Origin of the sequence: Pseudomonas sp. URMO17WK12:I12 (genome assembly GCF_000514395.1) — a bacterium.
GTDB lineage: Bacteria > Pseudomonadota > Gammaproteobacteria > Pseudomonadales > Pseudomonadaceae > Aquipseudomonas > Aquipseudomonas mucoides.
The window spans coordinates 115,344-173,014 of the sequence record NZ_AZVV01000006.1 but is presented as its reverse complement, the minus strand read 5'-3'; the positions used below and the strand labels follow the sequence as shown (position 1 = coordinate 173,014).

Below are 57,671 nucleotides of genomic sequence, written 5' to 3'. Positions count from 1 at the left end.
CGAGGTTGTACGCGGTGCCGTTGTCACGGCCCGCCAACTGGGCGAGTTCGACTTTCATCGGTATTCCTTGTTCTTGGGGAGGCCGGGCGGCAGAAAGATTGCCCGGCCGGTTTCTGTGCGCCAGTATGCGCAGCAAGCCAGCGGCCGGGGAATCACGCCGCTGGGGTAACCCGATAGGGGTAGAGGCATGACACTTTCGCTGGACGACATCGCTTGGCACCGCTCGGTCGGTCAACTGATCGACGCCCTGGACAAGCCCAATTTCTGGACGCAACTGGTGCGTCTGCTGGATCAGTACGTGACCTTCGACAGTTGGGTGGCCCTGCTTTTCAGCGCCGACCAGCACCCGCAAGTGTTCGCCGAATGCCCGGGTGAGGACGGCAGCCCGGATCAGTTGTTTCAGGATTATCTGCGCGGTTTGTATCTGTTGGACCCGTTCTACATCGCCTGTCGCGAGCAGTCGCGCACCGGCCTCTATCGCCTGTCGGAAGTGGCACCGGAGCACTTTGAGCTGACCGAGTATTACCAGCGCTACTTTCGTCTGAATGTGGTCGCTGATGAAATCCAGTTCAATTGCCAGCTCGAAGGCGACCGCACGTTGTGCCTGTCATTGGGCAGCAAGCAACGTTTCAGTGGCCAGCAGATAGCCTTGCTGTCGCTGATCCAGCCGTGGGTGCTGGGCCTGTTGCGCCAGCGCCTGCCCTATGAAATCAACGAAGTCGTGGCCCTCGCGCCGTCGCCACCGCAACCCGACTGGCGCGTGCAGCTGGAAGCGTCGGTGCAGCAACTCAAAGGCGCGCAACTGACCGCCCGGGAACTGGATGTCGGGCGGTTGATGCTCAGCGGTTGCTCCAGTAAAGAAATCGCCCGTAAGCTGGAAATCTCCGTGGAAACCGTGAAAGTCCATAAGAAACACATGTACAGCAAGCTGGGGATCAAATCCCAGTCCGAGCTGTTTTCGATTTTTCTGCAGGCACAGAATGCCTGATACACCGCTCTCCTACAGAGATCTCTGTGGCCACAACCGAGTCCGACCCCAAGGAAACCGTATGAGCCTGTCACTCCTGAGCCGCTACGCCTTCTTTGCCGCTTGCGTGATCTTCACCCTCGCCAGTCTGCCTTTCCTCGAATACGACTGGCTCTGGCCGATCACCGCCGTCACCGGTGTGCTCAGCCTGATCGGCCTGTTCGATCTGCTGCAAAGCCCCCACGCGGTGCGCCGCAACTACCCGATCCTCGGCAACATTCGTTACCTGGTGGAGGGCATTCGTCCGGAAATCCGCCAGTACCTGCTCGAATCCGACAGCGATGCCCTGCCCTTCTCCCGAGCCCAGCGCTCGCTGGTCTATTCGCGCGCCAAGAACGAAAGCGCCGACAAGCCCTTCGGCACGCTGATCGATGTGTATCAATCAGGCTTCGAGTTCATCGGCCACTCGATGCGCCCGGCGCCGTTGAGCGACCCGAGCAGTTTTCGGGTGATCGTCGGCGGCCCGCAGTGCACGCAACCGTACTCGGCCTCGGTGTTCAACATCTCGGCCATGAGTTTCGGCTCGCTCAGCGCCAACGCGATTCGTGCGTTGAACCAGGGCGCCAAGCTCGGCAATTTTGCCCATGACACCGGCGAAGGCAGCATCAGTGCTTATCACCGGGAAAACGGCGGCGACCTGACCTGGGAACTCGGCAGCGGCTACTTCGGTTGCCGCACCGCTGACGGGCGCTTCGACCCGGAACGCTTCGCGGCCCAGGCGCAAACCCCGCAAGTGCGCATGATCGAAATCAAGATGAGCCAGGGCGCCAAGCCCGGCCACGGCGGGATTCTGCCCAAGCACAAAGTCACCAAGGAAATCGCCGAAACCCGCGGCATCCTGATGGGCGAAGACTGCATCTCGCCGTCGCGGCACAGCGCGTTTTCCACGCCGATCGAACTGATGCACTTCATCCAGCAACTGCGAGAACTGTCCGGCGGCAAACCGGTGGGCTTCAAGTTCTGCCTCGGTCACCCGTGGGAATTCATGGGCATCGCCAAAGCCATGCTGGAAACCGGCATCCTCCCGGATTTCATCGTCGTCGACGGCAAGGAAGGCGGCACCGGCGCCGCGCCGGTGGAATTCACCGACCACATCGGCGTACCGATGCGCGAAGGTTTGTTGTTCGTGCACAACACACTGGTCGGCCTGAACCTGCGGGACAAAATCAAACTCGGTGCCAGCGGCAAGATCGTCAGCGCCTTCGACATCGCCAGCGTCCTGGCCATCGGTGCCGACTGGGCCAACTCGGCACGCGGCTTCATGTTCGCCATCGGCTGCATCCAGTCGCAGAGCTGCCACACCAACAAATGCCCGACCGGCGTCGCCACCCAGGACACCTTGCGCCAGCGCGCACTGGTGGTCCCGGACAAGGCCCAGCGGGTGTTCAACTTCCACCGTAACACGCTCAAAGCCCTGGCTGAAATGTTGGCGGCGGCGGGTCTCGATCACCCTTCGCAGTTGTCGGCCAAGCATCTGGTACGACGCATGTCGGCGACCGAGATCAAGTTGTTCTCGCAGCTGCATGTGTTCCTGAAACCCGGGGAGTTACTCACCGGTGAAGTGAACGGCGAGTTTTACTCGCGGATGTGGCAGATGGCGCGGGCGGATAGTTTTGAGCCTAATGAGGTGGCTGGTGCGTAATGAGTGCTTGCGCGCCAATCCCGACAGGGGTTGGCGTTGCAGCGCGTGTAAACAGTCGAGCTTCTACGTCACCTCCATCAATCATCATTGTTTGGTTCCAGTATTGCGCGAGTACCCTTTCATCTTTCGCTGGAGTTTTATCTGTTATCCACCAGACTCGTTTGGTCGTGGGTGCCCACACCGTAAAGTCCTCGAAGATGATGTGATTCGAACGTCGGGGCAGAAGCGCCCAGCCACCCTGATCAGGATAGCCCCAGAGCACCGGTTTATTTGAAGGGGTGTAAATCCTCGGTTGCGTGCCTGTGGTGTTGTAGTACGTAAACGGCAAGTACCAGGACAAACTGTCGATCATGATCTCGTCACCCGGTCGCCAACTACGGTTAATCATGGCCGCCACCCTATCCATTTTAATATCCATGCCATTGCCATCTTGGTAGTACTTGAAAAGCCCCAGCACTTCTCCGGTTAAAAACACGGTCAAAACGCCCATAGCAAGAACACGCTTTTGCGGTAACCAGAAACCTAGAGCAACAGCAACAACAAGCGGTAACCCGAGGGCTGCGAATAAAAGGTATCTGGGGACAAACGCAGGTGCTAACAGAGCGATCAAAAAAGCGTAATAGCCGGTACAAAAAAATACCCGACCAGAAGCCCCCTGTAACGACGGTCACTCTGATCGTTCAACAACACCGATGCTGCGCACACAAGGATCAACAGTGTCGGCAGCACGCGCCATCCTGACTCTTCCGCTACCACGTTACTCATCACCATGAACGGCCAGACGACCGTCAAAACGGTGTGCCACGTAAGCGGTGGTATCCATTCGAACCCGCACCTTCGTAGCAGATGCTCAAGGAAATGAGGCAGCCACGGCAGGAACAGCAAGACAATCAAACCGTTGGCCAATACCCATGCCCGATCAGATACCCCTCGCGCTCGCCACCAGAAAAGCCAATGCACCAAGACACACAGCCCGGCGAAGTAATGCGTATAGAAAGCCGCGGTCATCAACAGCACATACAGGATCGCAAAGCGTTTTCTCTGCGGTGCATTGACCCAGCACACCAACGCCACGGTCGCGGCCATGAGCCAAAAACCGAGCGTCGTGTACATGCGGATTTCCTGGCTATAGCGAACCGAAATCGGCAGCAATGCCAGCAACACAGCCGCAATCCAGGTCGCCCTGCGCGTCGCTATCAGGCTCATCAGTTTGATGCTGAGCAACAAGGTGCCGACATCGGCCAGGGCACTCAGCGATCGCGCTGACAACACACCATTGCCGAACACCAACATCCAGTAATGCAGCAACACATAGTAGAGCGGAGGATGAACATCCCGCGCCGTGGTGGACCAGATTTCCGCAGGCGAACGCTCGGCTAGCAGCAGGCTGTAGGCTTCGTCGTACCAGACACTCGGCGTGGTGATGGCGTGAAATCTCACGAATAACGCGATCGCCACCACCACAGACAGCGCCGCCACCTCCCCAGTACAGCGCGAAATTTTCACGCCTCGCGCTCGTGCAACAAGACCAATCTCGAAAAGATGATTCCGCAGATCAGACTCAAGACCGAAAACGAGCCGACGGTCAACAGCCCATGGACCTTCCAGACATCGGCGTAATGTCCAACAACGAAACTCATGACGCCCATAAAGAAGACATACAGCAGATAACGAAGTACCGACGTCCCGGCTTCAAACGTGTACAGCGCATGAACATAGAAGGAAAACGTAGCTGCCACACAAAATGCCGAAAGGTTACTGGCCGCCTGACTTATTCCGGCGGCTGTGTTCAGAATATAAAAGAGCTGCCAATGAATCAGTGTATTGGCCACGCCAACCACCGCGTAGGTGGAAAACTCTTTCCATAAGGCTTTCATGTCCGTTCCCTGGCTGTTTGCTGTTTCAGGCGTCAACCTAAAGCCAGCGCAAGATGTGCGTCTACTGTCAGAACTAACAGGTAGCGCAGCCTTCCAGACCAACGGTCGATTACCACTGCAGCGTGGTCACCCGAGGCGGCTCCTTCATGACGATGAATCCGTAATCCCCCAGCAGATAAATGCGATAGAACAGGCTGTCCACCAGCGGTGGATAACCCTGGTACCCCACCCACGTGGCGTTGCGCCGTTCCTTTTCCCTGACCACGTTGGTGATGCCTGTTTTCGGCAGGTTTTCCGCGAGCATGTAGAAGTCGATGTTCAACAGGTAGTGCAATACCGGCAGTTGCTTGAATGACCCGGCGGCGGCCACCAGCCAGTGATCCGAATAACTGACCGACAGGTAAATGCGCTTGGCGTTGCGCAATGCGGGGCGGGAGGCGATGTCGGCACTCAAGGCATACAGCGCGTTGGTCGAGAAGGTCTTTTGCAAGGTCAGTACGCGGCCATAAGCGAAGGACAACGAGAGCGTCGCCAACAGCGGGATTAACAACAGCAAGGGCAGCTTTCCATGCAATGACGCCAGCACCCGATGACTCAGGTAGAACAGTAAAACCAGCACAACGCCAAAGCCCATCAAGGTTCGGGCGCCTTCATTGAAGTCGCGGAAAAACAACGAGATGCCGGGAACGAGCAACATCAAAACCGGCAGCATCAACAGACACGCAATACCGATCACCGCTTTGTGCAGGCCGGTGTCCCATCGCGCCAGCACACCCCGCCCCACGCACACACCACCGGCGATGGCGCACAACAACAGCGCGCCGAATACCCAGGCAAACCCGCCATGAAACAGCAGCACGATTTTTTCCAGGACCCGGCCGGCATTGATTTCAACTTGCAGCAGCGGCGCGGCCGCACCGTTCAACATCGAGGTGCGGGTTTGACTCATGCAGGCAAACGCCGTGGCGTAATAGATCAAGCCTGCCAGCACCAACTGCGCGACTTTCCAGCCGAGCAATCGGCACCACGCGGGCCACGATAATCGATCGTTGGCGCCCCGCAGCAGCTCCAGGCAACAGAGCCCGAGAAACACATTGATGCTGATCTGATAAAGGCCGATGGCCAATGCGATCAACAGTGCCGGAACCGTGAGTTGCTGGACGCGCGAGAGGCTGCGGAAGGTAATCGCGTAGATCACCGCGACCACGCTCAGCGCCATGGTCGGGCCGTCGTATTGGTACGACAGGTTTTGCAGGAAAAACGGGTTGTACCAAAGTGGCAGCAACACCAGGCAATGGCCGAACGTCGGTTCGGGGAAATAATGGAACGTCAGGCGCGTCAGGGCGGCGCTCATGGCCAGGGTGGCAATCAACAGGGGCAACGGAAAAATATTGGGCGCGGCACCGCTGAAGGTCAGCAGGTAATAGAACCATTGCGCGAACAGGCGGCCCTCCTCCGTCCACGCCGCACCGGCGGCGAGGGAACGCCAGTTGTCATCGATATAGGGGTAATCCGCGAGGATCAGCGGCAGGGCATACAGCAGCGTCGCGAGAAGAAACAACAACCAGACCTGACGGTCTGCGAGTTCTTTGTCGAGCCAATCGCTGATCTTCATGCCGGCGCCTCATGGGAATTCCGCCTTCAATCGATAAAGCTTTGAACCCGACGGTAGCCAGAGATCGCGGGGCCGCGCGGCTTTTAGACAGGCGGTTATCGTTCGGTGATGCTCAGAGACATTCGGTAATACCCGGACTTTTGCAATTACCCGTAAATCACGGCACCCTGCGCGCCGCCGATGTGCGGCGCGTTACCCTTTGTGGCGCCGTTCGCTCCTACTTCAAAACCGTTCAAGAGCCCGCCGCCATGACGACTGAACGCGATCACCGAATCGACTTTTTCCGAGGCCTGGCACTGATCTTCATTTTCTGGGATCACGTGCCCCACAACCCCATGGGTCAAATCACCCTGCGCAATTTCGGCTTCAGCGATGCGGCGGAAATCTTTGTGTTCCTGGCCGGTTATGCGGCAGTCCTGGCCTACGGCAAGATCCTCGCGCGCGACGGTTATCTGATCGCCTGCGTGAAAATCCTGCGCCGCGCCTGGGTGCTGTACGTGGTGCACATTTTCCTGCTGGCGATGCTGATGGGCATCGTGTTTTTCGCCAACAGCCATGTGGAAACCCGTGATCTGGTCGAGGAAATGGGCCTGCACCACTTCATCAGCAACCCGCAGCAAGCATTGACGGATGAACTTCTGTTGCGCTTCAAGCCGAACCTGATGGACCCGTTGCCGCTGTACATCGTGCTGCTGGCCGGGTTGCCGCTGGTGCTGCCGATGCTGGTGCGCAAAGCGTGGGCGGTGGTGGCAGTGTCGTTGACTGTTTACCTGCTGGCGCCTTCGTTTGGCTGGAACCTGGCCGCGATCAAGGACGGCGTGTGGTACTTCAACCCTGTCACCTGGCAACTGCTGTTTGTGCTCGGTGGCGCGGCGGCGATTCACGGGCAAAAGCCCCGGGCGGCCGAGACGCGTCCGCTGCTGCGCCAGCCGTTGTTTGTCGGTGCGGCGATGTATGCGGTGCTGGCCGGGGTGATCACCGTGTCCTGGCGCTGGCCGGAAATACATGATGCCGTGATGCCAACGATGCTGAGTAATCTGCTGTACCCGATCAGCAAGACCGACCTGTCGCCGGTGCGCCTGCTGCACTTTCTGGCCCTGGCGTATGTCACGGCGAAACTGTTGCCGGACACGGGCTGGACGCAACACTGGCTGGCCCGGCAATGCTCGCGCATGGGGCGTTATTCGCTGGAGGTGTTCTGCCTCGGCGTGTTACTGGCGCCGTTGGCCGACATGGTCAACGCCCTGACCGACGATGCGTTTGCCATGCAAATTTTCACCGCACTGGTGGGGGCCGGGTTGATGGGGTTGTTGGCGGTCTGGCTGGAGTTCAATAAACGCCTGACGCGATCACCGCAAAACGCAATCGCCTGAAACCAAAAAGCCCCGGTCATCTCGACCGGGGCTTTTTGCATTTCAAACGTTACGTCTTACGAAGCCGAATGCACCGCGCCTTGCGACGCATTGGTCGGTTGCAACTTGAACACGTAGAACAACACCGTCAGCAGCACCAGGAACGCCGGGCCCACATACAGCGCCACGCGGGTGTCCGGGAAGTACGCCATCAGGCCGACCACCAGCACCAGGAACGCCAGCGCCAGGTACGAGCTGACCGGGTACAGCCACATTTTGTATTTGAGGCCGGCACGTTCGCTGGCGCTCAGGCCTTGGCGGAATTTCAGCTGGGCCAGCAGGATCATCACCCAGGTCCAGATCGCACCGAAGGTGGCAATCGCGGTGACCCAGACGAAGACCTTCTCCGGCACCAGGTAGTTGAGCAACACGCCCAGCAGCAATGCGCCCATCGACAGCAGCAAGGCGCGACGCGGCACGCCGTTGCTCGAAGTCTTGGCGAATCCGGCCGGGGCCTGGCCGTTCTGCGCCAGGCTGTAGAGCATGCGCCCGGTGCTGAAGATGCCGCCGTTGCAGGACGACAGCGCGGCGGTGATTACCACGAAGTTGATGATACCGGCGGCGGTCTTGATGCCCAGACGCTCGAACGTCATCACAAACGGGCTGCCCTGGGTGCCGATTTCGTTCCACGGGTAGATCGACAGAATCACGAACAGTGCGCCGACGTAGAACAGCAGAATCCGCCAGAACACCGAGCCGATCGCATCCGGGATGGTCTTCTGCGGGTTCTTGGCTTCACCGGCGGTCAGGCCGATCATCTCGACGCCAAGGTAGGCGAACATGACCATTTGCAGGGACATCAACACGCCTTGCACGCCATTAGGCATGAAACCACCGTGAGCCCAGAGATTGGAAACCCCAAGCGCCACGCCGTCGTTACCGAAGCCGAACGCGATCACGCCGATGCCGCCAACCACCATCGCAATAATGGTGACGATCTTGATCAGGGCGAACCAGAATTCGAATTCACCGAAGGCTTTGACCGCGATCAGGTTGATGGTGCCCATGCTGATCAACGCCGACAGCGCCCAGATCCAGCGCGGCACATCGGGGAACCAGACGCCCATGTACACCGCTACCGCCGTGATTTCCGCGACGCAGGTTACCAGCCACAGGAACCAGTAATTCCAGCCGGTCAGGAAGCCCGCCAAGGGGCCGAGGTAGTCTTGGGCGTAACGGCTGAACGAGCCGGCGACCGGGTTGTGCACGGCCATCTCGCCGAGGGCGCGCATAATCACCAGGATCGCCAGACCGCCGATGATGTAGGAGAGCATGATGGCGGGGCCGGCCATTTCGATGGCCTTGGCCGACCCCAGGAACAGACCGACGCCGATACAGGCACCGAGTGCCATCAAGCGAATATGCCGTTCGCCGAGTTCGCGTTTAAGCGGGCCGCCCTGAGCGGTCTCGCCGTGGGGCAGGTGATTGCCAGCTGGCATAGGGACATCCTCGTCTTGTTATTGGATATAGCCGCCGAGTGTCGAAGCGCTGACCGATAAGCCATTGCTTGCCTGAAACCGGCCGTACTTCGTGAGCAGGACCGTCCTGTAGGACAAAACCTCCAGGATCAGCGGGACGTGCAGTATAAAAAGCATTGCCCAGGTGTTTTCACTCAATAAACTACAAAATGCAGCCACAACTCTCGGCAAAAGACGGTTTTGCGGAGAGGGTTTAACTGGCTAAAAGTGATTTCACCCGTGACAGAAAACGGCGCCGAGTATTGCACAGCATTGGTGCATCGTCATGCCCAAACCTTCGCCGCATTTACCTTGGGAGGTGTCTAGCTCAGCCATTCCAGACACCAACCCCCTGTGGCGAGGGAGCGTGCTCCCGCTCGACTGCGTAGCAGTCGCAATTCTGTGTTCAAAGGATTATCTGAAAGAACGTCATTGCGCTTATTGGTCTGCTTCGCAGGCCAGCGGGAGCAAGCTCCCTCGCCACAGAGACTGTTCCTTCAGATGATTCAGACATTTCACTCAGAACTTGAAGCCACGCAGAAACGAAAGCATGGCTAAGGTGAACTGGACTATCAGCTCAAGGACGCAAAGGAATGCATCCACGCCCAAATTCGCACCTGCTGCGCCATGGACGCTGTTCGGAACCTGGCAGGGCCTATCTCATCACTGCAGTTACTCATCAGCGCCGTCGAATCTTCACTGATTGGCAAAAGGGCCGTTTGCTGGTCGCCGAGCTCAGGCGAGCCCACGAAGAGAAGTGGGTCAATTCGATAGCCTGGGTCGTCATGCCGGATCATTTCCATTGGCTGGAGCAACTCGAACAGCGCACCATGGCGCAACTCATGCAGGCCATCAAATCACGCAGCACGCTCACCATTAACCAGGCATCAAACAGTCGAGGAGCCTTCTGGCAAACCGGCTATCACGATCGTGCAATCCGCGATGGCGAAGAACTCCTGCCGTTCGCCCGATACATAGTTGCCAACCCGTTGCGTGCCGGGCTGGTGGAAAAAATCGGTGATTACCCCCTCTGGGATACCTGTTGGTTGTAACACTACCCAAAGGCCACTACGGCCCTGTGGCGAGGGAGCTTGCTCCCGCTCGGCTGCGCAGCAGTCGCAAAACCTACGACCCCATTTACCTGAAAAACCACGATTGCCAGGTTTGGGGCCGCTTCGCAGCCCAGCGGGAGCAAGCTCCCTCGCCACAAAAAACAAAACAGATTGGAAAATTGTGCACTCACAATTTTTTCACCATCGCCAACCACCGTCTAAGCTTCAGACAAGTCAGATCAATCTGCGTGAATGGATCAATCGGCTATGGGCGCTTTGTGGCAAACCGATACGAGTAAAACTGTGGTCCCGACTGAACGTGTGGATGAAGCGCCGTCACCTGAAAAACCTCGCCCCAGTCGTGTCAAACACGGCTGGAAGGCGTTTTGGTTGTTGCTGCTGATCATCGCGATTGTCGTGGGACTGGCGGCAGCCAAGGAAATGCGCACCTCCAAATTCCAAGCCCGGGAAGTCAGCAAGTTTGCGGCGTCCCTGAGCTATTCCCTGGAACCAGGCCCCAGCGATGCCATCCGCTACCCTGGCGCCGGGCCTTTTGATTTGCGTCTGGGCTACAGCTCACTGGATGAGTTCCTGCCCCGGCTGCTCAAGCGCAATTACGTGATTGCCGCCCAAACCCGTTTTTCCCAAAAGTTGATGGACTACAGCGGCAAGGGCCTTTTCGTGCCCTACGCCGAGAAAATCCAGGCCGGCCTGTCGATCACCGACTGTCGCGCGATGCCGCTGTACCAGTTCAAATACCCACAACAGCTTTATTCAAGCTTTGATGCGATCCCGCCGGTGGTGGTCAACAGCCTGCTGTTCATCGAGAACCGCTTTCTGCTTGACCCCAAGCAACCCTTGGCCAACCCCGCCGTGGACTGGCCGCGCTTCGGCATGGCCGCGTGGTCGCAGGTGGCCAAGTTGATTCACCTGCCGGGTCAATCGGCGGGCGGCAGTACCCTGGCGACACAGCTTGAAAAGTATCGGCATTCGCCCGATGGCCTGACGGTGTCGGGTGCGGAAAAGATCCGGCAGATGATCTCCGCCACCGTGCGGGCCTATCAGGCAGGTCCGGACACCCTCGAGGCCCGGAAAAATGTGGTCCGCGACTACCTCAACAGCGTGCCGCTGTCCGCCGTGCCCGGCCACGGTGAAGTGCATGGCATGGCCGAAGGGTTGCGCGTCTGGTACGGCGCCGACTTCGACAAGGCCAACGAAACGCTGGCCAGCCCTGCCACCGATCCAAAGACGATGGCCGCCAAAGGTCTGGCCTTGCGTGAAATACTGTCATTGATGATTGCCCAGCGTCGCCCTTCCCACTACCTGACCAAGGGCCGTGATGAACTGGCTGACCTCACCGACAGCCACATTCGCCTGCTCGCCCAGAACAACGTGATCGATGCGCCTTTCGCGGCAGCGGCACTGGCCAGCAAGGTGACTTACCGCGACTGGCAAACCCAGCCGACCATTCAGCCGATCGAAACCAACAAAGGCATCAGCGTGGCGCGCAGCCGTCTGGGCGGGTTGCTCAATCGTCCACTGTACGACCTCGACCGCCTCGACCTGTCCGCCACCAGCACCCTGCAAGGTGAATTGCAAAGCCAGGCTACCGAGTACCTCAAGCGCCTGGCCGACCCGGTGTTCGCCACGCAGATCGGCTTGATGGGCGAACGCCTGCTCACCCCCACCAGCACCACTCAGGTGCGCTACAGCTTCACCCTGTTTGAACTGACGCCGGACGGCGCGCGCGTGCGGGTGCAAACCGACAGCACCGACCAGCCGTTTGACATCAACGAAGGCAGCAAGCTGGAACTGGGCTCCACCGCGAAAATGCGCGTGCTCACCACCTACCTGCAAATCATGGCGGAACTGCACGATAAATACGCCGGGATGAGCATCCCGGAACTGAAGAAAGTCGATGTCCCCGATCAGGACCGCCTGAGCCGCTGGGCGGTTGACTACCTGATCGAAAACAAGGATCGCAACCTGCCCGCGATGCTCGGTGCCGCGCTGGATCGCAAATACTCGGCCAGCCCTGGCGAAGCGTTTTTCACCGGTGGCGGGTTGCACGTGTTCCATAACTTCCGCAAGGAAGACAACGGCCGCATACCGACCCTGCGCGATGCCCTGCGTGAGTCCATCAACCTGCCGTTCATTCGGCTGATGCGCGACCTGGTGCGCTACACCACCTATTCCGGCCCCAACAACAGCGCCGAACTGCTCAAGGACGACCGCGATCCCCGGCGTCAGGAATACCTCGCCGATTTCGCCGACAAAGAAGGCACTTCGTTTCTGCTGAAGTTCTGGAAAAAGTACAAAAACAAGGACACCCAGGCACGGCTCGACACCTTCCTCGACGGCATGCGCCCGACGCCGATCCGCCTGGCAGCAGTGCACCGGTATCTGCTGCCACAAGCCAGCCAGGAAAGCTTTAACACCTTTGTGCGCTCGCACCTCAAAGGCGCCAAGCTCACTGAAAAACTCACTGACGAACGCCTGCAACGGCTGTACGAAAGCTACAGCCCGGGCACCTACGACCTGCCGGACCAGGGTTTCATCGCCAAGGTTCACCCGCTGGACCTGTGGCTGATGGGTTACCTGCTGAACAACCCTGACGCCAAGTGGAGCCAGATTGTCAAAGCCAGCCAGTTCGAACGTCAGGAAGTCTATAGCTGGCTGTTCAAAAGCAAGCACAAGGGCGCCCGCGACAGCCGTATTCGCACCATGCTCGAGATCGAAGCATTCCTCGACATCCATCAACGCTGGCAGAAAGTCGGCTATCCGTTCGATCACCTGGTGCCGTCGCTGGCCACCGCCATTGGCAGCTCCGGCGACCGTCCGGCAGCGCTGGGCGAGTTGATCGGCACCATTCTCAACGATGGCGTGCGCATGCCGACATTGCGTATCGACACGCTGCATTTCGCGGCGAATACGCCATACGAAACCAAACTGATCAATGACCCGGTCGCCGGCAAACGGGTGATGCCGTCCGAAGTGGCCACGGCCATGCGCGAGGCCTTGTCGCAAGTGGTGGACGCCGGTACCGCCAAACGTGTTTCCGGCAGTTTCATCACCCCCGATGGCAAACCCCTGGCGATGGGCGGCAAGACCGGGACCGGGGATAACCGCATCGAAGCCATTGGTTCCGGCGGGCGGATTCTGAGTTCGAAGTCAATCAACCGCACGGCCACCTTCGTGTTCTATATCGGTGATAGCCACTTCGGTACGTTGACCGCCTTCGTGCCCGGGCGCACCGCCGAGGCCTTCAAGTTCACCTCCGCGCTGCCCGTGCAGGTGCTCAAGGGCATGGCACCGATTCTCACGCCTTATCTGCAACCGGGTACGCATACGCAATGCCTGCCAGTGGAGGTCGCACGGCGCTGAAAAAAAGGTGGTAATTACCTATTTTCGGCATTGGTAATTCCAATGCTTTTGGGCGGCTGACACTGATTAAGCAGCGGTAATTCAGGCTTTTACTTTGAGCCTCGGGCGTTAGGCTGGTCACTCCACTTAACGCTCAAGGTTTATTAAAAGCATGACTGACTTACACGGACGTATATCAGCGCGACCGACACCGGGGGCCAATGACAAAAAAGGTCGCCACTACGATTTCATCAAAAGCCGTATCCATCCCACGTTCAAGGACGCGTCAGTGCGACGGATCCGGGAACTGAGCCTCACGCAAACGGCTTCAGGGTATTGGGCACAGAACATCAGGGGGTTCGATCACACCCCGCTACAACACGCCAACCTCGACCTCTGGTCCGCTCAAAACACCGTCGACCGGGTCATGGACAAGGTCCGAGGCGTTTACGAGTTCGCCGAACCGTTGCTGACCAGAGCGTTGCTGGAACAGTTCGGTGTCGACGTCGATGTAAAGACCACTTACCTGCACCTTTATCTACCCAAACAGCTTCCCTGGTATGCCAGCCACCTCAACGGCGTGGTGACTCGCACCGTTTCACTACTCGACGCGGCCCTGCATAACTTCGCGAGCCACGAAACCTGCGAGGCGGACTCGAACTTCATCAGCCAGCCCGATGCCCGCGGGCATTTCGACACCCTGGCGATCAAACGAAAAATGTCCATCGCCCAGTTCCAGACCCTGTGTCGCACGCTGGACATTGGCGCGCGCTACACGAAATACCTCGAAGAACAGTTGCGGCCCAGGGATGGCCTCGCCCAGGTGGTTTTAAAACACAAGATCATCGAGAACGAGAAAGCCGCGTTTAAAGCCGCCGCCAGACTGGCCGTCCTGAAGGGCGACATCGACGCCGATGCCGGTGACCTGATCCTGATGATGCTCGATGGCCAGCGCAACCTCACCCGCAAAGGCCGAATCATGCAGTTCGCCAAACTGTCCATGCTCGACAGCCAGCTGACCGGCATCGTCTTGATTACGCCGGATCTGAACCGGGTCCATGAGGTGGTGCCGATCTTCGCGTATGTCCCACAAGACCCCGAGCACCCGCTGAAAGAGTACCCCTCGACCCTCGCGCTGATGAAAGAACTGACGCGTCAGCTGCGCGACAACGCTGTCATCTCCTCCACCGGCATGACCTACCAGCAATTCTTCAGCCGGTTCGTCGATCAATCCGATCGGGGGCATTTTTTCGGCGGGCTGCAACAACGCCTGTTTCAAGTGAAATGGCATCGCAAAGAGCCGCTGGACCCGAGGCCGAGCTGGCGCGAAGAGGCTATCACCGCCCCTCGTCTGCAGTTCAACACCGCACCGATCAGCGGCGAACTCTGGCAGTACCTGTTCGAGCAAAAGCTCAACAAGGTCCTCAATGACGCCCGTCACATCGCCGTATCAACCGCCGATGCCGATACTCATGCACGATGGGCCTGGTGGGAGAACTTCAAGAAAATCGTCTCGGACATCTTCAACATCGCCCTGATGGTCGTCACGCCGTTCGTGCCAGGACTGGGTCAGCTGATGATGGGCTACATGGCTTATCAGATGGCCAGTGACGCCATTGAAGGCCTCGTCGACATGACCCTGGGACTGTGGACTGAAGCCACCGAACACATTGTCGGCCTGGTCACCGATGTTCTTCAGCTGGAAGCGTTCGCCGCCGGTGCGCAGATCGGTGCGCTGGCACGCCTGAAACTGTCACCGCTGATCGAAGGCATGAAACCAGTCACGCTGCCCAACGGCGAACCCCGGTTGTGGCACCCCGACCTGAAACCTTATGAATGGCCCGATGTGCAGTTATCGCCGGACTCCAGACCTGACGCGCTGGGGCTGCACGCTCACGAGGGCGAGGCTGTTCTGCCGCTGGATGACAAGCACTACGCCGTGCAAAAGGATCCGCAAACCGGCAACTACCGGGTCAAACACCCGCATCGCGACAATGCTTACCTGCCCGAGTTGAAACACAACGGCCTCGGCGCCTGGACCCATGAAGCCGAGAACCCGCGAGCCTGGGATCGTCCGACGTTGATGCGCCGTCTCGGCCACACCGTGGAGGGCTTCAGCGACGCGGAACTCGAAGCCGTTCGCATCGCCAGTGGTACCGACGACGGTGCGCTGCGCCGGATGTACGTCGACAACACGGCCCCGCCACCGTTACTCGACGACAGCCTCACCCGCTTGAACATCCAGCGCCAGACCCGCCAGGCCATCAGGAGGATTCGCTCAGGCCAGCCTCTGGATCCTTCCTCCTACTGGTTTGAACCGCTGGCGACTTACCTGGACGGCTGGCCCGCGGATAAAGCCCTGAAGGTCTACGAAAACGCCGACATGAGCGGCCGGTTCCGCCAGTACGGCAACGCCGATGCGACGGCCGAACAGACCCTGTCCACCAGTTTGTCGAACCTCATGAGCGAGCAATTTGCACCAGACCTTGTCGGGTTTCTCAACGAAGAAGAGCTGCACGCCGTGCTCGGTCGGTCCACCGCCCAACGTGAACGGGTGCAAGCCTTGCGCAATCGTCTGGCGGACGAAGCCGATCGACTGACCCCAGACATCATCAATCAGCTTTACCAAGGGGCCCAGGCGTTCGACGATCCGCCGCTGCGACTCATGCGCCACACCTTTCCCGAGTTGCCGTCCCGTGCCGCAACGACGCTGCTGAACACCACCGACGCTGCCGACCTCAAGCGCATGATTCAAACGCAACGACTGCCCTTGAGCCTCAAGAGCCGCACCCGTGAGGCGGCCTTCGAAGCCCGGACCAACCACGCCTATGAAGGTTTCCATGACGGCGCGCAGTGGGTGGCGCAAACCGAAAGCCTGGTGCTGAACGCCTTGAGGATTCATACCGACACGTTCGCGCAATTGCGCATCGAGGTTCGCGAAGGCAACGATGCCGGCCCCTTGCGCAGCCGTGTGGGTGCCGAGGGCGCGTCGATGGTCCGGGTGTTGGTCAAGGACGATGGCAACCGGTTCGAAGTCTGGGACGGTGACAACCGAAAACTGCACGACGCCACTGATTTTTACGAAGCCGTTCTCAACGCCTTGCCGGAAAACAAACAGGCGCAGTTGGGTTATCGGCCAGGCCAGGGGGGCTTCTTCAAGCAATGGGTGATGGCCAAGACCGAGACACCGGCGCAGCGCCGCACGGCGCTCGCCGCACCGCCGATCCGTCCGCTGGCTGACCATGAAGACATGATCCTGTTGCGCGGTCCCGGCTTCTCCACCGTTGCCCCCACGCTCACCGAACGGGTGCAGGATATTTACCCTCACTTCAACGACCGCGAGGTCAATACCTTCGTTCGATCCCTCGGTTCGCAGGAGCAAGGGCATCAGACACTGACCCGACTGGACCGCGAACTGGACGACCTGCGTGTGCTGTTCAATCGCTGGCGCTACCAGCAGCCGGATACCTGGGGCCCGGATCAACACGGGTTCGTCAACAGTGGCGGCTTGCACATTGCCGAACGGTTAATCGATTGTTTCAAACGCAAGCCCACGGTCTTTGGTGAACGCAGCATCACGGCCGACGGCGGGTATGCGCTGGACCTGTCCACAGAGTTCAAGTCGCTTGACCTCGAACGCTGGTGGAAGGAGCTGCCGGATATCAAGCGCTACCTCGATCAGATCAGCACCTTGAATCTGGACCGCACGACCTTTTTTGAAAGCGGTCCCGGTCTGCTCAGTGACTTCCCTCATCTGCAGCAACTGAGTGCCCGCAATTGCGGCTTGACCCGACTCCCCGACGCCATCGGCAAAATGCACCACCTGCGGACGCTGCGGTTGATGAACAACAACATCACGTTGACCCCGTCTGCCGTCGAGCAACTGCGAAACCTGACCCGCATGGAAACCCTCAGGCTTGATGACAACAGGCAGTTGGGCCGGCTCCCGGACGTCGGACGCATGCCCAGACTGAGAGTCCTGAGCTTGAGCAACACCGGGGCCACCGCCTGGCCCGATGGCCTGTTCGGGCCTTTCAACAAACGTCGACCGCGGGGCTTCTTTCTGGATTTGCAGGAAAACCCGATCAGCGTTATTCCCAAGGTCGTGCCCGGCTCGGAAGATGCCTTCCTCCTGGCGCGGACCCGCTTGTACGACGAGCGGCTCTCGGAGGCCAACCGGATCACCTTCAAAGCGTATCGACGATCCGTCGGCATCTCGCCAGAGCAGGTCTACGCCTATGCGGCACGGGACACGATGAACCTGTGGCCCATGAACGATGACTCGACATGGTGGAGTGCCGAGGTCTCAGGGCTGGGTACTTTCCGGGAGGAAGCCTGGCACGAATTGATGACCGAGCCTGGCTCCGAGGATTTTTTTGCCTTGATCCAGAAACAGACCCGCTCGGCCGATTACAAGGCCGGTGGTGATTTGCGTCAGCAGCTCAGCAATCGGGTATGGCGCATGATCGAAGCCATCGACCTGGACACCGGATTGCGCAAGGACCTGTTCGAAATGGCCAGGGCGCCTACTACCTGCGCCGATGCCGGGGCTCAAGTATTCAACCACATGGGCATCAAGGTGCTCGCCTCCGAAGCCTATGCCTTGTCGACGTCCAACGCCGTGCTTGAAAGCAAACTGGTGAACCTGGCCAGAGGTGCTGCTCGCCTCGCGCGCGTGGATGACATTGCCCGTGCCGATTTCGGCAGCCGCCCGGGCAATCCGGATGAGGTCGAGGTGTACCTCGCCTACGAAACCGGCCTGGCTCAACGCCTCGACTTACCGTGGCAATCGGAGACGATGCTGTTTCGCACCATCGCCGGTGTGAACGCCAAAACCCTCGACACCGCCTTCGAGACGGTGATGTCGATGGAGGCCGGCGATGGGTTGGTCAACGACATGATCGAACAGCCTTTCTGGCAGAAATACCTGCAGGACACCTATCCGAACGAATTCCGGCGCAATGCCCGGTTTTACGAAACCAAGAGCGACTTGCTCGATGAGTTACGCGAAGTCCAACACACCTGGGCCCGTTCCAGGGACCAGCAAATTGCACAACGACGCGCCCTCAAACAGCGTCTGCAAGACCTCGCCCGGCGCCTGAATATCGATGACAGTTTGGTGTTGACGGGCCAGGACATGACCGATGAGGTCTACGGCCAATTGCTGCACGACATGGGTTACGAAGAAAAAGAGCTGAGCCGAAAACTCACCCGCGAAGCGTTGCAAAAACACGCACAGCAATAAACGGCAATCCCTGATGCATCGGGTGATGCATCAGGGTTCACGCTTAACCCACCTGCGAATCCCAAACCACCGTGACAGTGCCCGAGTACGTTCTGGCGACACCGGGCTTGATCATATCCTCGACCTCATCCTGCGCAATTTCGAAGTGCAACGTGCCCGGTTTGCGATCGACATAAAAGCGCGGCTGGAACAGCTCGGTACCAATGCCGTCGCGCCGTAACGGCCGGCGGCTGACCGGTTGATCGGTGGCATCCACCAGGCCATTGGGCAGGGTCACGCTGACGTCGAGCGGGACGATATGGCCCGAAACCGGGTCGCGCACCGAGCAGCGGTTGCCATCGGTGCTGTACTGGCAGTCCAGGTTCATCTTGAAGCGACTCGATGAAGACACATTGAACGTCTGATCACGAAACAGCCGTGTGGGCTTGCGCCCTTGGGTCAGCCAGGCTTGCCAGCCGCCCTGCGGTACCAGCTCAACGCGATTGCCACCGGGTGGAATCTCGACCTTGAGGGTGTGCCGAACATCCAGGGAGAAGTTGAGGGTCAGTTGGTTGTCACTGGGGATCATGACATCGCCCATGTCGAAATCCTGACGTGGACCGACGGTGTACGGCATGGTGCCGGTGTATTTGCCCGACTTCATGGTCAGGGGGTTAGGCGTGCGCAGCTCATAAGCGAACACGAAGTAAAGGTAGCGAAAGGAAAGCGGAATATCGAACTTCGCCGTCTTGCTGCACACGCCCACCCCTCTGGCGACTCGCCAGAAACTGTTGTAGCCCGAGGGCCCTGCCGAGTGCCAACCCACACTTGAACAGGGTATCGGCGCATAGGCCCAACCGCCACCTACCCACAAGTCATCCCACCAACCTCCTCCGGTCAGTTCAGTGACAGGGCGGGGAATCGCAGCTTCGTGCCCGATCCCGCCGATACGAATGGAAAGCACCTCGCTATCACCCGACTCGTGGGTAACCATCACCTCTCTCCAGTCCGAGGGAACGCGGGCCATTCCTCCTTGCCGCGGGTCCGCATGGTTGGCCAGGATTGGCGCATTCGCCGTGAAGGAAATAGGCGCAATAAGGCTGAACAGCTTATAGGGCGCACAGGCTTGTGGAATCTGCCGGCAAAAACCTTCGGACGGGGTCATGTTGACGAACACGTTATTATTCGGCTTCGACGAATCCGGCTCGAACACCGCTTCGATGTCCATCACAGCGGCCTGTATGGGCAAGGCAAACACCGCACACAGCAGGCTGGCCGATGCAGCCCCCTTCAACGTCCGGGCTGATCGCTTATTCAATAAATTCATCATTTGGGCAACACCGCGTTGAAGACCATGTTGACGCTTCCAAAATAGTTGCCGGGTTTGTAAACCCCATCGGCGGGTGGCACAGGCAGCACTTCCAGTAAAACCCGCTTGCCCTGCGCGGCGTCGATCAGCGAAACCACCTCGCGGCTTTCCCCCTCGTTCAACAACTTTTCGTTGAACAGCACGCGCAATCCAATGTCATGGGCCTGCGTCCCGTTAGACAAGTAAGGCCTGCCCTCAAGGCGGGCTTCGATGGAACCGGCTTCGCTCTTCACATCGAAATACTTGCGCAAGCCGCCCAGGGTCGAGGTCGTCAGATTCCATGGCAATGACTGTTCGCGGTGAATCCAGCCGGGGTCTGCGGGAATGACGTAAAACGCCTGGCTCGGGACCGTCACGAATACTTCAAAGTGCTGCACTTCGCGGGCCGCGAACGCACCCTGGCAGGCCATTGCCGACACCATCAGGACCGTCAGTTGTCTGAACATAGTCATCAGCCTTTCACATCGAGTTTCTTGCGGCTCTCGCCTTCAACCAGCGTGAAGCGGTACTCGCGGCCAGCCTGTTTCTCGAACTCGAAATGGCGGCCGGCCAGAACATGATGCTTGGTGGTCGGCTGGCAGTCCTGGTCATTCTTGACCGAGCAATCCTTGAACTCATCGATCACCACCACGGTGTTGCCGGTATTGCGGATCCGGTACCTGGCCGCCTCGTTTTCGATCACGCTGGCGTAACGCGGGGCCTTGGGGCGAACGAAAAACACCGCGCCATACCCGGCCAGCACCGTGACCCCGGCGGACAGGGCTTTCTTGTACTGCTCACGCTCCTCGCCGGAGACGGCGAATTCGTCTTCCTTCTCGGGCACCACCGGTATGAAACGCACACGGAAATAGCGCTCTTTGTCGCGCTCGCCCATGTACAGCAACCGCGTGCCCTGCATGCCACTGGCGGGCACGATCAGTCGCGCCGGGCTGGCCATCAAGCCATCCCGGGAATTGCCCTCGGCATTAGATTTGAGCGGCACCTCCCGCGACTTGCCATCGGCGTCGTAGAGGATTTCAAGGATGTTGACCTTGACGAAAGCGGTGCTGTCGCCGCCGTTATAGACGCGTTTCAAAAAGGTACTTTTGTCACCGTCCAGGTAGTCGTAGACCGTGCCGATATTGATGTTCGGCCCGGCATGTGCCGTCTGGGTGAACAAACAAAAACCAATCAGTGCCAACCGACGTTTCATCGTCATTTACCTCATAAAAAAATTCGGGGTGTCGGGCATCAGCCTGCCGTCGGCGTCTCAAGCGTCAGGTCCGCCAGGGTGTCCGGCGTGCAACGCAGATCGCCAATCATCAGCACGTTGTTTTCCGTGCGGCCACGGCTCGGGTCGAGGCGGAACTGGCACAGCAACTGGTTGCCGTGGCGCACTTCCAGGGTCGGGGAACCGGCGTTCATTTCCATGGAGAAGAAGCCGTCCACCTCACTGACCCCGCGACTGGCGTGGTTGATGATGTGATGGCCCTTGAGCGGGTTGCCCTGGGGGTCGATCAGGCGACCGAGGACAGTGAGGGTTCGCATCACGCGAATCTGGCGATAATCCACGCCGCCCTTGTTCAGGTGATAACTGGAACGGACCGGCTGGATGGTCGCGGCAGGCACGTGGTTGCCTTCGAAATCGAAACTGACGGAGCTGCTTTTGTAGGCCGTGATCGGCACAAAATTGCGTCCGGGCTTGAGGACTGCGCTGCCACCGCTCAGATCGTCGGCACGTAAAGTGATGTCTTCGATGTCCGATTCGACATCGATGATCATGCCCGCACCGTTTCGGTGGTATTGGCTGGTCACGACCATTTTTTGCCCGCCGACGGCGACGGTGCTGTCGAGGTTCAGACCACCGGTGAAGTCGTTGTTGTAAGAGGAGCGCTGGATAAATCCGTCGGCGTTGGCCAGGTCCGATCGCATCGTCGCCATCGCGTTCATGCCGATGCCATAGGTGTCGGTGATCGCCGTGGCGGAAACGCTTTGCAGCAGGTGGTCCTGCAAGTCTTTGCGGTAAGTGATCGAGGCATTGTTGTCACGCCCGCCATCGCGATCGGTGCGGGTGCCGATGCTGCCGGACAACTGTTCTCCCGGGCCACCCAGCGCCACGCTCACGCTCAGGTCAAGGCCGCGATTTCGATCATTGCCCGAACTGACGCTGCCCGGCCTGTCGAACAGCGACAGGCGCCAATTGGCGTCGCTGCCAAACAGTTGCGTGCGTTGAGTCCAACCCAGGTCCACGCCGACGCCTTCGGTGTTGCCTTCACTGTGGGACACCCGGGCATTGACCGAACTTTTGCTGGTGAGGCGATGATTGAGAGACAAGGACGAGTTACTGGTCTGACCGATAAATACATTGCGCTGCCGCACGCGCGTGCCGTCGGGCAAAGTGTCGTAGAGCCGGGTGGTGTCGAGCCAGCTGCGGTTATGGCTGGCGACGAGGCTGCCGCTGCCGTAGGAATAAAGCCCCTGCACGTCGAAACCGGTGCCGTAGTCCTCGGTCTTGTAGACGTTGGCGAAGACGCTGGCGTTGTGGACGATGGCCCAGTCGACCGATGTGCCGTATTGCAGGGTGTCTTTCACTTGCCGACCCGACAGGCCGAGAATCACCCGCGGGTGCAGCAGGAAGTTGAATGCGGCGCCGGCAGTCATGTCGCCATCGGCCTGCTCATCCCAGTTGCTGAGCATTTTCGATTCACGCCCGGCAAACAGGTTGTAGCGCCAGCGCTCGTCATGATTGCGCCAATTGTTGGGCTTGTAGACCAGCTCCTGCGTGCTGGAGGTGATCTGGCCGTCTTCGATCAGCCGCACTTCCACGTCATAGATGCCGCCGGGCAATGGCCGCGTATCGAGGGTCTGCAAACCGGCGGGTATCGCCTGAGTATTGATCAGCAAGCCGTCGCGGTAGATCTCCACCGAGCCCTGACGATTGGCCGTGACATAGATCGGGTAGACCGCCGGTTTCGGGTTATTGATGGCCAGGCTGTCGGAGCTGCCGTACATGACGCCGAGCGCGGTGTCGGGGTTGGCGCCGAAGGAGCGCGGCTGACGGGTCAGGCCTTCCGAGGTGGGCGTGAACAAGCCCAGGCGCAGGAAGTTGCCTTCCAGTTCGCGCTGGGTAAAGAGCTCGTGCATGGCGTGATAGAGCTGATTGTCCACACCACCGAGGCGTGACAACTGCAGGTTGACCGCCTGGGTCCAGTTGCCCAGGCTGCTGCTCGCTTCCAGACCGTATCGACCACCGAGGTCCTGGTTCTGGCCGCCATTGAGGTTCAGCTGGTTGCGCACGATCAACCCGGTGCTGCCGCCTTCGGGCTGGTTGTAATAGCGCTGCACCTGATCATCGCGTTCGGCGTTTTGCGTGAGGATCGACACCAGCGAGTTTTCCAGGCTGTAGTGCACGGCCAGCAGTTGTTCGGGGCAATTGGCTTGGCAGGCGCCCAGCACCACGCCTTGTTTCAGGTAGTTGGCCCAGATGTCGCGCTCGCTGGGCTTGATCATGCTGTCGCTGACATCGGTGAAGTCAACGAGGGTTATTCGATCGTCGCGGGTCAGCACGACCATCGCCTCACCGAGAAACTGTTGATCAAGTTCCACGCGCACCGCCAGCGGCACATCAAAGAAGTGCTCTTCGAACTCGCTCGGTAATCCCTTGGCTTGCGCAAGTAAACTTCGGGGTGTGTGGCCGTTGTCCGCTGGCGCGGCCAGGGCAGTCGCACAAAAACATAGGGCAAGCGCCGTCGCGATGGGAGTCATCGGGAACATGAACGAAATACTCTGGAGATAAATTCGTTGAAACCCGATCGACAGGCACAACCTCCCTGGCGATCGGTGAACGTTGCCAAGTAAGACAGAACTTACTTACAGCACGCGCTTACTTCAGATGCGCGGAATGGCATCAAAGATGACGACCGGGTTGGCGGTGTAGATCCCCACCTGACTGTTGCCCGGCTTCTCTGCCGTAATCACCAGGTCGGCGCGCATGCCACCGTTGGATTCGGCGTCGCCGACGACTTCCTGAGAATCAGCGGTCAATGGCGTGCCATTGAAGGTGTAAGTCAGAGGAATGTTCAAGGCTGGATTACCATTGAACAGCGGAGTAGGACCGCCCACGACATAAGCGCCGACCGAGCCATTGGTGTGTTGAACATCATAGGTGCCACGGACTTCCGTCAGGGTGCCGGAGCCGACGACATACTGCATTTTCTCGTCTTTGCCGAAGTCTTTGTCTACAGGCTGAGCGTGGAAGACCTTGCTCGGAATATCAGCGGTAATGTTGATGGAGGTGCGCGATTCTTCCGCCGCGAACGCCATCGAAGTGCTCAGGGCCAGGAGGGTCATCGGAACGGCGATTGCAAACGTCTTGAACATTATTGTGTACCTGTATTTTTTCAAAGGATTGGACCGAGGAAAGTTGGGCAAGCGGAAATCTCTCCATACGGTGATGGCGATTTCGCTTAACTTTCGACGCCAAAGAATGATCGTCCAATCCCATGAGAAAGTAAGTACGCAACTTCCGAAGAACATGTAGTAACAACGGCGTTCGAACAATAGGAAAAACACTGGAAAAACGCCAACTCGATTGTTTTACCCTCAGAGAAATACTACACACAGTTTTCACCTGAAAAAGCACACAGATAGGAACTAATTGAATTCCAAAAGATGAAGACTACTTATCTTGCAACAGCGGAACAATTATCAATCGATGAGCCTCCATGATTAGTTTAATTGCTCTAAAAGAGCAACCCATACCGTATTCCTCATCGCTCAGCGCGTCTGGCCGTCAAGCGGTGGCGCAGACCGACCATTGGTCCAGTAGGCTTGCGCTCACCTAAAGATATATCTTAAGTTGTATCTAAACACGACGAGAGAAGACGCAAAAATGAGAGACCATCATTCCCACCGAGACCATAGCGACAGCCGCGACGGCTTCGAGAAACGCCCTGGCCCCGGCCGTGAACGCGGTGGCCGCGGCCCCCGGGTGTTTGCCCCCGGCGACCTGAAACTGCTGCTGTTGGCGTTGATCGCGGAGCAGCCCTGCCACGGCTATGACCTGATCCGTCAGATCGAAAGCATGTTCGACGGCGCCTACTGCCCCAGCCCCGGCGTGATCTACCCGACCCTGACCTTTCTCGAAGAAAGCGAAATGATTCTGGGCGATGCCGAAGGCGGCAAAAAACGCTACACCGTCACCGACGCCGGACGTCTGTCATTGACCGAACAGGCGATTGCGCTGGACGGCGTGCGGATGCGCATCGAGGTCAGCAAGCGCTCGCTGCGCGGTCATGACCGTCCCGCCGAGATCCACGAGGCGGTGCACAACTTGCGTCACGCCTTGCAGATGCACCACGGCCGCTGGAGCCCGGAAGAAATCCTGCGGGTGCGCGACCTGCTCAACAACACCGCCAAGGCCATCGTCGACGGCCCTGCCGTTCAACCCGTTCAGGAGCAAGCCGAATGAGTGAAGTGATCGTGCAATCCATCCACCGTGTCATGCATGAAATCAAACGCCGTCGTCTGCAAGTGTTGCGCGTGGTCGACCTGACGCCGCGCATGCGCCGGATTACCCTGGGCGGGCCGGAGCTGGCCGGCTTCGTCAGCCTCGGTACGGACGACCACGTCAAACTGCTGTTCCCGCAGACCGCGGCGGAACACGCGGCGCTGGAAACGCTGGTGCTCGGCGCGGGCAAGGACAACGGGCCGATGCCAGCGATGCGCGACTACACGCCACGTCGTTACGACCTCGACACGCTGGAACTGGACATCGATTTCGTGCTGCACGGCGACGGCCCTGCCTCGACCTGGGCCGAGCAAGCCAAACCCGGCCAGTTCCTGCACATCGGTGGGCCACGCGGCTCGATGATCGTGCCGGACATGTTCGACAGCTACCTGCTGATCGGCGACGAAACCGCCCTGCCCGCCATCGCCCGTCGCCTCGAAGGCCTGGCGGCCAATCGCCGTGCGCTGGTGGTTGTGGAAGTGGAGAACGGCGCTGAACAACAACGCCTGGAAAGCGCCGCGCAGGTCCATGTGATCTGGGTGCTGCGCGAAGGCGGCAAGGACAACCTGCTGACGACCGTGAAGCAACTGCAAGTGCCGAGCGGCAATCTCTATGCGTGGGTGGCGACGGAGACCAAAGTGTCGCGGCAGATTCGGCGGGTCTTGCTTGATGAGCACGGCTTGAATGAGCAGAGGGTCAAAGCAGTCGGCTACTGGCGATTGGATGACAGCGACGATGAATAACTAAAGGTTACCTGTCTTCCCTGTGGCGAGGGGACTTGCCCCTTCGCCACAGCAGCTCCCTCGCCATAGTTCAGGTTCACTTTCGGGCAAGCCACCGATCCAGCCCGATCACCATCAGCGCAACGATCACAAACCCCACCAACAATCCCCCCGCATTCACAAACACCTGTGGATAACCCAACTTATCCACATCAATGAACGGATAGGGATAAACCGCCAGCAGATGCCCGCGCCACAACACATAGGCGAAGTACCCCAGCGGGTAAATCACCCACAGGCCAATGTGCCGCAGCCGTAACGTACCTTTGGGCACGCACCTCCACCAATAGGCCAGAAACAGCAGCGGCATGATGTCGTGCAGCACTTCATCCGCCAGGAACTGCCAGCCTTCGGGGTGCCACAAATGCCGCAGCAACACGCTGTACGCCAGCCCCACCACAGCGATGCTCACGGCAATCGCGCTGCTCACCCACGGCTGCAAAAACCAGCGTCGAGCCGCAGACTCGCGAGACGTCCATTCGCAGGTCAGAACCGTCGCCACCAGCGTGTTGGTCAGCACCGTGAAATAGCTGAAAAAGCTCACCAGACCGCCGATCAACCTGGCATCCAGCGTCCAGCGCGAATACAGAATCAGGTACAGCTGAATGGCCAGTCCCGCCCAGCCCAGTACCGCCGCAGCGGCCACAAAACGACGCCTCGCGACCGAGCCCTGCATGTTCAGACCGGTCGCTTGGTGCGCATCAACTTCACGTACAAACGCTCGACTTTCTCCCGGGCCCACGGGGTTTTGCGCAGGAACGTCAGGCTCGACTTGATGCTCGGGTCGCTCTTGAAGCAGCGGATATCAATGCGCTCGGCCAGCCCCGACCATTCGTAATGTTCAACCAGGGCGTTGAGGATTTGTTCCAGCGTCACGCCATGCAGCGGGTTGTTGTTCTGTTCGGTCATGCCGGGCCTTCGAGCGATGTAAGGAGTGGGAAGCCGCGCACCTTAGCCGAGGGTGTGATCGGGTGGAAGCGCTGCGTGCGCTATCAGTCAATGTAGGTGACGTTGAAGATCGCCGCCCGACACTGTTACCAAATCTGAAACGATCCATGTCCATAAAAGCCCTTTCTCTATTTGTAACAGAACATTATCCTTGCGCCGCCAAGCTGAAACGCTTCTTCAAACTGCTTTACGCCCTGCTGCACTCCATAATTCCCTAGAAAAAGACCCAGAATTTCTTCTCTATGCCTTACTTTCAAACTTCGCGAGACAGCGCTGTCTGCACAGCTATCGCCAGCCGAAAAGCCCTGAACCTGATCGGTGGACTCACCGCACTGGGCTTTGCCACCTGCACCCAGGCGGCGCCCGCCTTCGATAGCGATTCACCGTGGATGCTCGGCGACTGGAACGGCACGCGCACCGAACTTGCGGAAAAAGGCTACGACTTCAAAGTCGATTACACCGGCGAAATGGGCAGCAACCTGCATGGCGGCTACGACCATGACCGCACCGCGCGCTACAGCGACCAGTTCGGTTTCGGCACGCACCTGGATTTGCAGAAAATCCTCGGTTGGGACGACGCTGAATTTCAGCTGACCATCACCGAGCGCAACGGCAACAACATCAGCAACGACCGCATCAACGATCCGCGCGTGGGCGGCTTTACTTCGGCCCAGGAAGTCTGGGGCCGTGGGCAAACCTGGCGCCTGACGCAGATGTGGTACCAGCAGAAATTCTTCGACCAGAAGCTCGACATCAAGGCCGGTCGTTTTGGCGAAGGCGAAGACTTCAACAGCTTCCCCTGCGACTTCCAGAACCTGGCGTTCTGCGGCTCCCAAGTCGGTAACTGGGTCGGCGACGTCTGGTACAACTGGCCGGTCAGCCAATGGGCGTTGCGCGTCAAATATCACCTGACACCGGAGCTGTATGCGCAGGTCGGTGCCTACGAGCAAAACCCGTCGAACCTGGATCGCGACAACGGTTTCAAGCTCAGCGGCAGCGGCACCCAGGGCGCGATTTTGCCGGTGGAACTGGTGTGGACGCCGAAACTCAACGGCCTTCCGGGCGAATACCGCGCCGGTTATTACTACAGCAGCGCCAGCGCCACCGATGTCTATAAGGACAGCAATGGTCAGCCGGCGGCCCTGAGTGGCGAAGCCTATCGCAGTGCATCGAGCAAACACGGCGTATGGCTTGGCATTCAGCAGCAGATCACCAGCGTCGCCAGCGATAACAGCCGTGGTTTGAACGTGTTTGCCAACGGCACGATGCACGACAAGAAGACCAACGCCATCGACAACTACGTCCAGGCTGGCGTGGTCTACAAGGGCTTGTTCGACGCGCGCGCCAAAGACGACATCGGCTTCGCCCTGGCCCGGGTTCACGTCAACCCGGCCTACCGCAAAAACGCCGAGGCGACCAATCAGGCCCGCGCCGTCTTCAACTACGACGATCCGTCGTACCTGCCGCCGCAAGACACTGAATACAGCGCCGAGCTCTATTACGGCGTGCATGTGACGAACTGGCTGACCGTGCGCCCGAACCTGCAATACATCCGCCATCCCGGTGGCGTGGACCAGGTCGATGACGCCCTGATTGGCGGGATCAAGATCACTTCATCCTTCTGACCCACACCACACCCCCCATAGGAGCAGAGCTTGCTCACGATGACAGAGTGTCAGTTGACGAAGATGCGGTCTGACACACCGCCATCGCGAGCAAGCACTGCTCCTACAAGGGTTGCAACACCTGAACAAGCTCTAACCAAGTTTCACTTTTATAACTGAACCATGCCCACGCCAGATCGTCATCTACAGTGAACTTGCGCGGGACTACTTAAAACGTCACGGAGAACCACACTATGAGCACTGATGGTGCTTTGAGTCGAAGCCGTCTGTTGCCGAGCCTGCTCGGCATCCTGCTTCTGCTAATGGGCCTGGCCATGCTGGCAGGCGGGATCAAGCTAAGCATGCTCGGCGGCTCGCTGTATTACCTGCTGGCCGGTATCGGCCTGACGCTGACCGGCGTGCTGCTGATGATGGCCCGCCGCGCTGCGCTGGGCCTGTACGCATTGGTGCTGTTCGCCAGCACCGTTTGGGCACTGTGGGAAGTCGGCCTCGACTGGTGGCAACTGGTGCCGCGCCTGGCGCTGTGGTTTGCGCTGGGTATCGTCATGCTGCTGCCATGGTTCCGTCGCCCGCTGCTGCGCGAAGGCGCTGCACCGATGGGCACCGGCGCCCTGAGCGTCGCCGTGGTCGTGGCGGGCGTGGCCGCATTGGCCAGCCAGTTCACCAGCCCGGGTGAAATCAAAGGCCAACTGGACCGCGACAGCGTGCCCGGCATGACCAACACCGCGCCGGCCATGCCCGACGGCGACTGGAACTCCTACGGCCGCAGCGCTCACGGTGATCGTTACTCGCCCCTGGCACAGATCACCCCGCAAAACGCGCACAAACTGGTCCCGGCGTGGACTTACCGCACTGGCGACCTGCCGGGTCCGAACGATCCGGGCGAGACCACCGCTGAAAACACCCCGCTGAAAGTCAACGGCATGCTGTACGTGTGCACGCCGCACAGCCAGGTGATCGCGCTGGACCCGGACACCGGCAAGGAAATCTGGCGTTTCGACCCTAAGCTCTCCACGCAAAACGCGGCGAACTTCAAGGGGTGGGCGCACATGACCTGCCGTGGCGTGTCGTACCACGATGACGCCGTCTACGCCTCCGAGCAGAGCCCGACCGGCAGCGCCAGCGCCGCTGTCACCAACGCCTGCCCACGCCGGATCTTCCTGCCGACCGCCGACACCCGTCTGATCGCCCTCAACGCTGACACCGGCAAGATGTGCGAAGACTTCGGCGACAAGGGCCAGGTTGACCTGCGCGCCAACATCGGCGGCTTCACCGCCGGCGGTTACTACTCCACCTCGCCTCCTGCGGTCACCAAAGACCTGGTGGTGATTGGCGGCCACGTGACTGACAACGTCTCCACCGACGAGCCAAGCGGCGTGATCCGTGCGTTCGACGTGCACACCGGCAAACTGGTGTGGAACTGGGACAGCGGCAAGCCGGACGACACCACGCCGATTGCCGAAGGCCAGACCTACACCCGCAATTCGCCGAACATGTGGTCCATGTTCGCGGTCGACGAAAAACTCGGCATGCTCTACCTGCCGATGGGCAACCAGACGCCGGACCAGTTCGGTGGCGCTCGCACCCCTGAATCGGAACTGCACGCCGCCGGCCTGACCGCGCTGGACATCGCCACCGGCAAAGTGCGCTGGCACTTCCAGTTCACCCACCATGACCTGTGGGACATGGACGTCGGCGGCCAGCCAACCCTGATGGACCTGAAAACCGCTGACGGCGTGAAGCCGGCGGTACTCGCGTCCACCAAGCAAGGCAGCATCTACGTGCTGGACCGCAGCACCGGCAAAGCCATTGTGCCGATCAACGAAGTGCCGGTGCCACAAGGCGCTGTCGCCGGTGATCACACCTCGCCGACCCAACCCAAGTCCGACCTCAACTTCATGCCGCCGCCGTTGAAAGAGCGCGACATGTGGGGTGTCACGCCGTTCGACCAACTGGTCTGCCGGATCACCTTCAAATCCCTGCGCTACGACGGCCCGTTCACCCCGCCATCGCTGCAAGGTTCGATCGTTTATCCGGGTAACTTCGGCGTGTTCGACTGGGGCGGTGTCTCGGTGGATCCGGTGCGTCAGATCCTGTTCGTGAACCCGGACTGGATGGCCTTCAAATCGAAGCTGATCCCGGCTGCGGAAATCGCTGCCCAAGGCCCGCGTAAAAGCGAAACCGAAGGCGTACAGCCAAACAAAGGCGCGCCGTACGGCGTCGTCCTCGAACCCCTGCTGTCGCCGATGGGCCTGCCGTGCCAGGCACCGGCGTGGGGTTACGTGGCCGCGGTCGATCTGACCACCCATGAAAAAATCTGGATGCACAAGAACGGCACCGTGCGCGACAGCTCACCGGTTCCGATCCCGTTGAGCATGGGCGTACCCAGCCTGGGCGGCACCTTCACCACCGCCGGTGGCGTCGCGTTCCTCAGCGGCACCCTCGACCAATACCTGCGCGCCTACGACGTGAAAAACGGCAAGCAACTGTGGGAAGGCCGCCTGCCGGCCGGCGCCCAAACCACACCGATGACCTACACCGGCAAGGACGGCAAGCAATACGTGCTGGTTGTTGCCGGCGGTCACGGGTCGCTGGGCACCAAGCAAGGCGACTATGTGATGGCGTACAAACTGTCCGAGTAAGTTCTAGCGGCGGTTAATGGAAAGGCGACTCCTGCGAGGGGGTCGCCTTTTTTGTGGCCACTATTTTTGTCACCCCACTCCTACAATTGGACTGGGTTCATCTGCTACTGCTGGGTCGGCTATCAGGCGGGCAAGTTGGCGCGGTGCATCTACACTGGACAGGTCAACACACTCACCTGTCCAGCCCCTGAACACACACCTTGAAATATCCCGTGCCATTGAAACCACCCCCCACCTGCCCCATCTAACACCCATACCCCATTGCGCAGGTGCCCCATGAGCGACCAGCAAGACTTCCCCGAAGACCCGAGCGAGTACAACGAAGCCGAGCAAATCGAACACCACGCCACCGGCAAAGGCCTCGCCCTGCCCGGCCAGAACCTGCCGGACAAGGTCTACATCATCCCGATCCACAACCGCCCGTTCTTCCCGGCCCAAGTACTGCCGGTCATCGTCAACGAAGAACCCTGGGCCGAAACCCTCGACCTGGTCAGCAAGGCCGATCACCACTCCCTGGCCCTGTTCTACATGGACACGCCCCAGGAAGACCCGCGCCATCTCAACACCGGCGCACTCCCCGAGTACGGCACCCTGGTCAAGGTGCACCACGCCAGCCGTGAAAACGGCAAACTGCAATTCGTCGCCCAGGGCCTGACCCGGGTGCGCATCAAGACCTGGCTCAAGCACCATCGCCCGCCGTACCTGGTGGAAGTCGAATACCCGCACCAGCCCACCGAGCCGACCGACGAGGTCAAGGCCTACGGCATGGCGCTGATCAACGCGATCAAGGAACTGCTGCCGCTCAACCCGCTGTACAGCGAAGAGCTGAAAAACTACCTCAACCGCTTCAGCCCCAACGACCCGTCGCCGCTGACCGACTTCGCCGCCGCCCTGACCTCCGCCACCGGTGGCGAACTGCAAGAAGTGCTCGACTGCGTGCCCATGCTCAAGCGCATGGAAAAAGTCCTGCCGATGCTGCGCAAGGAAGTCGAAGTTGCGCGCCTGCAGAAAGAGATTTCCGCCGAAGTTAACCGCAAGATCGGCGAGCATCAGCGCGAGTTCTTCCTCAAGGAACAACTCAAGGTCATCCAGCAAGAGCTGGGCCTGACCAAAGACGATCGCAGCGCTGACATCGAGCAGTTCGAGCAACGCCTCACCGGCAAAGTGCTCTCGCCGCAGGCGCAGAAACGCATCGAAGAGGAAATGAACAAGCTGTCGATCCTCGAGACCGGCTCGCCGGAGTACGCGGTCACCCGCAACTACCTCGACTGGGCGACCTCGGTGCCGTGGGGCGTGTACGGCGAGGACAAACTCGACCTCAAGCACGCGCGCAAGGTACTGGACAAACACCATGCCGGCCTCGACGACATCAAGGACCGCATCCTCGAATTCCTCGCGGTCGGTGCTTACAAAGGCGAGATCAGCGGCTCTATCGTGCTGCTGGTCGGCCCGCCGGGCGTGGGTAAAACCAGCGTCGGCAAGTCCATCGCCGAATCCCTTGGCCGGCCGTTCTACCGCTTCAGCCTCGGCGGCATGCGCGACGAAGCCGAGATCAAGGGCCACCGCCGCACCTACATCGGCGCGCAACCGGGCAAACTCGTACAGGCGTTGAAAGACGTCGAAGTGATGAACCCGGTGATCATGCTCGATGAGATCGACAAGATGGGCCAAAGCTATCAGGGCGACCCGGCCTCGGCGCTGCTGGAAACCCTCGATCCGGAACAGAACGTCGAATTCCTCGACCACTATCTGGACCTGCGTCTGGACCTGTCGAAAGTGCTGTTCGTGTGCACCGCCAACACCCTGGACTCAATCCCCGGCCCGTTGCTGGACCGGATGGAAGTGATTCGCCTGTCGGGTTACATCACCGAAGAAAAAATCGCCATCGCCAAGCGTCACCTGTGGCCGAAACAACTGGAAAAGGCCGGCGTGTCCAAAGGCAGCCTGAGCATCAGCGACAGCGCGCTCAAAGCCTTGATCGACGGTTACGCCCGCGAAGCCGGTGTGCGCCAGTTGGAAAAACAACTGGGCAAACTGGTGCGCAAAGCCGTGGTGAAATTGATCGACGACCCCAAAGCCGTCATCAAACTCGGCCCCAAAGACCTCGAAACCTCACTCGGTCATCCGGTGTTCCGCAACGAGCAAGTGTTGTCCGGCACCGGCGTTATCACCGGTCTGGCCTGGACCAGCATGGGCGGCGCGACCTTGCCGATCGAAGCGACGCGGATCCACACGCTGAACCGTGGCTTCAAACTCACCGGGCAATTGGGTGATGTGATGAAAGAGTCGGCGGAAATCGCCTACAGCTACGTCAGTTCCAACCTGAAATCGTTTGGCGGCGATCCGAAATTCTTCGACGAAGCCTTCGTCCACCTCCACGTCCCGGAAGGCGCCACCCCGAAAGACGGCCCGAGCGCCGGCGTGACCATGGCCAGCGCCCTGCTCTCGCTCGCACGCAACCAGCCGCCGAAAAAAGGCGTGGCCATGACCGGCGAACTGACGTTGACCGGGCACGTCCTGCCAATTGGCGGGGTACGCGAGAAGGTGATTGCGGCGCGGCGGCAGAAGATCTTCGAGTTAATCTTGCCGGAGCCTAACCGTGGCAGCTTTGAGGAGCTGCCGGATTATCTGAAAGAAGGGATCACCGTGCATTTCGCCAAGCGCTTTGCGGATGTGGCGAAGATATTGTTCTGATCGTTAGGTAGTGCCTGGACCACTGCTTTCGCGAGCAGGCTTGCTCCCACTGGGTTATTGCAATCCATGGTGGGAGCGGGCTTGCCCGCGAAGGCGTCGGCACTGACGGCGCAAATCCCCAGCGCTGTCACACTTTGTCTCATCTTCAGTTATGCTCGCCGTTCGTCGTGAACGCCGGAGCCGCTGACCCTATGTCCCCCACTCGCTTGTTTGTCCCCCTCGCCCTTTCCTTGCTGGCCGCCTGCGCCACGCAGCCGAAACAGAACGTGACCGTGGAAAAACAAAGCCAATGCCCGGTGAAACTCAACAACGGGCAAAACTTGATCCTGACCCTGCCGAGCAACCCGAGTACGGGTTACCGCTGGGCGATCCAGGATTCGGCCGGTGGTGTGCTGCATGCGCTCAGCCCCGAGGTGTACAGCAACCCCGAGGACGCTGGCATCGTCGGCAGCGCCGGTATTTCGACCTGGCGCTTTCAGGCGTTTGCCGCCGGCACCGGGCGTTTGCGCCTGACCTCGCAGCAGCCTTGGGCGCCGGAAGTGTTGCCGGTGGACACCTTCGATTGCGCGATTTCGGTTAACTGATCGTGGGCTGGCTGATTCTGGCGCTGATGGGCGCGGTGACCTTCCTGTATGGCGTAAGCGTGCACGCGACGTTGCTTTGTCTGCTGGTCAAACCGTTGCCAGTACTGGCCCTGCTCGGCTGGCTGCATGACGCGCCGCCCAGCGACTATCGACGCTGGATCAGCCTTGGCCTGATTTTCTCGCTGCTGGGCGATGTGTTGCTGGCCTGGCCGGGGGATCTGTTTGTGTTTGGTCTCGGGGCGTTTCTGGTTGCACACCTGGCTTATCTCAAAGCCTATTTGAGCGATTGCCGGCGGTTGGCGGCGTTGCCCTTGGTGATTGCCCTGGGCGTCGGCGCAGTATTGTTGGGGATTTTGATTTCCCACGGTCTCGGCCCATTGCTGGTTCCGGTGATTGTTTATGGCCTGGCCATCAGCGCAATGCTCTGGCGGGCACTGGCTCGCTTGGGCACGGAGGTGCCAAAACGCTCGGCACTGCTGGCGGCGGCAGGTGCGCTGGCGTTTGTGTTCTCCGACAGCGTGATTGGTATCAGCCGCTTTGTGGCGCCGTTCGATGCGGCGCCTTACGTGATCATCGTCAGTTACTGGCTGGGGCAGTGGGGGATCACGGCGTCGGCGTTCGGCCCCCAGTATCAAGCACGCCACACGCTGTAGCAGCTGCCGAAGGCTGAGTTCGAGGGCAAAGCCCTCGCCTCCCAAACAACATCAATCGTACTTAAGGGACGCAAAACAAGGCACGACTGCTTCGCAGCCGAACGCAGCCTTCGGCAGCTGCTACAGGATTGCGTACGCCTTCGGCGCGGTTTATCAGACAACCCGCGCATCCCCCCGTCAATTTGGCTAAAATGCCGGCCTTTTCCACCAACGCCGCTGGAACCGCCGTGAGCAAAGAACCCGATCGCCTTTTCGCCCAGCCTTTGGCCCAGGTGCCTGACTTCGCCTTTAACGAGGACGTGGTGCGGGTGTTCCCGGACATGATCAAGCGTTCGGTGCCGGGCTATCCGACCATCGTGGAAAACCTCGGCGTGCTCGCCGCGCAATTCGCCCAGCCCAACAGCGTGCTCTACGACCTCGGTTCGTCCCTGGGCGCTGTGACTCAAGCCTTGCGCCGACACGTGCGCACCGACGGTTGCCGGGTGATCGCTGTGGATAACTCGACGGCAATGGTCGAACGCTGCCGCGAATACCTCAACGGTCAGGACTCGATGTTCCAGGAGTTGCTGCCCGTTGAAGTAATCGAGGGCGACATCCTCGCCCTCGACTTCCAGTCCGCCTCGGTGGTGGCGTTGAACTTCACCCTGCAATTCATCGCCCCGGACCAGCGCACGGCATTGCTGTCGCGCATCCGCCAATCGCTGTTGCCGGGTGGCGCGCTGATCCTGTCGGAGAAGCTGCGTTTCAACGACCCCGAAGAACACGCGCTGCTCACCGACCTGCACGTCGCCTTCAAACGCGCCAACGGCTACAGCGAACTGGAAATCGCCCAGAAACGCAGCGCCATCGAAAACGTCATGAAGCCCGACAGCCTCGAAGAACACCGCGAGCGCCTGCTGGCCGCCGGGTTCTCGAAAGTCGTGCCGTGGTTCCAGTGTCTTAACTTTGCCTCGTTGATTGCCTTGCCATGATTGATCTGTCCCCCCTCGCCCGCCGTCTGGCCGGTACACCACTGGCCGCCTGGGCCAACACCCTGCAAGCGCAACTCGACAAGAAAATGGATAAGGGTCATGGCGACCTGGAACGTTGGCAGAGTGCACTGGATGCATTGCCGAAGATTCAGCCGAGCGAAGTCGACTTGCTCAACGGCCTGATGCTGGACACCGAGTGCGACGACGAAACCCGTGCGCAAATGCGTACCGCGCTGATGGGTTTATCGCCATGGCGCAAAGGACCGTTTGATCTGTTCGGCGTGCACGTCGACACCGAATGGCGTTCAGACTGGAAATGGTCGCGTGTTGCACCGCATCTGGATCTGAAGGGCAAACGCATTCTTGATGTGGGTTGCGGCAACGGTTACTACATGTGGCGCATGCTCGGCGCCGGTGCCGACAGCGTGATCGGCGTTGACCCGAACTGGCTGTTCTTCTGCCAGTTCCAGGCCGTGCAGCGCTACCTGTCAGAACCGAATGCCTGGCACCTGCCATTCCCGTTCGAAGACTTGCCGCCGGAGCTGGAAGGCTTCGATACGGTGTTTTCCATGGGCGTGTTCTATCACCGCCGTTCGCCGATCGAGCATTTGCTGGCGCTGAAGGATTGCCTGGTCAAAGGCGGTGAACTGGTGCTGGAGACGCTGGTGATCGAAGGCGATCAGCAGCAGGTGCTGGTGCCGGAAGACCGTTATGCGCAGATGCGCAACGTGTGGTTCCTGCCGTCGGTGCCGGCGCTGGAATTGTGGTTGCGCCGTGCCGGGTTTACCGATGTGCGTTGCGTGGACGTGAGCGTGACCACGGTCGAGGAACAGCGCGGGACGGAGTGGATGAAGTATCAGTCGCTGAGCGACTTCCTGGATCCGGACGATCACAGCAAAACGATTGAAGGGCTGCCGGCGCCGATGCGTGCGGTCATCGTGGCCCGCAAGTAAACCGAAGCTTTCAGCAACACCGAAGATCAAATGTGGGAGCTGGCTTGCCTGCGATAGCGGAGTGTCAGACAGCAAAGATGTCGACTGTCAGCCCCTCATCGCGGGCAAGCCAGCTCCCACATTGATCGGGTTCTCAAGTTCACTCCTCGGTGCGACTCAATCTGCTGGCTTGGCTCTTCGGGCCTTGAAAAACTCGCTAAGCACCGCCCCGCACTCCTGCGCCAACACCCCGCCTTCAAACAACACCCGGTGGTTCAAAAACCCTTGGGTGAAGAACTGCCCCTGACTCTGCACAATCCCGGCCTTGGGCTCCAGCGCGCCATACACCACCCGCGCAATCCGCGAATGCACGATCAGGCCGGCGCACATGCTGCACGGTTCCAGCGTCACGTACAGCGTGCTGCCCGGCAGACGATAGTTGCTCGCGGCCAAGGCTGCGGCGCGGATCGCGACCATTTCAGCGTGGGCACTCGGGTCGTTGCCGCTGATCGGGCAATTGAAGCCGCGACCGATGATCTCGCCGTCCTGCACCAACACAGCGCCCACGGGCACTTCACCCAACGCTGCGCCTTGTGCAGCCAAGGCCAGGGCTTCGCGCATGAAGTCGCGATCACGGCTGCGGTCGATGATCGCGGCGGGACGTATCTGACGCATCAGGCCACCTCGATAGCGGCCATCAGGCCGGTTTCCATGTGATCGATCACATGGCAATGGAACATCCAGATGCCCGGGTTATCCGCTACCAGCGCCACTTGCGCACGCTCGTTCTTGCCCAACAGATACGTGTCGGTGAAGTACGGAATGACCTTGTGCCGGTTCGAGGCAATGACTTTGAAGCTCATGCCGTGCAAGTGAATCGGGTGCTGATACTGAGTCATGTTCTTCAATTCGAAAATGTAGCTCTTGCCCTTCTCAAGCTTGGCAATCGGGCGGTCGGCGCAGGTCTTGTCCGTGATGTCCCAGGCCTTGCCGTTAATCTGCCACAGGCTCGGCGGTTTACCGTTGCCGACGTTGACCGACACCGAGCCCACCCACTCGAAATTGAAGTTGAGTTTCTCGGCGTTGGCCAGGTCCGGCTCGGCGATCGGGTTCGCAGGCAGTGCCGGCGGCCATGGTGTCGGCGCGTCGGTATTCGCCACTGAGCGCAAGGTGCCCAGGCGAACCGGGCCGTTGCGCAGGGACAATTCCTCACCGGCCGGCGGCGCCTTGATCGCCAGGCAAATACGCATGCCGGGGCCGAGCCAGTATTCCTTGCCCAGCGGACGCGGCTCGATGGGATTGCCATCCAGTGCGTAGATCTGCGCTTCGACACCGGGGATGTTGAGGCGATACGTCAGCGTGTTATCGAGGTTGAGTATGCGCACGCGGGTGATCTGCCCGGCGGGCAAGTCGATCACCGCCTGCGAGACGCCATTGATGGTCGACAAACGTCCCGCCGTACCGCCGCGCGCGGCTTCACGAGGAATGCTGAACGCAACGAAAGCACCCTCTTCATCGACGTGCCAGCTCTTGAGGCTCAGGGTTTTCTCGTACTTGAAACCGGTCGGCTCACGCTCTTCGATGATCAGCGGACCGACCAGCCCGCGACCGAGCTCTTCGCTGCTGTTCACGTGCGGGTGATACCAGTAGCTACCGGCGTCGGGCACGCGGAATTTGTAATCGAAGTACTCACCCGGCAGCACCGGCAATTGCGAGACGTACGGCACGCCATCCATCTCCAGCGGCAAGCGGATGCCGTGCCAGTGAATGGTGGTCGCGACCGGCAGGTGGTTGATGAAACGCACTCGCAGCCAGTCGCCCTGGCGAACCCGCAACTCGGTGCCCGGCGCCGAGGGGCCGAACGCCCAGGCTTCGGTCTTGTGCCCGGCCACCAGTTCGACGTCCAGCGGCGCTGCGATCAGCTCGTAGTCGTGACCTGCGTCAGCGTCAGCCATCTTGCCCAGCCAGTACCGCGACGCGCCCCCCGCTCCGACACCAACGACAACAAGACCGGCCAGGCCACCGAGGATTTGGCGACGGGTAAACGACATGAACTTAACTACCTCACGTATCAGCGACAGGCACGAGGGCCTGCAAAAGGCGAATACGATACACCTGCGGTTGAGAAACAGTAAGGGTGGGGCGGCGGATGGCCGCAGCAGATGCGATCTGCTGCGTGACCCTACACGGTCACGAAAGGCATGTGGGCATAACTATGTAGTGCACTTGCCTTGAGCTAACGGGTCATCCTCACAGCCCATTTCTCAAGGAGCGAGAGCATGCCTGTTGATCAGAATACCGAAGCGTTACCCAATGCTGCCGACAAGGAGCGGCTGAAAACGATTGCCCCCGTCGTTGTGACAGCCTGCCCGGGCTTGAAGGAAGAAGCCCACGCGGTCGCCAGCGAAATCCTGAACAAACACGGCATCACCGGCATGGACCCGGATGAGGTCTGGTGGCATCGGTTCGACAACGTCTCGGCCAGCAGCAACACGGCCTTTCTGAGTTGGGAGCACGCCCCCAAACCCTGTGAATCATTGACCCTGACGCAACTGGTCATCCAGGGATACCGCGTGACCGATCAAGACGACGCCCTCGAACTGAACAGTAACGGCGGGTTTTACACTGAGGATGCAAACGCCAGCATTTTCAATGAAACCAATGAAGTGCGGATGTACCCCAGCAAGGTCCTCACGGACCTGTGGGAGATGAACCTCAGTGAACGTTATCTGAATAAACTGAACGCGTTCTGGGCGACTCATCTCGATGACTTCCGGACCCTGGCCAAATCCAACTACCTCAGCAAAGCCGTCGAGGCGCGTCAAAACGGCCAACTGCAAGAGGAGGATTTCCAGACCGTCGTCAGGGCCGTCGTCGGTGGTGCAACCTGGCCGATCACCCTGGCGACCCTGCAGTCCCAAACCGCTTCGCCTGCAGATCTACGTATCTGCGCGCTGGATGTCGCAGGTCATGTCGCCACCGATATTCTGCGCATTGTTGACCGCAATGGTCGACAGATCACTTACGTTCCCGGTGCCGCACAGGCTTTCCACGTGCAGCCGACAGCGACGGACATGCACTGGTGGATCTTGCTGCAAATGAATGAAGAGCAACCGCGCACGGAGTTCATGACCCATTTCCCGCTGTCGGTACGCAAGGAAGTCCACGACAACATCACCCCGCTGATGAACCAGTTGGTCGGCACCTGGGGAAAATACGACCACCATTTGATCAATCAGAAAAACATCACCATCAGCGGCGATCCCTTCACATGGCAGAGCCGGGCGGTCCAGAGCACGATGCTGGAAGAGGCCGATCTGACGCTGGTGACCCACGGACAAATGCGTAAACAACTTTGGCTGGGTTACCTGGCTGCCGGGCTGCATGTGTTTGGCCCCTTGGCGGTGATGGGTTGGCCAATCGCGTTGCCGGTGATCGGGGCCAGTATCGCCGCGATGGGCTTGAACATCGACAAGGCAGTCAATGGCAAAACGGCGGCGCAACGCAAGGCTGGCGTCATCGGCGCGGTGCTCGATGGCATCAATGCCCTGTTCAATATCCCGATGCTCAAGGAAGCCAGCGTTCTGGAAGAAGTCGGGGCTTCAGTGGATGCCGCCGAAGCCGCCGAAATGGCTTCGCTGAGGGAGTCGGACAGTGCCGCTGAATCTACCGTAACGGAAGATCCGCGTGAGCTCGACAGCGTAGAGTCGAGTCGCCCTCAACCCGAAGGGTCACCTTTATCGCCGAGCGAACCGGTTGTAGTGCCTGAACAATGGCAATGCCATGAGTCACTGGAAAGCGAAATGCTGTCTGCCCAGAGCGGTAAATTTCAGGGGATCTATTCGCTCCATTCCACCCCATCGACCGCAATCAAGATGAACGACGCAGCCTATTACGTGCGTTTCGAAGGCGACGCCAACGGTGCCGGCAAATGGGCAATTATTGATCCAGAAAACCCCGACGCTTTCTCGGGCACGTTCCCCGTTCGCCTGAACGCTGACGGTCAGTGGGAGCTGATACCCCGCACAGGACTGAAAGGCGGAATGCAATCGCCGACCACCAGCGAGTTGGGTGAGCCCTCTCTACCCCAAGACGGGGCATGGGCGCAGGAACCCGGTACTTATGTAAAAAAACTGCGAACGCCCCGCATGAGGGAATGGGCCCTGGGCGGTCCGGATGAGTTTATTACGGTTATTGAGGAAGAAGGACAGGAAGTACGGACCAGTCGATTTGCCTGGCATCAGCGCATTGCTCGTAACCGGCTGATACACGATGCCGAAGCCTATTACGAAGCTCATCCACCGTTGCCCCCCGTACAAACGTCTTCCCCTCCTCCGTTCAAAACGGCGGCCGAGCTGTTTCAAACAGTATCCGAACAAAAGTCCGGGTTGGTCTTGGGCCAGACACCGGGCAGCCTCGCCGGTAGAAAATTGCTGATCGAAAATATGCCGACACTGGCGAAACTTGGCTTCAAGAGGCTCTATCTGCAAGAGCTGCTGACCAACGCCAATCAAATGGATCTGGACACTTTCGCTCGCACCGGGGAAATGCCCGCAGAGCTCGAAGACTACCTGCAAAAACTCGATCTCAAGACGGGTCACGACCCGGAGGGCAAGTTCACTTCCCTGGAACTCGTGAAGGCCGCCAACGCGCAGCATATCCGAGTTCAAGCCGTCGACTGCGCGATTACTTACAACATCAACGGTCATGTCAGCCTCGAGCCGCAACAACAAATGGCACGAAGTTTTTTTGCCAGCGAAGTCATTCAACTCAATGAGCAGGCGCACGGATCAGCCAGTTGGGTGGCGTTGGTCAATCGGGAAAACATGAGTTCCTTCAGGCGTTATCAAGGCATCAGTGAACAGGTGGGCGCTGTGAGTGTGCGCATCGATGAGGTGAGCCCCGGACTGGCGGAGCCCATTACAGCCGATTCCGGAGCAGCGGTGGTGTATGAGGACTCTGCGGACACGCCTGTCTATGATCTTCAGGAAGCCCCCTTTGAGGGCTCGAACACCGTAACGTCATCCATCAAAGGCGATTGGCGGTTACAAGTGGAAAACCCATGGACCTATAGATCCTCGACGAACCTCAAAGCCCTGTTGCCGGAGCCAGGCATGTACACCTTTCAGCGTTCGGACAGTGCCGTGCTTTTGGTCTATCGCAATGGCAACAAGCAGATAGAAGAAACCATTATCAAAACGATGCCCGGCGGATACATCGAACTCGATTCCCCTATATGGCCGGACTTCGTCTTCAAGCCTTTCAATAATCTTGAAGCGCTGAAGAATGCACTGGCCGCAAAGGGCATGAGACTCATGGGTTGGCCTGCTCAACCGTCCAAAGCGGTGGATACCGTTGAACAAGTCGCAACTCAGAACATAACTTCCGAGGCATCAGGGACAAGCGAGGTGCTCGAAAAGCTCATTCCGACTCTGCCTGATATCGAGCCACAGGCCTCGGTGCCGGAGCACTGGCAGAGTAATGAAATTCTGGAAAGCCAGGCCCTGCTGGCCACCGACGGAAAATTCAAGGGCATTTATTCACTGAACTCAAACCCGTCCACCGCGATCCTCATGAACGATCAGGCTTACTACGTTCGTTACGAAGCCGATATCAATGGCGGCGGCACATGGGCCATTATCGACCCGGCTACCCCCCATGCCTCCACGGGGTCAATGCCGGTGCGATTGAATGGCGAGGGCGAATGGGAGCTGGCGCCCAATGCCGGATTGAAGGGCGGCGGCAAAAACCTCAGCAAGCCTGTTCCCGGCCCCTCGAAGCCGACGAATCATGTCCGGCCAACGCCTGATTTTTCCAGGCACTTGACGAGATACGACGCCCCCAATGGACGCTCGCTGAACTTCCTGGCTCTGGGAAAGCCCGAAACCCATATAAAAGTCGTTGCCGCACCTGGCGGGGTCCTCAGAGGGGTTTCCCCCTATGAAGAGTATGTCGCCGGGCGTAGAGCGGTCCTGATCAGGGATGCCATCAGATTCCAGATCCCGAAGAATTTTTTTGCCTCGTTACCGGCCCGCCCGATTCAGCCCGTCATCACGCCCTCCACGACCGTTACGGAGCTCATCGAGAAAGTATTCAACACTGCGCCCGGTCTGGTAATCGGTGAGAGTCAGGACCGCATTGCCAGCATGCGGTTCCTGATCGAAAACATGCCGACGCTGGCGAAGCAAGGCGTCAAGACGATCTACATGCATCGCCTGCTCAACGACTTCAATCAAGTCGACCTGAACGATTTCGCCGAAACCGGGGACATGCATGGGATGCTGGGGAAGTACCTGCAAAAACTGCCAGGCGATCCTGCGGGACAGTTCACCCCCCTCGAAGTCGTCAAGACCGCCCAACAGAACGGCATTCGAATCCAGGCCACCGATTGCCTGGCCAGTTATCGCTATACAGACTCGAATTTCCGCGCCATCTCACGGCAATCCGTCAGGACCTACCTCACCCATACCATCATGAAGGCCACACAAGCCCGCAATGGTGGCGGCAAATGGGTGGTAATCACCGACCAGGAGAGTACCAACACGTTCAGGGGAATGGCCGGCATCAGCGAAACCGAGGGGGGTATCGGTCTACGCATCGAAGAAGTGGGCCCTGACCAGCGTCAGCACCTGGACATCGACCATGGCATCGAAGTCGGCCGTGAAGTTACAGAAATCGCGCCCCTGATGGGCGGTAATGTCGACACCCTGTATGCCGACATCAGCCTGCAGATTCCAACTCAGTTCATTCAGCGATCGCCCGAGCAAATCAATGAGCTGCTGTTCCGCCAAGGCATGTTCACCATTGAAAGTTCGGAGGACACGTTGACGCTGATTCATCGCAGCCGGACCAACCAGATTGTGCGAACGATGATTGCGCGAACGGCGGATGGCGGCTTTCTGATTAACCGTCCTGCCTGGACTGCCGTGCATCAGATCACCTACGCGAATCTGATCAACCTTGTCCACGCACTCAACCGCATGGGCCTGACCCTTGAAGGGCGCCTGCCCTCTGTAGCGGCCTGATCGCAAAAAGGCCCCGTGAACTTGCGCTCACGGGGCCTTTCAGGTGTTACGGACGATCAGTTTAAACCGGGATCACTCCCACTCGATCGTCGCTGGTGGCTTGCTCGACACGTCATAGGTAACGCGGGAGATGCCTTCGATTTCGTTGATGATCCGGCCGCTGACGGTTTCCAGCAGTTCGTAAGGCAGGTGAGCCCAACGCGCAGTCATGAAGTCGATGGTTTCCACCGCACGCAGGGCCACGACCCAGGCGTAACGACGGCCATCGCCCACAACGCCAACCGATTTCACTGGCTGGAACACCACGAACGCCTGGCTGACCTTGTGGTACCAGTCGGCTTTGCGCAGTTCTTCGATGAAGATGTGGTCGGCACGACGCAGCAGGTCGGCGTATTCCTTCTTCACTTCACCGAGGATGCGCACGCCCAGGCCCGGGCCCGGGAACGGGTGACGGTAGACCATGTCGTACGGCAGGCCCAGTTCCAGGCCCAGACGACGGACTTCGTCCTTGAACAGCTCGCGCAGGGGTTCAACCAGCTTGAGGTTCATTTCTTCCGGCAGGCCGCCCACGTTGTGGTGCGACTTGATCACGTGAGCCTTGCCGCTTTTGGCGCCAGCCGACTCGATCACGTCCGGGTAGATGGTGCCTTGGGCGAGGTACTTGATGTTGTCCAGTTTGTTCGACTGGGCATCGAAGACGTCGATGAAGGTACGGCCGATGATTTTGCGTTTCTTCTCTGGATCGCTTTCGCCAGCCAGGTTGTTCAGGAACTGGTCTTCGGCGTTGGCGCGGATCACCTTGACGCCCATGTTCTCGGCGAACATGGCCATCACTTGCTCACCTTCGTGCAGACGCAGCAGGCCGTTGTCGACGAAGACGCAGGTCAGTTGGTCGCCAATGGCTTTGTGCAGCAGTGCGGCAACCACCGAGGAGTCAACGCCACCGGACAAGCCGAGCAGTACGTTGTCGGTGCCGACCTGGGCGCGGATGTTGGCAATGGCGTCTTCAGCAATCTTCGAAGGCGTCCACAGGGCTTCGCAGCCGCAGATGTCGAGGATGAAGCGCGACAGGATGCGACCACCCTGCTTGGTGTGGGTCACTTCCGGGTGGAACTGCACGCCGTAGTAGCCGCGAGCATCGTTGAACATACCGGCGATCGGGCAGCTTGGCGTACTGGCCAGGATGTGGAAGTCCTGCGGCATCTTGGTGACTTTGTCACCGTGGCTCATCCACACGTCGAGGCCAAACAGGCCGTCGGCGTCGATATGGTCTTCGATGCCGTCGAGCAGGCGGCTCTTGCCGACGACGTCAACGCGAGCGTAACCGAACTCACGCAATTCGGAACCTTCGACCTTGCCACCCAGCTGTTCAGCCATGGTCTGCATGCCGTAGCAGATACCGAAGACCGGTACGCCCAGGTCAAACACCGCTTGCGGGCAGCGCGGGCTGTCAGCGACGTGCACGGACTCGGGGCCGCCGGCGAGAATGACGCCTTTTGGAGCGAATTCGCGGATCGCTTCGTCGTCCATGTCGAACGGATGCAGTTCGCAGTACACGCCGATTTCACGCACACGGCGGGCAATCAGCTGGGTGTACTGGGAACCGAAGTCGAGGATCAGGATGCGGTGGGCGTGAATGTCGAGGGCCATGATTCAGTCTCGTCTAAGTAATTCAGAAACAGTCGTGATTCAGAAACAACTCGGGGCTGAATAAAACAGCCCCGGTTACTTAACTTTTTGCTTGAAGCCTCAACCTACGCGGTAGTTTGGCGCTTCTTTGGTGATTTGTACGTCGTGAACGTGGGACTCGGCCATGCCAGCACCGGTGATCCGCACGAACTCAGGCTTGGTGCGCATTTCTTCGATGTCGGCACTGCCGGTGTAGCCCATCGAGGAACGCAGGCCGCCCATCAGTTGATGGATGATGGCGCTCAGGGTGCCCTTGTAAGGAACACGCCCTTCGATGCCTTCCGGAACCAGTTTCTCGGCGCCTGCCGAGGAGTCCTGGAAGTAACGGTCGGAGGAACCTTGAGCCTGGGACATGGCGCCCAGCGAACCCATGCCACGGTAAGCCTTGTACGAACGACCCTGGAACAGTTCGATCTCGCCCGGCGCTTCTTCAGTACCGGCGAACATCGAGCCCATCATCACGCAGGAAGCACCGGCAACGATGGCCTTGGACAGGTCACCGGAGAAACGGATGCCGCCGTCGGCGATCAACGGAACGCCAGTGCCTTCAAGGGCAGCGGCGACGTTGGCGATGGCACTGATTTGCGGAACGCCGACACCGGCGACGATACGGGTGGTGCAGATCGAGCCAGGGCCGATACCGACCTTGACGGCGTCAGCGCCGGCTTCGGCCAGGGCCTTGGCGGCAGCGCCGGTGGCGATGTTGCCGCCGATGACCTGCACTTCAGGGAAATTCTGTTTGACCCAGCGAACGCGGTCGATCACGCCTTTGGAGTGACCGTGAGCGGTGTCGACCACCACCACGTCAACGCCGGCATTGACCAGGGCTGCGACGCGATCACCGGTGTCTTTACCGGTACCGACTGCAGCGCCTACACGCAGACGACCTTGATCGTCCTTGCTGGCCAGTGGGTAAGCCTTGGCTTTTTCGATGTCGTTGACGGTCATCATGCCTTTGAGGGCGAATTTGTCGTCGACGATCAGTACGCGTTCGATGCGGTGCTTGTGCAACAACTCGCGAACGTCGTTCTTGTCCGCGCCTTCCTTGACCGTGACCAGACGCTCTTTAGGCGTCATCACTTCACGGACGGAGACGTCCAAGCGGTTCTCGAAGCGCACGTCACGGGAAGTGACGATGCCGACCAGGTCGCCATTGTGCAGTACCGGAACGCCGGAGATGTTGTGCATGCGGGTCAGTTCGAACAGTTCACGAACCGTGGCGTCAGCCTCGATAGTGATCGGGTCCTTGACCACGCCGGCTTCGTAACGCTTGACCTTACGCACTTCGGCAGCTTGCTGCTCGATGGTCATGTTCTTGTGGATGATACCGATGCCACCTTCCTGAGCCATGGCGATTGCCAGACGGGCTTCAGTAACGGTGTCCATGGCGGCAGAAACCAGAGGAATGTTCAGCTCGATGCCACGGGTTAGGCGGGTCTTGAGACTGACTTCGTTAGGAAGTACCTCGGAATAACCGGGCACTAGGAGAATGTCGTCGAATGTCAGAGCTTCTTGGCTGATACGCAGCATCGCGGGGGCTCCCGAGCGGGAAAATGGAAGCGCGCCATTATAGTCAGACACCCCCTCAGGTTCAATGTAAAACTCTGTCTATTATTAGCATTACTGATATACGGGATTTCTCGCGGCCTACAATTCAACTTTGACCCAACTCACCGGCTGATCCAGCCAATCGGCAAATTCGTCGATAAAGCTCTGCTTGAACCCGGCTTCTGCCCAGTTATTGAAGATGAATCCGAGGTTGGAAAAACCGCACTCCTGCAGGAACAGAAACCCGTTGATGTCATCTTCATGCCCGCATTCTGGACAGGTGAAGTTGTCGGTGCGGCCGGGCATCCAGTCTTCCAGGCTTTCGAACAGTGCTTCGCCGACTTCCTTGCGGCATTCGGCGCAGCCCGCCTCGCTCAGGAAACCTTTGGCCGGCGTGTAGATGCAGCGCTTGGTGATGATCTCCAGACCATTGATTGGCTCGCCAAATGGCAGCGCTTCGGGGTGCAGGACCACGGCGCGGGCTCCGTCGGCGATGGCATGGCCCATGCGATTGCCGGTGCGGCCGCACGTCGTGAGCTCTTCCTTGATGATGTTTTTGCGCACCAGCCACCGCACGACCGCCCGGGCCCGGGGTTCGTGCACTGGCAGCGTGGAGATTTTCGGGACGATGATGCTTTGGGAGTTCATGGCACAGCCCTGCAAATACTGAATATTCACCCTTGTAGGAGTGAGCCTGCTCGCGATAGCGGTTTAACATTCAATAATGTTGTCGACTGATACACCGCTATCGCGAGCAGGCTCACTCCTACAGGATTTTCGGGCGGCAGCTTAATCCCTGACATGCTCAGGTCAAGTGCTCAAGTAACGTCCGATCAAGGCAATCCCGCTGGCCAGTACCAACCAGGTCACCAGTCGCACAAACGCTTCGCGCGATAACCTCATGGTCAATCGCCGCCCGATCCATAGCCCCAAGGCCATGGCCGGCAACAAACACAACGCCAATACCAACAAGGGTAGCTCGGCGTACACACCTGCGACGGCAAACAGGCTCAAGCGCACCACCGTGCTGCAACTGATCAGCGCACTCTGGGTTGCGCGGGCCGCCTCTTTGGGCAATCGGCTGTTCAAATAGATCGCATATAAGAAGCCGCCACTGCCAAACAACGCCCCGAACATCCCGCCCACCGCGCCCATCGGCACCGCCCACGCGGCGGATAACTGTGTCGGACGGGTTTTGACCCACAGGCTGTAAATCGCATAAGCACTGATAAATAGCCCCATCAGCAGCAGCAAAACGTCGGATTTCAGGTTCAGCAGAAAGATCACCCCCAGTGTGCACCCCACCGCCATGCACGGTAGCAACCGCAGCAACTCGGGTTTCGCCACATCACGCCGCGAGGGCAGCAGATTGCCGAACGCCGCGACAAAATCCAGCAGCACCAGCAATGGCACGATCTTCGACAACGGCATGAACAGAATCAGAATCGGCCCCGCCACCAGCGCGGTGCCGAAACCGGCTATGCCGAACACGATATAAGCCAGAGCGATGCCCAGCCCGATGATCAGCCAATCCGTTGTGCCGAAGGGCCATTGGTGCAACATCTCAAACAGGTTCATCTGCACGCCTTCATTAATTACCTGTGATGACTTTAGCCAGCGCCGAGTCTTGCGACTAATATCTTCAAAGTCGCCCTCTCATCTCAAAAAGGCATGACTCGTGCTTTCAACCCGTCAATTGCGTTACTTCGTGGAAATCGCCGAGTGTGGGAGTTTCAGTGCAGCCGCTGAGCGTTTGTTTGTCGCGCAGTCAGCCTTGAGCCGGCAGATCAAGGACATGGAAACCCGTCTGCAAACCCCCTTGTTCGAACGCACTGCACGTCTGCCCCGGCTGACGGCGGCCGGTGAAGCCTTCCTGCCCAGGGCCAGAAACCTGCTGATCGAATTGACCAAGGCCAGTGAGATGACTACCCAGGTCGGAAATGGAGAACTCGGCACCTTGCGTCTTAGCCACTCAAGCACCGTGCCCATGAGTGGCCGCCTGCTGCGAGGCATCAGCGGCTATCTGAGCCAGCATGTCGGCGTGTCCATGGAGATCGCCAAGCTGTCTTCCGAAGCGCAACTTGAAGCGTTGGCCGACAGTCAGCTGGATGTCGGACTGCTGCGGCTACCGGTATTGCGCCAATGTGAAGGCGTGCAGATTGTTCCGTTGTACAGCGAACGCTTGCTGCTGGCCGTTCCCCCCAATCATCGACTGGCTGTGGATAACTCCGCTCAGGGCATCGATCTGGCGCAACTGAAGGATGAAGCCTTTATCTCCATTCCTCATCCCCAGCGCGGCGGCCTGAGTTATCTATCCGCCGAGCTGTGCATGCGTCAGGGTTTCTTCCCGAGAGCGGCCCGAGTGGTGTCGCGCAAAACCACACAACTGCAATTGATTCAGGCCGGGTTCGGCATCGCCCTGCTGCCGGAATCGATGCGGGACATTGCGCCATCTGACATTCACTTCCTGCCCCTGGCAGACCCGGATTGCCTCAGCACCGTCGCCCTCGCCTGCCGGCAGAATCCCACGACGCTGGTTCAACACTTCATCAATGTCTGCACAGATCATTGTGGGAGCGAGCCTGCTCCCACAGGGGATTTGCGCTGACTCATGGAGATTCGAAGTCGAATGCCTTTAAACTGCGCCCCATGATTAAAGATCCCTTTGCAAGACTCGGCCTGGACCGTGAAGTCCTGACTGTCAGCCAGCTCAACGGCCGCGCGCGGGTGTTGCTCGAAGACGTGTTCAGCAATATCTGGGTCGAAGGCGAAATCTCCAACCTCGCCCGCCCGGCGTCCGGCCACGTGTATTTCACCCTCAAGGACAGCGGCGCCCAAGTGCGTTGCGCGCTGTTCCGGCAGAACGCTGCGCGGGTTCGCCAAGCCTTGAAGGATGGCCTGGCGGTCAAAGTCCGCGGCAAGGTTTCGTTGTTCGAGGGGCGCGGCGATTATCAGCTGATCCTCGACACCGTGGAGCCGGCCGGTGACGGCGCACTGCGTTTGGCCTTCGATGCCTTGAAGGAAAAGCTCAGCGCCGAAGGTCTGTTCAGTGCCGAGCGCAAAGTGCCGCTTCCAGCGCACCCGCAACGCATCGGCATCATCAGTTCGCCGACCGGCGCAGTGATTCGCGACATTATCAGCGTGTTCCGCCGCCGTGCTCCGCAGATCCAGCTGACGCTGATTCCCACCGCCGTGCAAGGTCGCGAAGCCACCGCGCAGATTGTCCGCGCGCTGAAACTGGCGGACGCCCGTGGTTTCGACGCGCTGATCCTGGCCCGTGGTGGTGGTTCGCTGGAAGACCTCTGGTGCTTCAACGAAGAAGCGGTGGCCCGCGCCGTTGATGCCTGCGTCACACCGATTGTCAGCGCCGTCGGTCACGAAACCGACGTATCGATCAGTGACTTCGTGGCCGACGTTCGCGCCCCGACGCCCTCCGCTGCCGCCGAACTGCTCGCCCCGGATTCCAGCGATCTGGTGCGCAGGGTCGAAAGCCTGCATCGCCGGCTGGTGATGCGCATGCGTGACCGCTTGATGCGCGACCGCCTGCGTCTGGAGGGCATCTCTCGCCGCCTGCGCCACCCCGGCGAACGCCTGCGCCAGCAAGCGCAGCGTCTGGATGATCTGGACATGCGCTTGCGGCGCGCCTTCGAACGCAGCCTCAACACCCGTCGCGAACGTTTGATTCGCCTGGAAACCCGCCTCGCCGGGCAACATCCTGGCCGGCAACTGGCGATGCTCCGCCAGCGCCTCGACAGCCTCGCCGAACGCCTGCCCCGTGCCATCCGCGAAGGCCTCAAGTCGCGGCGCCTGCAACTGCAAAGCCAAGTGCAGACGTTGCAGGTGGTCAGCCCGCTGGCGACCCTTGCCCGTGGTTACAGCATTCTGCTGGACGAGCGCGGCAACGCGATCCGCAGCGCCGAACAAACCCATAACGGTCAGCGCCTGAAGGCCAAGCTCGGCGACGGCGAACTGCAAGTTCGGGTCGAAGACAATCACCTGACGCCTGTCACCCTTTCTTTACTGGATTGATCCATGCCGCGTTTTTTAGCTCCGCTGCTGTTGCTGTGCCTGACCTTCAACGCCCACGCCGACAGCTACATCACTCGCCTGTTGAACAAACCGGTGCCGGGCGGCGTGGCCGTGGTGGATCTGGGCGCCGGGGCCCAGGCACCGAAAGCCAGCTATCAAGGCAAACCGGTGCTGGTGGTCAAGGAACAGAACAACTGGCTGGCGATTGTCGGCGTGCCGTTGACCGTGAAACCGGGCACGCAGCAGATCAGCAACGGCGGTCGCAGCCTGAACTTCACCGTCGGCAACAAGAAATACCCGGAACAACACATCACCCTGAAAAATACCCAGCAGGTCAATCCGAACCCGGACAACCTCAAGCGCATCGAAGGCGAACTGGCCGAGCAGATCCAGGCCTACCGCAGCTTCAGCCCGAACACTCCGAGCAACCTGTTGCTGGACAAACCGGTCAACGGACCGCTGTCGAGCAAGTTTGGCGTGCGCCGCTTCTTTAATGGTGAAGAGCGCAATCCGCACGCGGGGCTGGACTTCGCCGTGCCTGCAGGTACGCCGATCAAGACGCCGGCCGCGGGCAAGGTGATTCTGATCGGCAACTACTTCTTCAACGGCAACACGGTGTTTGTCGATCATGGCCAGGGCTTTATCAGCATGTTCTGCCATATGTCGAAAATCGATGTGAAGGTTGGGCAGCAGTTGGCGCGTGGTGGAGTGGTAGGCAAGGTCGGTGCGACTGGCCGTGCGACCGGGCCGCATATGCACTGGAATGTCAGCCTGAATGATGCGCGGGTGGATCCGGCGATTTTTATTGGGGCGTTTCAACCCTGAATTGTGTGCAAAGGCTGATGGCCTCTTCGCGGGCAAGCCCGCTCCCACATGGGATCTCCAACCCTGTGGGAGCGTGCTTGCCCGCGATGGCGGCATCACAGACGCCTTCTATTCAGCCTCAAGATCCTCAATCCCATGGGCTTCCCGGTCCGCCAGGCAATGCCTGATCCACTCCTGAGTCTCCGCCGAAAACCCCGCCAGTTCCTCAGACGTGATCAACTCCCGCGCGCACAACCCAAGCAAGTGCGACCGCGCCTCATGCCGTGAAAACCTGAACACACCAAACGCCCAATACAGCTCCTTTTGCCTGCACTGAAGCAGCTCTTCAGTGGCTTCAATCCGCTCGTAAGGCGTCAGGCTTTTATCCGCCACGGTGCGCTCGACCTCCTCCATGATCCGGATACACATCCGCTCATGGGCCAACGGCCGCAACGCGCTATACCGCTTCCAGTCCGACTCGTTCATGTCCGACTCCTGCCTTGATCAGGCTTTAAGCATAGCCGCGCTCAAGCGGCCGTCATCGCAATTCTACAATTGCGCAGTGCTCAAACCTCGCGCAATCATCAAAACAATCAGCCCCGCTCACAGCAATAAAATCTCGATAAAACTGCCTTTTCGGGTATTCCTCTCAATTTTTTTCGACCGCTTGCCATCCTTCACCCTCGCGGTTAGGGTTGAAGGCATGAAAACCTTTCACACCCTCATTCAGCTTCGCCAGCACCGCAGCCTGTGCCTCGTCAGCGCACGACTGCCAGGCTGAATCGCGGTGCCTCGCCCTACGCTTTTCCCCAAGAACATTTGATCCACCGGCAGGCCGCCTTTTTTCGGCCCACACAATAAGGATTCCCCCGATGAGCATGCTCAAAGACCCGTCTTCGAAATACCGTGCGTTCCCGACCATCGATATCCCGGATCGCACCTGGCCGTCGAAGACCATCACCGCCGCGCCGATCTGGTGCAGCTCTGACCTTCGTGATGGCAACCAGTCGCTGATCGAGCCAATGGATGCGGTCAAGAAGCTGCGCTTCTGGAAAACCCTCGTGGCTGTCGGCGTGAAAGAAATCGAAGCCTCGTTCCCGGCCGCATCGCAAACCGACTTCGATTTCGTGCGTACCCTGATCGAAGGCAACCACATCCCGGACGACACCACCATTCAGGTGCTGACCCAGGGCCGTGAAGACTTGATCGAACGCACTTTCGAATCCTTGCGCGGCGCGAAGAAAGCCATCGTTCACCTGTACAACGCGACCTCCCCTTCCTTCCGCCGGATTGTCTTCAATCAGGACAAGGACGGAATCAAGGAAATCGCCGTCAGCGCGGCCAAGCTGTTCGTCAAATACGCCGCCCAGCAGCCAGACACCGAGTGGACCTTCGAGTACTCGCCAGAGACGTTCAGCGCCACCGAACTGGAATTCGCCAAGGAAGTCTGCGATGCCGTGATCGAGGTCTGGAACCCGACGCCTGAGCACAAGATGATCCTCAACTTGCCTGCCACCGTCGAATGCGCCACCCCGAACATCTACGCTGACCAGATCGAATGGTTCGGCCGTCACATCAACCGTCGTGACAGCGTGATCATCAGCCTGCACACCCACAACGACCGTGGCACCGGTGTCGCTGCTACCGAATTGGGCCTGATGGCCGGTGCCGACCGTGTCGAAGGCTGCCTGTTCGGCAACGGGGAGCGTACCGGTAACGTCGACCTCGTGACCGTGGCGCTGAACCTCTACACCCAGGGTGTTCACCCTGAGCTGGACTTCTCCGACATCGACGGCGTGCGCAAAGTCGTCGAAGAGTGCAACCAGATTCAGGTACACCCTCGTCACCCGTACGTTGGCGACCTGGTGCATACCGCATTCTCCGGCTCGCACCAGGATGCGATCCGCAAGGGCTTCGCCCAGCAGAAACCGGATGCCCTGTGGGAAGTGCCGTACTTGCCGATCGACCCGGCCGACATCGGTCGTAGCTACGAGGCGGTGATCCGCGTCAACAGCCAGTCGGGCAAGGGCGGTATCGCTTACCTGCTGGAACAGGAATACGGCATCAACTTGCCACGCCGCATGCAGATCGAGTTCAGCCAGGTTGTACAACGTGAAACCGATCGCCTCGGCCTGGAAATGACCGCTCAGCAAATCCACGCCTTGCTGCACAGCGAGTACTTGCAGGCCAACACCCCGTACGCGCTGGTTAGCCATCGTCTGCAGGAAGAAAACGGTCACAGTGCGGTGGAAGTGGAAGTCTCCAGCAAAGGTCAGGGCGAAACCAACCTGCACTGGCGCGGCAAGGGCAACGGCGCGCTGGAAGCCCTGGTGGCCGGCCTGCCGATTCCGGTGGAGATCATGGACTACAACGAACACGCGATCGGCGCGGGCACCAATGCCAAGGCAGCGGCCTACATTGAACTGCGTGTGAACGGCGAGCGTGCGGTGCACGGTGTGGGTATCGATGAAAACATCACCACGGCCAGCTTCAAGGCCCTGTTCAGCGCGCTGAACCGCTCGCTGAGCCAGCCGGAAGCCAAAGCGGCGTAAGCGGTCGCTGAAATGCAAAAGGCCCCAAGGTACTTACCTTGGGGCCTTTTTGTTTGCCTGCTGTTTTTGTGCTGACCGTCCTGGGCGCATCGCGAGCAAGCTCGCTCCCACAGTGGATTTTGGTGTACACAAACTTTGCGTTCACATCGATCAATGTGGGAGCGAGCTTGCTCGCGATGAGGCCGGTTCAAACGGCAAGGATGTCAGGTGAACTCGAAGGTATCAGCGTCAAGGTTCGCCGGGAAACGCGTGCGATAGGCCTGCAGGTCCGCAGCGTTCAGCACCACTTGAAACACGCCGTCGGCTTCACCGGCACTGAGCAGGGTTTCGCCCTGGAAATCCAGTACCTGACTGTCACCGGTGTAGGCGAAGCCTTTGCCATCAGTACCGATGCGATTCACCGCGGCCACGTAGCAGAGGTTTTCGATGGCCCGCGCCGGCAGCAAACGGTTCCAGTGCTGACGCCGTGCACCTGGCCAGTTGGCGGTGTACAGCAGCAAGTCGGTGTCTTGCGCATCCCGGCTCCAGACCGGAAAGCGCAGGTCGTAACAAATCAGCGGCCGCACGCGCCAGCCCTTGAGTTCGAACTGCACCTGACGCTCGCCCGGCGTGTAATGGTTATGCTCGCCAGCCATGCGGAACAGATGGCGCTTGTCGTAGTGCCACACCTCCCCGTCCGGCCGCGCCCACAGCAGGCGATTGCGATGACTGCCGTCTGCGGTTTGAACAATGATGCTGCCGGTGATGACCGCGTCGAGTTTTGCCGCCTGAACGCGCAGCCACTTGCTGGTCGGACCGTTTTCCGCCTCCGCCAGCGTTTCCGATTCCATGGAGAAACCGGTGGTGAACATCTCCGGCAGGATGATCAGGTCCGCGCCGCGCGCCTGGTCCAGCAGCTGCTCGAAATGCTCCAGATTGGCTTGCCGGTCGTGCCAGGCCAGCGTGGTCTGGATCAACGCGACATTCAGGTTGGGCAGTGCACTCAGATCACGCATAGTTTTGCCGCTGCTTCACGCAGGGTCTCCTCGCGTTTGGCGAAGCACAGGCGCACCAGGCGCTGGCCTTCGGGTGGGGTCTGGTAGAACACCGAGATCGGGATGCTCGCGACGCCATGTTCGCGGGTCATCCACAATGCCATCTCGACGTCATTGAGGTCCGGGCGGATCTGCGAGTAGTCGACCAACTGGAAATAGGTGCCGGTCACACGAGTGAAACTGAAGCGCGATGGCGTCAGCAAATCGCAGAACATATCCCGCTTGGCCTGATAGAAACCTGGCAACTCTTCGATGTGTTCCGGGTGCTCCGCCATGAAGTCAGCCAAGGCAAATTGCAGCGGAGTGACGCCGCAGAAACTGACGTATTGATGCACCTTGCGCAGCTCGGCGGTGAGTGCCGGCGGTGCGACCACATAGCCGGTTTTCCAGCCGGTAACGTGATAAGTCTTGCCGAAGGAACTGACCACGAACGCGCGCTGATACAGCTCTTCGTGATTGAGCACACTGACGTGAGGCACGCCGTCAAACACCAGGTGTTCGTAGACTTCGTCGCTGACCAGATAGATGTCGCGACCCCGAATCAGGTCCGCCAACTGATCCAGCTCGGCCCGGCTGATCAGCGCCCCACTCGGGTTGTGCGGCGAGTTCAGCACGATCATCCGCGTGCGCGGGGTAATGGCGTCAGCCAGTTTCTGGAAGTCGATGGAGAAATCGTTCAGCCCGAGCTGCACGTGCACGCAGCGTCCACCGGCCAGTTCCACCGACGGCTCGTAACTGTCGTAGCAAGGATCGAACACGATGACTTCGTCGCCGCTGTGGATGACCGCCTGAATCGCGCAGAAGATCGCCTGGGTGGCGCCAGGAGTGATGGTCACTTCGTGATCGGCATCGACGTTGACGCCGTAGCTGCGAGCGATCTTCGCCGACACTTGCTGCCGCAGAGCCGGCAGGCCGGTCATTGGCGAATATTGGTTATGGCCATTGGCGATGTGCCGGCCGACTGCATCGCACAGGGCTTGCGGGGCATCGAAATCGGGAAAACCCTGGGACAGGTTGATCGCCCCGGTTTGCGCCGCGAGTTGAGACATCTGAGTGAAGATAGTGATGCCGACATTCGGCAGCTTACTGGTGATCATCGGTAGCCCCTTGCAGGTGAGCTGCAAGTTTCAAGCGACAAGCTGCAAGCGGTCAAGCCTCAAACCTTCAGGCACAAAAAAGGGCCCCTGACAGGACCCTTTCTTGCTTCGACTTGAAGCTTGCTGCTTGAAACTTAAAGCTGCTTCTATTTCTTATCGCGGCGCTTTTTGTCGGCCTTTTTGTGGTGCGACATCATGCGACGCTTCTTGTTGACCTGGCGGTCGGTCAGCGTGGTCTTTTTGCCTTCGAACGGGTTCTCGCCGCCCTTGAACTCGATGCGGATCGGCGTACCGACCAGCTTCAAGACACGACGGTACGTGTTTTCCAGGTAACGAACGTAAGACTTCGGCACCTTCTCGATCTGGTTACCGTGGATCACGATGATCGGCGGGTTCGCACCACCCAAGTGGGCGTAACGCAGCTTGATCCGGCGGTTGTTGACCATCGGTGGCGCGTGCTCACCGACCGCATCTTCCAGAATCTGGGTGAGGCGGTTGGTCGGCCAACGGGTCACGGCGGACTTGAACGAGTTCTG

The 57,671-nt window shown here is 59.4% G+C and carries 45 protein-coding genes (2 of these 45 cut by a window edge); 22 read left to right on the top strand and 23 right to left on the bottom strand.

What is annotated here, in order from left to right:
• A protein-coding gene (locus D882_RS0108305; protein ID WP_027922801.1) for a carbon-nitrogen hydrolase family protein crosses the window boundary here: on the bottom strand, nucleotides 1-58 show its beginning. It extends 764 nt beyond the left edge of the window; 58 of the gene's 822 nt are visible here — the first part of the coding sequence; the start codon lies at nucleotides 56-58; its stop codon lies beyond the left edge, outside the window.
• 129 nt (nucleotides 59-187) lie between these two features.
• Here D882_RS0108305 and D882_RS0108300 point away from each other — a divergent pair, with 129 nt between their 5' ends.
• Nucleotides 188-988: a LuxR C-terminal-related transcriptional regulator gene (locus D882_RS0108300; protein ID WP_027922800.1), complete on the top strand. Its 801-nt coding sequence runs from the start codon at nucleotides 188-190 to the stop codon at nucleotides 986-988.
• A 61-nt stretch (nucleotides 989-1,049) separates the two neighbouring features.
• Entirely contained in the window at nucleotides 1,050-2,669 is a 1,620-nt protein-coding gene (locus D882_RS0108295) for an FMN-binding glutamate synthase family protein (protein ID WP_027922799.1), read from the top strand.
• Here D882_RS0108295 and D882_RS1000000133500 read toward each other — a convergent pair.
• The 4 genes from D882_RS1000000133500 to D882_RS0108280 all read right to left on the bottom strand — a co-directional run bounded on the left by D882_RS1000000133500 (nucleotide 2,647) and on the right by D882_RS0108280 (nucleotide 6,161).
• A complete protein-coding gene (locus D882_RS1000000133500) occupies nucleotides 2,647-3,159 on the bottom strand; it encodes a hypothetical protein (protein WP_371258942.1) in 513 nt (170 codons plus the stop codon). The genes D882_RS0108295 and D882_RS1000000133500 overlap by 23 nt on opposite strands.
• A gap of 116 nt (nucleotides 3,160-3,275) precedes the next feature.
• Nucleotides 3,276-4,175 (bottom strand): glycosyltransferase family 39 protein, encoded by a 900-nt coding sequence (locus D882_RS1000000133495; protein WP_371258941.1) that lies wholly within the window; start codon nucleotides 4,173-4,175, stop codon nucleotides 3,276-3,278.
• Nucleotides 4,172-4,546, bottom strand: coding sequence for a GtrA family protein (locus D882_RS0108285; protein WP_027922798.1), 375 nt, complete (start codon nucleotides 4,544-4,546; stop codon nucleotides 4,172-4,174). Before D882_RS0108285 ends, D882_RS1000000133495 begins: the two co-directional genes overlap by 4 nt.
• Before the next feature lie 109 nt (nucleotides 4,547-4,655).
• Entirely contained in the window at nucleotides 4,656-6,161 is a 1,506-nt protein-coding gene (locus D882_RS0108280; protein ID WP_027922797.1) for a glucosyltransferase domain-containing protein, read from the bottom strand.
• Nucleotides 6,162-6,409: 248 nt separating this feature from the next.
• Here D882_RS0108280 and D882_RS0108275 point away from each other — a divergent pair, with 248 nt between their 5' ends.
• On the top strand, nucleotides 6,410-7,534 hold the full coding sequence (locus D882_RS0108275) for an OpgC family protein (RefSeq protein ID WP_027922796.1): 1,125 nt from the start codon (nucleotides 6,410-6,412) through the stop codon (nucleotides 7,532-7,534).
• A gap of 56 nt (nucleotides 7,535-7,590) precedes the next feature.
• On the opposite strand, the gene D882_RS0108270 is transcribed toward D882_RS0108275, so the two are convergent.
• A complete protein-coding gene (locus D882_RS0108270) occupies nucleotides 7,591-9,012 on the bottom strand; it encodes an amino acid permease (protein WP_027922795.1) in 1,422 nt (473 codons plus the stop codon).
• 611 nt (nucleotides 9,013-9,623) lie between these two features.
• Between D882_RS0108270 and D882_RS0108260 the strand changes: the two genes are divergently transcribed.
• From D882_RS0108260 to D882_RS0108250, 3 genes are all read left to right on the top strand, one after another.
• Nucleotides 9,624-10,082, top strand: a complete 459-nt coding sequence (locus D882_RS0108260) for a transposase (RefSeq protein WP_027922794.1) — start codon at nucleotides 9,624-9,626, stop codon at nucleotides 10,080-10,082.
• Between the two features lie 267 nt (nucleotides 10,083-10,349).
• Nucleotides 10,350-13,466, top strand: a complete 3,117-nt coding sequence (locus tag D882_RS0108255; RefSeq protein ID WP_027922793.1) for a transglycosylase domain-containing protein — start codon at nucleotides 10,350-10,352, stop codon at nucleotides 13,464-13,466.
• A 151-nt stretch (nucleotides 13,467-13,617) separates the two neighbouring features.
• The gene (locus D882_RS0108250) at nucleotides 13,618-18,690 is read left to right on the top strand and encodes an NEL-type E3 ubiquitin ligase domain-containing protein (RefSeq protein WP_027922792.1); all 5,073 of its coding nucleotides are present in this window, start codon (nucleotides 13,618-13,620) and stop codon (nucleotides 18,688-18,690) included.
• Nucleotides 18,691-18,733: 43 nt separating this feature from the next.
• On the opposite strand, the gene D882_RS0108245 is transcribed toward D882_RS0108250, so the two are convergent.
• From D882_RS0108245 to D882_RS0108225, 5 genes are all read right to left on the bottom strand, one after another.
• Nucleotides 18,734-19,999: a hypothetical protein gene (locus D882_RS0108245; protein ID WP_027922791.1), complete on the bottom strand. Its 1,266-nt coding sequence runs from the start codon at nucleotides 19,997-19,999 to the stop codon at nucleotides 18,734-18,736.
• Nucleotides 19,996-20,484 (bottom strand): CS1 type fimbrial major subunit, encoded by a 489-nt coding sequence (locus tag D882_RS0108240; RefSeq protein ID WP_027922790.1) that lies wholly within the window; start codon nucleotides 20,482-20,484, stop codon nucleotides 19,996-19,998. The genes D882_RS0108245 and D882_RS0108240 overlap by 4 nt, the downstream gene beginning before the upstream one ends.
• 5 nt (nucleotides 20,485-20,489) lie before the next feature.
• Entirely contained in the window at nucleotides 20,490-21,230 is a 741-nt protein-coding gene (locus D882_RS0108235; RefSeq protein WP_027922789.1) for a pilus assembly protein, read from the bottom strand.
• Nucleotides 21,231-21,268: 38 nt separating this feature from the next.
• Nucleotides 21,269-23,791 carry a TcfC E-set like domain-containing protein gene (locus D882_RS0108230; protein WP_027922788.1) on the bottom strand — a complete coding sequence of 841 codons (2,523 nt, stop codon included), beginning with the start codon at nucleotides 23,789-23,791 and terminating at the stop codon, nucleotides 21,269-21,271.
• A gap of 114 nt (nucleotides 23,792-23,905) precedes the next feature.
• Nucleotides 23,906-24,397 (bottom strand): CS1 type fimbrial major subunit, encoded by a 492-nt coding sequence (locus tag D882_RS0108225; protein WP_027922787.1) that lies wholly within the window; start codon nucleotides 24,395-24,397, stop codon nucleotides 23,906-23,908.
• A gap of 511 nt (nucleotides 24,398-24,908) precedes the next feature.
• Between D882_RS0108225 and D882_RS0108220 the strand changes: the two genes are divergently transcribed.
• A complete protein-coding gene (locus tag D882_RS0108220; protein WP_027922786.1) occupies nucleotides 24,909-25,487 on the top strand; it encodes a PadR family transcriptional regulator in 579 nt (192 codons plus the stop codon).
• On the top strand, nucleotides 25,484-26,269 hold the full coding sequence (locus tag D882_RS0108215; RefSeq protein ID WP_027922785.1) for a siderophore-interacting protein: 786 nt from the start codon (nucleotides 25,484-25,486) through the stop codon (nucleotides 26,267-26,269). The genes D882_RS0108220 and D882_RS0108215 overlap by 4 nt, the downstream gene beginning before the upstream one ends.
• A 76-nt stretch (nucleotides 26,270-26,345) precedes the next feature.
• Here the strand turns inward: D882_RS0108215 and D882_RS0108210 are convergent, their stop codons facing one another.
• Nucleotides 26,346-26,984: a Pr6Pr family membrane protein gene (locus D882_RS0108210; RefSeq protein WP_032833469.1), complete on the bottom strand. Its 639-nt coding sequence runs from the start codon at nucleotides 26,982-26,984 to the stop codon at nucleotides 26,346-26,348.
• A gap of 2 nt (nucleotides 26,985-26,986) precedes the next feature.
• Entirely contained in the window at nucleotides 26,987-27,217 is a 231-nt protein-coding gene (locus D882_RS0108205; protein ID WP_007944895.1) for a VF530 family DNA-binding protein, read from the bottom strand.
• A gap of 62 nt (nucleotides 27,218-27,279) precedes the next feature.
• On the opposite strand from D882_RS0108205, the gene D882_RS1000000132640 reads away from it, so the two are divergent.
• The 8 genes from D882_RS1000000132640 (at nucleotide 27,280) to cmoB (ending at nucleotide 37,378) form a co-directional block, all read left to right on the top strand.
• On the top strand, nucleotides 27,280-27,474 hold the full coding sequence (locus D882_RS1000000132640) for a hypothetical protein (RefSeq protein WP_155953710.1): 195 nt from the start codon (nucleotides 27,280-27,282) through the stop codon (nucleotides 27,472-27,474).
• A 24-nt stretch (nucleotides 27,475-27,498) separates the two neighbouring features.
• Nucleotides 27,499-28,881, top strand: a complete 1,383-nt coding sequence (locus D882_RS0108200) for a carbohydrate porin (RefSeq protein ID WP_027922783.1) — start codon at nucleotides 27,499-27,501, stop codon at nucleotides 28,879-28,881.
• Nucleotides 28,882-29,114: 233 nt separating this feature from the next.
• Complete coding sequence (locus D882_RS0108195; protein WP_027922782.1) at nucleotides 29,115-31,523, top strand: glucose/quinate/shikimate family membrane-bound PQQ-dependent dehydrogenase; 2,409 nt, start codon at nucleotides 29,115-29,117, stop codon at nucleotides 31,521-31,523.
• 276 nt (nucleotides 31,524-31,799) lie between these two features.
• Nucleotides 31,800-34,217: an endopeptidase La gene (gene lon, locus D882_RS0108190; protein ID WP_027922781.1), complete on the top strand. Its 2,418-nt coding sequence runs from the start codon at nucleotides 31,800-31,802 to the stop codon at nucleotides 34,215-34,217.
• A gap of 191 nt (nucleotides 34,218-34,408) precedes the next feature.
• Nucleotides 34,409-34,801 (top strand): protease inhibitor I42 family protein, encoded by a 393-nt coding sequence (locus D882_RS0108185; protein ID WP_027922780.1) that lies wholly within the window; start codon nucleotides 34,409-34,411, stop codon nucleotides 34,799-34,801.
• Nucleotides 34,802-34,803: 2 nt separating this feature from the next.
• A complete protein-coding gene (locus D882_RS0108180; RefSeq protein ID WP_027922779.1) occupies nucleotides 34,804-35,454 on the top strand; it encodes a lysoplasmalogenase in 651 nt (216 codons plus the stop codon).
• A gap of 191 nt (nucleotides 35,455-35,645) precedes the next feature.
• Nucleotides 35,646-36,425, top strand: a complete 780-nt coding sequence (cmoA, locus tag D882_RS0108175; protein WP_177327598.1) for a carboxy-S-adenosyl-L-methionine synthase CmoA — start codon at nucleotides 35,646-35,648, stop codon at nucleotides 36,423-36,425.
• Nucleotides 36,422-37,378 carry a tRNA 5-methoxyuridine(34)/uridine 5-oxyacetic acid(34) synthase CmoB gene (gene cmoB / locus D882_RS0108170; RefSeq protein WP_027922777.1) on the top strand — a complete coding sequence of 319 codons (957 nt, stop codon included), beginning with the start codon at nucleotides 36,422-36,424 and terminating at the stop codon, nucleotides 37,376-37,378. The genes cmoA and cmoB overlap by 4 nt, the downstream gene beginning before the upstream one ends.
• A gap of 156 nt (nucleotides 37,379-37,534) precedes the next feature.
• Here cmoB and tadA read toward each other — a convergent pair whose 3' ends face one another.
• Both tadA and D882_RS0108160 read right to left on the bottom strand, forming a co-directional pair.
• A complete protein-coding gene (tadA, locus tag D882_RS0108165; protein ID WP_027922776.1) occupies nucleotides 37,535-38,032 on the bottom strand; it encodes a tRNA adenosine(34) deaminase TadA in 498 nt (165 codons plus the stop codon).
• Nucleotides 38,032-39,408 carry a multicopper oxidase family protein gene (locus D882_RS0108160; RefSeq protein ID WP_027922775.1) on the bottom strand — a complete coding sequence of 459 codons (1,377 nt, stop codon included), beginning with the start codon at nucleotides 39,406-39,408 and terminating at the stop codon, nucleotides 38,032-38,034. Before D882_RS0108160 ends, tadA begins: the two co-directional genes overlap by 1 nt.
• A gap of 228 nt (nucleotides 39,409-39,636) precedes the next feature.
• Between D882_RS0108160 and D882_RS0108155 the strand changes: the two genes are divergently transcribed.
• Complete coding sequence (locus D882_RS0108155; RefSeq protein ID WP_027922774.1) at nucleotides 39,637-44,382, top strand: membrane-targeted effector domain-containing toxin; 4,746 nt, start codon at nucleotides 39,637-39,639, stop codon at nucleotides 44,380-44,382.
• A gap of 72 nt (nucleotides 44,383-44,454) precedes the next feature.
• On the opposite strand, the gene guaA is transcribed toward D882_RS0108155, so the two are convergent.
• The 4 genes from guaA to D882_RS0108135 all read right to left on the bottom strand — a co-directional run bounded on the left by guaA (nucleotide 44,455) and on the right by D882_RS0108135 (nucleotide 49,197).
• The gene (guaA, locus tag D882_RS0108150; protein WP_027922773.1) at nucleotides 44,455-46,032 is read right to left on the bottom strand and encodes a glutamine-hydrolyzing GMP synthase; all 1,578 of its coding nucleotides are present in this window, start codon (nucleotides 46,030-46,032) and stop codon (nucleotides 44,455-44,457) included.
• Between the two features lie 99 nt (nucleotides 46,033-46,131).
• Complete coding sequence (gene guaB / locus D882_RS0108145) at nucleotides 46,132-47,601, bottom strand: IMP dehydrogenase (RefSeq protein ID WP_027922772.1); 1,470 nt, start codon at nucleotides 47,599-47,601, stop codon at nucleotides 46,132-46,134.
• 117 nt (nucleotides 47,602-47,718) lie between these two features.
• The gene (locus tag D882_RS0108140; RefSeq protein ID WP_027922771.1) at nucleotides 47,719-48,267 is read right to left on the bottom strand and encodes a hypothetical protein; all 549 of its coding nucleotides are present in this window, start codon (nucleotides 48,265-48,267) and stop codon (nucleotides 47,719-47,721) included.
• Between the two features lie 162 nt (nucleotides 48,268-48,429).
• Complete coding sequence (locus D882_RS0108135; protein WP_027922770.1) at nucleotides 48,430-49,197, bottom strand: sulfite exporter TauE/SafE family protein; 768 nt, start codon at nucleotides 49,195-49,197, stop codon at nucleotides 48,430-48,432.
• 100 nt (nucleotides 49,198-49,297) lie between these two features.
• On the opposite strand from D882_RS0108135, the gene D882_RS0108130 reads away from it, so the two are divergent.
• From D882_RS0108130 to D882_RS0108120, 3 genes are read left to right on the top strand one after another with little or no spacing between them, the layout of a single operon-like run.
• Nucleotides 49,298-50,227, top strand: coding sequence for a LysR family transcriptional regulator (locus D882_RS0108130; protein ID WP_027922769.1), 930 nt, complete (start codon nucleotides 49,298-49,300; stop codon nucleotides 50,225-50,227).
• 41 nt (nucleotides 50,228-50,268) lie between these two features.
• Nucleotides 50,269-51,648 (top strand): exodeoxyribonuclease VII large subunit, encoded by a 1,380-nt coding sequence (gene xseA / locus D882_RS0108125; protein WP_027922768.1) that lies wholly within the window; start codon nucleotides 50,269-50,271, stop codon nucleotides 51,646-51,648.
• 3 nt (nucleotides 51,649-51,651) lie between these two features.
• On the top strand, nucleotides 51,652-52,473 hold the full coding sequence (locus D882_RS0108120) for a M23 family metallopeptidase (RefSeq protein WP_027922767.1): 822 nt from the start codon (nucleotides 51,652-51,654) through the stop codon (nucleotides 52,471-52,473).
• 108 nt (nucleotides 52,474-52,581) lie between these two features.
• On the opposite strand, the gene D882_RS0108115 is transcribed toward D882_RS0108120, so the two are convergent.
• On the bottom strand, nucleotides 52,582-52,938 hold the full coding sequence (locus tag D882_RS0108115) for a hypothetical protein (protein ID WP_027922766.1): 357 nt from the start codon (nucleotides 52,936-52,938) through the stop codon (nucleotides 52,582-52,584).
• Here D882_RS0108115 and D882_RS1000000132635 point away from each other — a divergent pair.
• On the top strand, nucleotides 52,937-53,233 hold the full coding sequence (locus D882_RS1000000132635; protein ID WP_027922765.1) for a hypothetical protein: 297 nt from the start codon (nucleotides 52,937-52,939) through the stop codon (nucleotides 53,231-53,233). The two genes, D882_RS0108115 and D882_RS1000000132635, sit on opposite strands and share 2 nt — an antisense overlap.
• A 91-nt stretch (nucleotides 53,234-53,324) precedes the next feature.
• Nucleotides 53,325-55,004: a 2-isopropylmalate synthase gene (leuA, locus tag D882_RS0108105; RefSeq protein ID WP_027922764.1), complete on the top strand. Its 1,680-nt coding sequence runs from the start codon at nucleotides 53,325-53,327 to the stop codon at nucleotides 55,002-55,004.
• A 203-nt stretch (nucleotides 55,005-55,207) separates the two neighbouring features.
• Here leuA and D882_RS0108100 read toward each other — a convergent pair whose 3' ends face one another.
• The 3 genes from D882_RS0108100 to der all read right to left on the bottom strand — a co-directional run.
• Nucleotides 55,208-55,999 (bottom strand): amidohydrolase, encoded by a 792-nt coding sequence (locus D882_RS0108100; protein ID WP_027922763.1) that lies wholly within the window; start codon nucleotides 55,997-55,999, stop codon nucleotides 55,208-55,210.
• Entirely contained in the window at nucleotides 55,987-57,135 is a 1,149-nt protein-coding gene (locus D882_RS0108095) for a pyridoxal phosphate-dependent aminotransferase (RefSeq protein WP_027922973.1), read from the bottom strand. Before D882_RS0108095 ends, D882_RS0108100 begins: the two co-directional genes overlap by 13 nt.
• Before the next feature lie 146 nt (nucleotides 57,136-57,281).
• A protein-coding gene (gene der, locus D882_RS0108090; protein ID WP_027922762.1) for a ribosome biogenesis GTPase Der crosses the window boundary here: on the bottom strand, nucleotides 57,282-57,671 show its final stretch. Its footprint extends 1,080 nt past the window's final position; 390 of the gene's 1,470 nt are visible here — the last part of the coding sequence; its start codon lies beyond the right edge, outside the window; its stop codon occupies nucleotides 57,282-57,284.

Bases quoted from the DNA above. Each gene is read 5' to 3' on its own strand.
- cmoB (WP_027922777.1), top strand. From the start codon at position 36,422: ATGATTGATCTGTCCCCCCTCGCCCGCCGTCTGGCCGGTACACCACTG.
- D882_RS0108260 (WP_027922794.1), top strand. From the start codon at position 9,624: ATGCATCCACGCCCAAATTCGCACCTGCTGCGCCATGGACGCTGTTCG.
- D882_RS0108095 (WP_027922973.1), bottom strand. From the start codon at position 57,135: ATGATCACCAGTAAGCTGCCGAATGTCGGCATCACTATCTTCACTCAG.
- D882_RS0108295 (WP_027922799.1), top strand. From the start codon at position 1,050: ATGAGCCTGTCACTCCTGAGCCGCTACGCCTTCTTTGCCGCTTGCGTG.
- D882_RS0108210 (WP_032833469.1), bottom strand. From the start codon at position 26,984: ATGCAGGGCTCGGTCGCGAGGCGTCGTTTTGTGGCCGCTGCGGCGGTA.
- D882_RS0108185 (WP_027922780.1), top strand. From the start codon at position 34,409: ATGTCCCCCACTCGCTTGTTTGTCCCCCTCGCCCTTTCCTTGCTGGCC.
- D882_RS0108200 (WP_027922783.1), top strand. From the start codon at position 27,499: ATGCCTTACTTTCAAACTTCGCGAGACAGCGCTGTCTGCACAGCTATC.
- D882_RS0108245 (WP_027922791.1), bottom strand. From the start codon at position 19,999: ATGATGAATTTATTGAATAAGCGATCAGCCCGGACGTTGAAGGGGGCT.
- xseA (WP_027922768.1), top strand. From the start codon at position 50,269: ATGATTAAAGATCCCTTTGCAAGACTCGGCCTGGACCGTGAAGTCCTG.
- leuA (WP_027922764.1), top strand. From the start codon at position 53,325: ATGAGCATGCTCAAAGACCCGTCTTCGAAATACCGTGCGTTCCCGACC.
- D882_RS0108205 (WP_007944895.1), bottom strand. From the start codon at position 27,217: ATGACCGAACAGAACAACAACCCGCTGCATGGCGTGACGCTGGAACAA.
- D882_RS0108135 (WP_027922770.1), bottom strand. From the start codon at position 49,197: ATGAACCTGTTTGAGATGTTGCACCAATGGCCCTTCGGCACAACGGAT.
- D882_RS0108230 (WP_027922788.1), bottom strand. From the start codon at position 23,791: ATGTTCCCGATGACTCCCATCGCGACGGCGCTTGCCCTATGTTTTTGT.
- D882_RS0108250 (WP_027922792.1), top strand. From the start codon at position 13,618: ATGACTGACTTACACGGACGTATATCAGCGCGACCGACACCGGGGGCC.
- D882_RS0108160 (WP_027922775.1), bottom strand. From the start codon at position 39,408: ATGTCGTTTACCCGTCGCCAAATCCTCGGTGGCCTGGCCGGTCTTGTT.
- D882_RS0108275 (WP_027922796.1), top strand. From the start codon at position 6,410: ATGACGACTGAACGCGATCACCGAATCGACTTTTTCCGAGGCCTGGCA.
- tadA (WP_027922776.1), bottom strand. From the start codon at position 38,032: ATGCGTCAGATACGTCCCGCCGCGATCATCGACCGCAGCCGTGATCGC.
- D882_RS0108240 (WP_027922790.1), bottom strand. From the start codon at position 20,484: ATGTTCAGACAACTGACGGTCCTGATGGTGTCGGCAATGGCCTGCCAG.
- D882_RS0108195 (WP_027922782.1), top strand. From the start codon at position 29,115: ATGAGCACTGATGGTGCTTTGAGTCGAAGCCGTCTGTTGCCGAGCCTG.
- guaA (WP_027922773.1), bottom strand. From the start codon at position 46,032: ATGGCCCTCGACATTCACGCCCACCGCATCCTGATCCTCGACTTCGGT.
- D882_RS0108300 (WP_027922800.1), top strand. From the start codon at position 188: ATGACACTTTCGCTGGACGACATCGCTTGGCACCGCTCGGTCGGTCAA.
- cmoA (WP_177327598.1), top strand. From the start codon at position 35,646: ATGCCGGCCTTTTCCACCAACGCCGCTGGAACCGCCGTGAGCAAAGAA.
- D882_RS1000000132635 (WP_027922765.1), top strand. From the start codon at position 52,937: ATGTCCGACTCCTGCCTTGATCAGGCTTTAAGCATAGCCGCGCTCAAG.
- D882_RS0108280 (WP_027922797.1), bottom strand. From the start codon at position 6,161: ATGAAGATCAGCGATTGGCTCGACAAAGAACTCGCAGACCGTCAGGTC.
- D882_RS0108115 (WP_027922766.1), bottom strand. From the start codon at position 52,938: ATGAACGAGTCGGACTGGAAGCGGTATAGCGCGTTGCGGCCGTTGGCC.
- D882_RS0108285 (WP_027922798.1), bottom strand. From the start codon at position 4,546: ATGAAAGCCTTATGGAAAGAGTTTTCCACCTACGCGGTGGTTGGCGTG.
- D882_RS0108255 (WP_027922793.1), top strand. From the start codon at position 10,350: ATGGGCGCTTTGTGGCAAACCGATACGAGTAAAACTGTGGTCCCGACT.
- D882_RS0108215 (WP_027922785.1), top strand. From the start codon at position 25,484: ATGAGTGAAGTGATCGTGCAATCCATCCACCGTGTCATGCATGAAATC.
- guaB (WP_027922772.1), bottom strand. From the start codon at position 47,601: ATGCTGCGTATCAGCCAAGAAGCTCTGACATTCGACGACATTCTCCTA.
- D882_RS0108235 (WP_027922789.1), bottom strand. From the start codon at position 21,230: ATGAAACGTCGGTTGGCACTGATTGGTTTTTGTTTGTTCACCCAGACG.
- D882_RS1000000133500 (WP_371258942.1), bottom strand. From the start codon at position 3,159: ATGGGCGTTTTGACCGTGTTTTTAACCGGAGAAGTGCTGGGGCTTTTC.
- D882_RS0108225 (WP_027922787.1), bottom strand. From the start codon at position 24,397: ATGTTCAAGACGTTTGCAATCGCCGTTCCGATGACCCTCCTGGCCCTG.
- D882_RS0108155 (WP_027922774.1), top strand. From the start codon at position 39,637: ATGCCTGTTGATCAGAATACCGAAGCGTTACCCAATGCTGCCGACAAG.
- D882_RS0108100 (WP_027922763.1), bottom strand. From the start codon at position 55,999: ATGCGTGATCTGAGTGCACTGCCCAACCTGAATGTCGCGTTGATCCAG.
- D882_RS0108120 (WP_027922767.1), top strand. From the start codon at position 51,652: ATGCCGCGTTTTTTAGCTCCGCTGCTGTTGCTGTGCCTGACCTTCAAC.
- D882_RS0108140 (WP_027922771.1), bottom strand. From the start codon at position 48,267: ATGAACTCCCAAAGCATCATCGTCCCGAAAATCTCCACGCTGCCAGTG.
- lon (WP_027922781.1), top strand. From the start codon at position 31,800: ATGAGCGACCAGCAAGACTTCCCCGAAGACCCGAGCGAGTACAACGAA.
- D882_RS0108220 (WP_027922786.1), top strand. From the start codon at position 24,909: ATGAGAGACCATCATTCCCACCGAGACCATAGCGACAGCCGCGACGGC.
- D882_RS0108270 (WP_027922795.1), bottom strand. From the start codon at position 9,012: ATGCCAGCTGGCAATCACCTGCCCCACGGCGAGACCGCTCAGGGCGGC.